This is a genomic window from Pseudomonas sp. P5_152, assembly GCF_033989915.1.
In the GTDB taxonomy this organism is placed as follows: domain Bacteria; phylum Pseudomonadota; class Gammaproteobacteria; order Pseudomonadales; family Pseudomonadaceae; genus Aquipseudomonas.
This window is the reverse complement of the sequence record NZ_JASFAH010000002.1, coordinates 4,254,491-4,311,970: the sequence shown is the minus strand read 5'-3', so window position 1 is coordinate 4,311,970 and position 57,480 is coordinate 4,254,491. Positions and strand designations below refer to the sequence as shown.

Below are 57,480 nucleotides of genomic sequence, written 5' to 3'. Positions count from 1 at the left end.
ACGCAGCACTTCGTCTTCGGACTTGGTGTTGCCACGGAAGTTGATACGGTTCACGTAGGCACGTTTGCCCGGATCGACCACGAAGGTGATATCGACCGTGTGGTCTTCGTCGTGCGGCTGAGGCACGCCGTTGACGTTGGCGAAGGTGTAGCCCTCGTTACCCAGGCGACGGGTGATCAGTTCGGAGGTGGTGGTCATCAGCTTGCGCGAGAACACCTGGCCTTTCTGCACCAGCAACAGCGCCTTGACCTGGTCTTCAGGCACTTTCAGGTCGCCACTGAGCTTCACGTCACGAACGTTGTACTTCTGGCCTTCGTTGACGTTGACGGTAATGTAGACGTGCTTCTTGTCCGGGGTGATGGACACCTGGGTCGAAGCGATATCCATGTTGATATAGCCGCGGTCCAGGTAGTAGGAGCGCAGGCGCTCGAGGTCACCGGAGAGTTTTTCACGGGCGTATTTGTCATCGTTCTTGAAGAACGACAACCAGTTGGTGGTCTTGAGTTCGAACAGGTCGATCAGGTCGTCGTCGGGGAAAACCGTGTTGCCCACCACGTTGATGTGCTGGATAGCGGCAACGGTGCCTTCGTTGATGTTGACCTTCAGGCCTACGCGGTTGCGCGGCTGGGGGACCACTTCGGTATCAACGGTGGCCGAGTAGCGGCCTTGAGCCACGTACTGGCGCTGCAGTTCGTTACGCACGCCTTCGAGGGTTGCGCGCTGGAAGATTTCGCCTTCAGCCAGACCGGATTGCTTGAGGCCCTTCATCAGGTCTTCAGTGGAGATCGCCTTGTTGCCTTCGATCTCGATACTGGCGACGGAAGGACGCTCGACCACCGTGATGACCAGGACGTTGCCGTCGCGACCCAACTGGATGTCCTGGAAGAAACCGGTTTTGAACAGCGCACGAGTGGATTCGACCAGGCGACGATCATCCGCCTGCTCACCGACGTTCAACGGCAAGGCACCAAAGACGCTACCGGCGGAAACCCGCTGGAGGCCGTTGACGCGAATATCGGAGATAGTGAAGGACTCGGCGTGAACTTCGGCGATCATCAATACGGTGAGAACCGCAGTTAGCAGCAGACGTTTCATGAAGTCCTTTCTTATTCCAACTGGCAATAAAAACTGCCGCAAAATGCGGCAGATTCGCAATTCAGCGAAGCGTTACAGTCGACCCAGATCGTTGACCAAGGCAAGCAACATCACCCCGACCACCAAACTGATACCGATCTGTATCCCCCAACCTTGCACCCGATCCGACAAGGGACGACCACGCGCCCACTCGATCAGATAAAACAACAAATGCCCCCCATCCAGTACAGGAATGGGCAACAAATTCAGAACCCCCAGGCTAATACTCAGATAAGCAAGGAAATTCAGGAAATCAGCGACGCCCGACTGGGCAGAAGCGCCCGCCACTTTAGCAATGGTTATCGGTCCACTCAAGTTTTTTACCGAGAGCTCGCCGAACAACATTTTCTTCAGCGAATCGAGGGTCAGCACACTCATGGTCCAGGTGCGCCGCGCCCCTTCGCCAATGGCCGCTACAGGACCGAAGCTGACCTCACGAATCATCGTTGGTGGCCAATCGACAGCTTTCACCCCCGCCCCCAGGTAACCGGTGGCGGCCTTGCCGTCACCTCGGACCGCCAGGGTCACAGGGACGTCGATTTGAGCACCGTCGCGCTCGACCTGCAGCACAATTTTGGTTTCAGGACGTACACGCACCCAATCAACCACTTGCTGCCAATCCGTCAGCGCCTGGCCATCGAGCTTCAACAGCCGGTCGCCGGTTTTCAGGCCTGCCGCCTGGGCCGGCCCCTTGGGATCGAGCTCAGCCAGGACCGGCGGCAAGGCCGGACGCCATGGACGAATGCCGAGGGAGCGAATCGGATCAGGCTCATCGGCGCCCTTGAGCCACTTGTCCAGAATCAGTTCACGGGGGGTATCGGCAGTGGAGCCCTCCTCGCGCACCAACAACTGCACCGCACCACTCTCACCCAGGCGGCGCACCAGTTGCAGATTGACGGCGGCCCAACCGGAAGTGGCCTCACCATCGACGGCGACGATTTCCTGGCCCGGGCTCAAGCCGGCCTTGGCGGCGATACTGCCGATTTCAACTGCGCCAATCACCGGGCGCACCTGCTCGGTACCGAGCATGGCCAGGACCCAGAAGAACACCAGGGCCAGCAGGAAGTTGGCAATAGGGCCGGCAGCAACGATAGCGATACGCTGGCGAACCGACTTGCGATTGAAGGATTGCTCCAATTGATCAGCCGGCACGTCGCCTTCACGCTCATCGAGCATTTTCACGTAGCCACCCAGCGGGATGGCGGCAATCACAAATTCAGTGCCCTGGCGATCGTGCCAGCGTATCAACGGCATGCCGAAGCCTACGGAAAAACGCAGGACCTTGACGCCACAACGACGCGCGACCCAGAAGTGGCCGAATTCATGGAAGGTGACCAGCACACCCAGGGCTACCAGGGTGCCGACAATCATATAGAGCGCGCTCATCTACTTTCTCCGCAATCCTATTCAGCGCTGGCGCCGGCAAACCTGCCGCAACACCTATCGCCCGTGGCGGCTCAACCAACGCTGCGCCAGTACACGCGCTTTCGCGTCCGCCGTAAACACTGCCTCGAGATCCGCCACAGCCACCACCGGCTCAAGGTTCAATACTTCCTCGATGATACTCGCGATCTCCAGGTAGCGGACACGCCCATCCAGAAAGGCGGCAACCGCCACTTCGTTGGCCGCATTCAACATGGCCGGCGCGCTGTTACCCGCCTCGGCCGCCTGGCGTGCCAGGCGCAGGCACGGGAAACGCTCTTCGTCGGGTGCCTGGAAATCCAGGCGCGCGATAGCAAACAGATCAAGCGGCGCCACACCGGAGTCAATCCGCTCAGGCCAGGCCAGCGCATTGGCGATGGGTGTGCGCATGTCCGGGTTGCCCAACTGGGCCAGCACTGAACCGTCCACGTAGTCGACCAGCGAGTGAATCACGCTCTGCGGGTGGATCACCACTTCGACCTGTGAGGGCTTGGCATCGAACAGCCAGCAGGCCTCGATCAACTCCAGGCCCTTGTTCATCATGCTCGCCGAATCGACCGAAATCTTGCGCCCCATCGACCAGTTGGGATGGGCGCAGGCTTGATCCGGCGTGACATGTGCCAGCTCGGCCAGGGCGGTCTGGCGGAACGGGCCACCCGATGCAGTCAGCAGAATCCGCCGCACCCCGACATTGCCCAGCCCGCGGGAAAAATCCGTAGGCATGCACTGGAAGATCGCATTGTGCTCACTGTCGATCGGCAACAATACCGAACCGCTCTTGTGCACCGCCTGCATGAACAAGGCGCCGGACATCACCAGCGCCTCCTTGTTGGCCAGCAGGATCTTCTTGCCAGCTTCCACTGCCGCCAGGGTCGGGCGCAGTCCTGCCGCACCGACTATCGCCGCCATCACCGCATCCACTTCGGGATCGGCAGCCACCTGGCACAACCCCTCCTCCCCCACCAGCACACGGGTCGGCAGGCCAGCAGCCCGTAGATCGTCCTGCAGACGCCGCGCCGCTTCAGGTTGCGGGACCACGGCAAAACGCGGCACGTGACGGATGCACAAGGCCAGCAACTCACTAAGGCGCGAGAAGCCGCTCAAGGCAAAAACCTGGTAACGCTCCGGGTGGCGAGCGATGACGTCCAGGGTACTCAGGCCTATGGAGCCGGTCGCACCGAGGACGGTGATCTGTTGTGGCCGGCTCACGGTGCGGCCATCCACAACAACACGGCGAACAAGGGGATTGCGGCAGTCAGGCTGTCGATTCGATCCAGCACCCCACCGTGACCCGGCAGCAGGTTACTGCTGTCCTTGATCCCGGCCTGACGCTTGAACATGCTTTCGGTCAGGTCGCCAACCACCGAGATGAACACGATGATAGCCGCGCCGATCAGGCCCATGAGCAACTGGCCCACGCTCCAGTCGCGTACCAGGCCGACGACCAGGGTAATCACCAGGCTCAACAGCAGGCCGCCATACACCCCTTCCCAGCTCTTGCCAGGACTGACCAGCGGCGCCAGCTTGCGCTTGCCGAAGGCCCGGCCGGAGAAGTAAGCGCCGATGTCCGCGCCCCAGACCAGCACCATGACCGCCATGATCAGCCAGTTGCCCAGCGGGTATTGTTTGATCAGCACCAGGCCTTGCCAGGCCGGCAACAGGATCAGCAGGCCGATCACCAGCTTGCAGGCGGCACTCGCCCAATGCTCGCTGGTCTTGGGGTAGGTCAGCACCAGGAAGGTCGCCACGCCCCACCACAGCACGGCTGCGCCCAACACCCAAGGCGCAAGCCCGGGCACCAAATGCAGGACCAGCAGCATCGCGGCTACCACGGCCCCGTAGGCGACACGCATCGACTGCGCCTCGAAGCCCGCCAGGCGCGCCCATTCCCAGGCGCCCAGGGTTACCACCAGGCCGATGAACAGCGCAAAAGCGGAACCTTCGAGCAGGAAAAACCCGCACAGGGCGATTGGCAGCAGGATCAGTGCCGTGATGATTCGTTGTTTAAGCATTAAACCCGGGCTCCAGCTTCGACCTGTTCGCTCGTTTTACCGAAGCGACGTTGGCGAGAAGCGAAATCGGCCAGTGCAGTACGCATGGCTTCGTGTTTGAAGTCCGGCCAGAACAGGTCGGAGAAGTACAACTCGGAATAGGCCATCTGCCACAACAGGAAGTTGCTGATGCGATGCTCGCCACCGGTGCGAATACACAGGTCCGGCAACGGCAGGTCGCCTGTGGACAGGCAGGTCTGCAGCAAATCCGGGGTGATGTCGTCCGGCCGCAGGTGGCCGGCCTGAACTTCTCGCGCCAGACGCTGCGCAGCCTGGGCAATGTCCCACTGACCGCCATAGTTGGCGGCGATTTGCAGGACAAAACGATTGGCCCCGGCCGTCATCGCCTCGGCTTCACGCATGGCTGCCTGAAGCTCCGGATGAAAGCGCGAGCGATCACCAATGATGCGCAAGGAAATGTTGTTATCGTTGAGGCGTTTGGCCTCACGACGCAACGCCTTGAAGAACAGGTCCATCAAGGCACTGACTTCATCGGCCGGGCGCTGCCAGTTTTCACTGGAAAACGCGAACAGGGTCAGGACTTCCACCCCCGATTCCGCGCACACCTCGATTACGGCGCGCACAGCATCGACGCCCGCCTTGTGCCCGGCAACGCCGGGCAAGAAACGTTTTTTTGCCCAGCGATTATTGCCGTCCATGATGATCGCGACATGTCGCGGCACCGTGGACAGCGCAGGCTGCTTGGTCTTTTCCATGAAAGCGCGACCCTTATACGGCCATCAAATCCGCTTCTTTTTGCTTGGTCGCTGCGTCGATTTCGGCCTCAGCCTTGTCGGTCAGCTTCTGGATATCAGCAGCGGCACGACGCTCTTCGTCTTCGCTGATTTCCTTGTCCTTGACCAGTTTCTTCAGGTCGCCCAGTGCATCACGACGAATGTTGCGCACGGCAACACGAGCATCTTCAGCTGCGCTACGCGCCTGCTTGGTGAAGCCCTTGCGGGTTTCTTCAGTCAGAGCAGGCATGGAGATCAACAGCAGCTCGCCCAGGTTCGTCGGGTTGAGGTTCAAACCTGCACTTTGGATCGCCTTGTCGACTGCCGCGAGCATATTGCGCTCAAACGCCACGACCTGAAGGGTCCGGGAGTCTTTTACCGTGATGTTGGCCACTTGGGTGATGGAAGTGTCCGTGCCGTAGTACGGCACCATCACGCTACCCAGGATGCTTGGGTGAGCCTTGCCGGTACGAATCTGACCAAATGCATGGTTCAGAGAGTCCAGCGATTTCTGCATGCGCTCTTGAGCGTCTTTCTTGATTTCGTTGATCATTGTTCGCCTTCCTCGATCAGAGTCCCTTCAGCGCCGCCATGTACGATGTTCAGCAGGGCGCCGGGCTTGTTCATGTTAAATACGCGCAGCGGCATCTTGTGGTCGCGGCACAGGCAGATAGCCGTCAGGTCCATGACACCCAGCTTGCGATCCAGTACTTCATCGTAGGTCAGATGATCGAACTTCTCGGCATGCGGGTCTTTGAATGGGTCTGCGGTGTACACACCGTCAACCTTGGTCGCCTTGAGCACGACGTCGGCATCGATTTCGATCGCGCGCAGGCAGGCGGCCGAATCGGTGGTGAAGAACGGGTTGCCGGTACCGGCCGCGAAGATCACCACTTCCTTGGAGTTGAGGTGACGCATGGCTTTGCGGCGATCGTAGTGATCGGTCACGCCAACCATGGAGATGGCCGACATCACGATGGCCGAGATATTGGCACGTTCCAGCGCATCGCGCATGGCCAGGGCGTTCATCACAGTGGCCAGCATGCCCATGTGGTCGCCAGTGACCCGATCCATGCCGGCCGCACTCAGTGCCGCGCCGCGGAACAGGTTGCCGCCACCAATCACCAGACCGACCTGGACGCCGATACCGACCAGTTGGCCGACTTCCAGCGCCATGCGATCCAGGACCTTTGGGTCGATCCCGAACTCTTCGGAGCCCATCAAGGCCTCGCCGCTAAGCTTGAGTAGAATGCGTTTATAGCGAGCCTGATAACCACTGCCCTGCTGAGCCATTGCGAATCTCTCCTGCGGCGTATTTTAAAAAATTCTGTGCTGGCTGTTTGCAGCCTGCGTTTACTCTAGCTTGACGCTATCACAGCGCCATCAGAACACGGCTTTGTAAGCCAGTTCCGAAGGGAAGCCAAATAAAATCGACCTCCCATTTGAAAAGAGGCTGCGCGCGTGAGCGGGCAGCCTCTTTCGGGCGACAGTTGAAAACTGTCTTATTGCTTGGCAGCAGCCAGCTGGGCAGCAACTTCTTCAGCGAAGTTGTCGACCGGCTTCTCGATGCCTTCGCCTACTTTGAAGTAAGTGAAGGAAACGATTTCAGCACCGGCTTTCTTGGCCAGTTCGCCAACCTTGATTTCAGGGTTCTTGACGAACGCCTGCTCAACCAGGCTTGCTTCAGCCAGGAACTTGCTGATACGGCCTTTGACCATGTTCTCAACAATGTTTTCTGGCTTGCCTTTGATTTTTTCTTCGTTCAGCTGCAGGAACACGGCTTTTTCGCGCTCGATCGCTTCAGCGGAAACTTCCGATGGCAGCAGGAACTCAGGGTTGCTAGCAGCTACGTGCATAGCGATGTCCTTGGCCAGCTCAACGTTGCCGCCTTTCAGAACAACAGCTACACCGATCTTGTTGCCGTGCAGGTAACCACCAACCACATCACCTTCAACGCGAGCCAGGCGACGGATGTTGACGTTTTCGCCAACCTTGCCGACCAGGACCAGGCGAGCAGCTTCTTGAGCTTCGATCAGCGGAGCGACGTCAGTCAGCTTGTCGGCGAACGCTTTTTCAACGCTTGCAGCAACAAATGCCTTGAAGTCGTCCTGCAGAGCCAGGAAGTCAGTCTGCGAGTTCACTTCCAGCAGGACTGCGGATTTACCGTCTTCCTTCAGGGCGATAGCGCCTTCAGCAGCAACGTTGCCTGCTTTTTTGGCAGCCTTGATGGCGCCCGAAGCACGCATGTCATCAATGGCTTTCTCGATGTCGCCGCCAGCCTTGGTCAAGGCCTTTTTGCAGTCCATCATGCCTTCGCCAGTACGCTCGCGCAGTTCTTTGACCAACGCTGCAGTAATCTCTGCCATTTTCAAATTCCTCTTGGATAGGTTTTCAACCATTCCACCCGATCGAACGGGCGTTCAATTCTTCTCGATCCACCCTTTGTTAGCTGCCGCACGTTACAAAAAGGCAGTGGGCGCCGACAAATGGTTTTCGAGGTGGCAAAAAGGGGGCCAAGCCCCCTTTTTGCTTACTGAGTCAACGCCAAGGCGTCAATTACTCAGCTGCTGCTACCGGAGCTTCTTCTACGAACTGCTCGGTGCCGCCAGCAACATGGTTGCGACCGCGGATTACAGCGTCAGCCATCGAACCCATGTACAGCTGGATAGCGCGGATTGCGTCATCGTTGCCTGGGATGATGTAGTCAACGCCTTCCGGGCTGCTGTTGGTATCGACTACGCCGATAACCGGGATGCCCAGCTTGTTGGCTTCGGTGATCGCGATGCGCTCGTGATCAACGTCGATAACGAACAGTGCGTCAGGCAGACCGCCCATGTCCTTGATACCACCCAGGGAACGATCGAGCTTTTCCAGGTCACGAGTGCGCATCAGCGCTTCTTTCTTGGTCAGCTTGGCGAAAGTACCGTCTTCGGCTTGCACTTCAAGGTCACGCAGACGCTTGATGGAAGCACGGATGGTTTTGAAGTTGGTCAGCATGCCGCCCAACCAGCGGTGATCGACGTACGGCGAACCGCAACGTGCTGCTTCTTCAGCAACGATCTTGCCAGCGGAACGCTTGGTGCCGACGAACAGAATCTTGTTTTTGCCCTGGGCCAGACGCTCTACGAAAGTCAGAGCTTCGTTGAACATTGGCAGGGTTTTTTCAAGGTTGATGATGTGGATCTTGTTACGCGCGCCGAAAATGTATTTACCCATTTTCGGGTTCCAGTAACGGGTCTGGTGACCGAAGTGCACACCGGCCTTCAGCATATCGCGCATGTTGACTTGGGACATGATAGTTCCTTAATAAGTCGGGTTTGGCCTCCACGTATCCCAATGACCAACCAGCAGCTTCAGCTGAAGGCACCCAGGTCATCGTGTCGACACGTGTGTGGATTTAAGCCTTTCGGGGCATCCCCGGAAAGCGGCGCATTTTATACCACAGCAAGGCTGAAAACGGAACCCGGTTTCTCAAAACCGGGCCAGCGCAGGTGTTCCAGCCCTTGGAATCGCTCCAGAATGCGCCATTCTATAGAGAGAAGCGATGCATGCCGCCACGGATTTGCCGTGATCGTCTGTTAGAATCGCCTTTTTCAGGCCTGCGCACCGCATCACGCAGAGCCCATTCCGTATAGCAAGCGCCACTGAGCGTAGAGAGAGCCTGTATGACCGTCACCCTCAAAACCCCAGAGGACATCGCCAAAATGCGTATCGCCGGCAAACTCGCCGCCGATGTGCTGGAAATGATTGCCGAACACGTCAAGCCCGGGATCACCACCGAAGAGCTCGACCGCATCTGCCACGACTACATCGTCAACGAGCAGCAGGCCATCCCTGCCCCGCTCAACTACAAAGGCTTCCCGAAGTCGATCTGCACCTCGATCAACCATGTGGTCTGCCACGGCATCCCGAACGAGAAAGCCCTGAAAGACGGCGACACCCTGAACATCGACGTCACGGTGATCAAGGACGGCTACCACGGCGACACCAGCCGCATGTTCCACGTCGGCAGCGTGCCGGTCTGGGCCGAGCGCCTGTCCCAGGTCACCCAGGAATGCATGTACAAAGCCATCGAGATCGTCAAACCCGGCTGCCGCCTGGGCGATATCGGCGAAGTGATCCAGAAGCACGCTGAAAAGAACGGTTTCTCGGTCGTGCGCGAGTTCTGCGGCCACGGCATCGGCAAGGTGTTCCACGAAGAGCCACAAATCCTGCACTACGGCCGTGCCGGTACCGGCATGGAACTGCAAGCTGGCATGACCTTCACCATCGAGCCGATGATCAACCAGGGCAAGGCCGACACCAAGGTCCTGGGCGATGGCTGGACCGCCATCACCAAGGACCGCAAGCTCTCGGCCCAGTGGGAACACACCCTGCTGGTGACCGAGACCGGCTACGAAATCTTCACATTGCGCAGCGATGACACCATCCCTCGCGTTTCCGCCTGACCTGCCGTTCCCAGCCTTATAGAAAGGAAAGCCAATCGATGCCGCAGGTGGATCCCGAACTCTTCGACCGCGGCCAGTTCCAGGCTGAACTGGCCCTGAAGGCAAGCCCGATTGCGGCTTTCAAGAAGGCCATCCGCCAGGCTCGCGAGGTGCTGGATACGCGCTTTCGCAGTGGCCGGGACATTCGCCGGCTGATCGAGGATCGTGCCTGGTTCGTCGACAACATCCTGCAAAAGGCCTGGGACCAGTTCGACTGGAGCGAAGACGCCGACATCGCGCTGGTCGCGGTCGGCGGCTACGGCCGGGGCGAGTTGCACCCCTATTCCGATATCGACCTGCTGATCCTGCTGGACAGCGCCGATCACGAAGTTTTCCGCGACTCCATCGAACGCTTCCTGACCCTGCTGTGGGACATCGGCCTGGAAGTAGGCCAGAGCGTGCGCTCGGTGGACGAATGCGCAGTGGAAGCCCGCGCCGACCTGACGGTTGTCACCAACCTCATGGAAAGCCGCACCATTGCCGGCCCCGAGCACTTGCGCCAGCGCATGCTCGAGGTCACCAGCACCGCACACATGTGGCCGGCCAAGGAGTTCTTCCTGGCCAAGCGCGCCGAACAGAAGGCCCGCCACCACAAGTACAACGACACCGAATACAACCTGGAACCCAACGTCAAAGGCTCGCCCGGCGGCCTGCGGGATATCCAGACGATCTTGTGGGTAGCCCGCCGCCAGTACGGCACCCTGAACCTGCGCGCCCTGGCCGGCGAGGGTTTCCTGGTGGAGAGCGAGAACGCCCTGCTGGCCTCCTCCCAGGAGTTCCTGTGGAAAGTCCGCTACGCCCTGCACATGCTCGCCGGACGCTCGGAAGACCGCCTGCTGTTCGACCACCAGCGTTCGATCGCCGGCCTGCTGGGTTTTCAAGGTGAAGACGCCAAGCACGCCATCGAAAACTTCATGCAGCAGTACTATCGGGTCGTCATGAGCATTGCCCAGCTCAGCGACCTGATCATCCAGCACTTCGAGGAAATCATCCTCGCCCCGGCCGACGAAGCGCCGCCGCAGCCGATCAACTCGCGCTTCCAGCTGCATGACGGCTACATCGAGGCCATCAACACCAACGTGTTCAAGCGCACGCCGTTTGCCATGCTGGAAATCTTCGTACTGATGGCCCAGCAGCCGGAAATCAAGGGTGTACGCGCCGATACCATTCGCTTGCTGCGCGAACACCGGCACCTGATCGACGACACCTTCCGCAACGACATCCGCAACACCAGCCTGTTTATCGAACTGTTCAAGTGCAAGATCGGTATCCACCGCAACCTGCGACGGATGAACCGCTACGGCATCCTTGGCCGCTACCTGCCGGAGTTCGGTTTTATTGTCGGGCAGATGCAGCATGACCTGTTCCACATCTATACGGTCGATGCCCATACCCTGAACCTGATCAAACACCTGCGTAAGCTGCAGTACACCCAGGTGTCCGAAAAATTCCCGCTGGCCAGCAAGCTCATGGCCAAGCTGCCCAAGCCGGAGCTGATCTACCTGGCCGGGCTGTACCACGATATCGGCAAGGGCCGGCATGGCGACCATTCCGACATCGGCGCGGTGGACGCGGAAGCCTTCTGCCAGCGCCATCAGCTCCCTGCCTGGGACAGCCGCCTGATCGTCTGGCTGGTGCAAAACCACCTGGTAATGTCGACCACCGCCCAGCGCAAGGACCTGTCCGACCCGCAGGTGATCCACGACTTCGCCCAGGCGGTCAGCGACGAGACCCGCCTCGACTACCTGTATGTACTGACCGTCGCGGACATCAACGCCACCAACCCGACCCTGTGGAACTCCTGGCGCGCCAGCCTGTTGCGCCAGCTCTACACTGAGACCAAGCGCGCCTTGCGCCGTGGCCTGGAAAACCCGGTAGACCGCGAGGAGCAGATTCGCCAGACCCAAAGCGCGGCCCTGGACATCCTGGTTCGCGGCGGCACCGATCCGGACGACGTCGAGCAGCTCTGGTCGCAACTGGGCGACGACTACTTCCTGCGCCACACCGCCGGCGATGTCGCCTGGCACAGTGACGCGATCCTCCAGCAACCAGCCGACGGCGGCCCGCTGGTCCTGATCAAGGAGACCACCCAGCGCGAGTTCGAAGGCGGCACGCAGATCTTCATCTATGCACCGGACCAACACGACTTCTTCGCCGTGACCGTGGCCGCGATGGACCAGCTCAACCTGAACATTCACGACGCCCGGGTCATCACCTCCACCAGCCAGTTCACCCTCGACACCTATATCGTGCTCGACACCGATGGCGACTCGATTGGCGACAACCCGGCCCGGGTCAAGCAGATCCGCGACGGCCTGACCGACGCGCTACGCAACCCGGACGACTACCCGACTATCATCCAGCGTCGGGTGCCGCGCCAGCTCAAGCATTTCGCCTTCGCGCCCCAGGTGACGATCCACAACGACGCCCACCGCCCCGTGACCGTGCTCGAGCTCAGCGCTCCGGACCGCCCGGGCTTGCTCGCGCGGATCGGCGGGATATTCCTGGAGTTCGACCTGTCGCTGCAGAACGCCAAGATCGCCACCCTCGGCGAGCGCGTGGAAGACGTGTTTTTCATTACCGACGCCCACAATCAACCGCTCTCGGACCCAGAGCTGTGCCGCCGACTGCAGGATGCAATCGTCGAGCAGTTGAGCGTCAACCAGGAACCGGATATCAAGCTGTCGCGCCTGAGCATTTGACTCCCAGCTTCCCCCTGTGGGAGCGGGCTTGCCCGCGATGGCGCCGGCACATTCAAGACCCACAGTGGCTGATCCACCGCTATCGCGGGCAAGCCCGCTCCCACGCTGGATCTGCTGCATTACACAGATTGCATTCATTTAATGACGCCATCGAGACTCACCGATGAACAACGCCCTGAACCAGCTCCAGCCCTACCCGTTCGAAAAGCTGCGCGCCCTGCTCGGTGCTGTCACGCCCAACCCTGACAAGCGCCCGATCGCCCTGTCCATCGGCGAGCCGAAACACCGCTCGCCAAGCTTCGTCGCCGAAGCCCTGGCCAGCAATCTGGAAAAAATGGCGGTATACCCGACTACCCTCGGCATCCCGCAGCTGCGTGAAGCCATCGCCGGCTGGTGCGAGCGGCGCTTCAACGTACCCGCCGGTTGGCTCGACCCGGCGCGCAACGTATTGCCGGTCAATGGCACCCGTGAGGCACTGTTTGCTTTCACCCAGACCGTGGTCAACCGTGGCGATGACGCGCTGGTGGTCAGCCCGAACCCGTTCTACCAGATCTACGAAGGCGCCGCGTTCCTGGCCGGGGCCAAGCCGCACTACCTGCCGTGCCTGGACGAGAACGGCTTCAACCCGGATTTCGACGCTGTTTCGCCGGACATCTGGAAACGCTGCCAGATCCTGTTCCTGTGCTCGCCAGGCAACCCGACCGGTGCATTGATCCCGGTGGACACCCTGAAAAAGCTGATCGCCCTGGCTGACGAATACGACTTCGTGATTGCCGCCGACGAGTGCTACAGCGAACTGTACTTCGACGAACAAACCCCACCACCTGGCCTGCTGAGTGCCTGCGTGGAACTGGGCCGCCAGGACTTCAAGCGCTGCGTGGTATTCCACAGCCTGTCCAAGCGCTCCAACCTGCCGGGCCTGCGCTCGGGCTTCGTGGCCGGAGATGCCGAGATCCTCAAGGGCTTCTTGCTGTATCGCACCTACCACGGCTGCGCCATGCCGGTCCAAACCCAACTGGCCAGCGTTGCCGCCTGGAACGATGAAGAGCACGTGCGCGCCAACCGCACCCTGTACCGCGAGAAGTTCGACGCAGTGCTGGCGATCCTCAGCCCGGTGCTCGACGTCCAGCGCCCTGACGGCAGCTTCTACCTGTGGCCGAACGTCGGCGGCGACGACGCCGCCTTCTGCCGCGACCTGTATGTCGAGGAGCACGTGACGGTAGTGCCGGGCTCTTATCTGTCTCGCGAAGTCGACGGCTTCAACCCGGGTGCCGGGCGCGTACGCCTGGCCCTGGTTGCGCCCCTGGCCGAATGCGTGGAAGCCGCCGAGCGGATTCGCGCCTTTATCCAGCGCCACCCGTAAGCCGGCGTCACTTCACCGGCCCCAGGTTGGCCTCGCTCAAATCGAGGTCGGCCAGCACCTCGCGCAGCACGTCATCACCGATCTGGTGATGACGACTGAGCCGGTACAACTCCAGACGCTGGGCCCGCAGCGCATTCAAGCGCAAGCGCCGCTCCAGCAAGTCCATCTGAAACGCCAGGGCCTGGGCTTCGGCGGAATCGTTGAAAACCTCCAGTTGATGCCGGTACTCGGACATGATCCGCGCCTTGAGCTCGGCAGCCAGTGCAGCCTGCGCCGCATCCTGCGGATTGGCCTCCTCGGCCTCCAAGGCATGAATCGCCGCCTCGGCGGTCTTGCGCCAGGCGTCGCGCACCTCTTGCCGGCGCTTGTCGTCCGGACTCTTCGGCAGGCCGCGCAACAGCAGCGGCAAGGCGATGCAGGCCGTCACCAGGGACAACAGGATCACCCCGGCAGCAATGAAGATCAGCAGGTCGCGTTCTGGAAATGCCTCGGCGCCCATCAGCATCGGCACCGACATCACACCCGCCAGCGTCACCGCCCCGCGCACGCCACCCACCGTCAACAGCCAGCAGGAACGAGCGGTCGGCACCTCGGTCAGCTCGCCCTTGCCACGCCAGCGCCGCAACAGCACCGATAAGCGCCAGATGCTCTGCACCCAGATAAAGCGCAGCATCAGCAAAGCGAGGAAAATCGCCAGCACTTCCAGGCAACGATAAAACAGGGTCGGCCACAGCGTGCTTTCGTGACTGACCACGGCCTTGATGATGTCCGGCAGTTGCAGGCCCAATAGCAGGAAAATCAGGCCATTGAAGGCGAACTCCAGCAGCGACCAGACACTGCGATTGAGCAGCCGGGTACTGGTCTGGCGCGGCAGCAGGTCAAGCCAGCTCTGCATCATCCCCGCCGCCACCGCCGACAGAATGCCCGAGACACCCAGGCGCTCGGCCAGCACATAGGCGGCAAACGGCAGTAGTAACATGAACACCACGTGGGTCGCCGGGTCGTCCCAGCCACGGGCGATCATCCAGGCCCGCAGACGGCCGACCAGCCAACTCAGGGCCACGCCCACCAACAGCCCGCCAATCGCCACCAGGACAAAGGTCAGACTGGCATTGGCCAGGGAGAACGCTCCGGTAATGGCGGCCGCCAGGGCAAACTTGAAGGTCACCAGGCCCGAGGCATCATTCATCAGGGCCTCACCCTGCAGCATGTGCATCAAGGGCGTAGGCAAGCGGTTCTGGGAGATTGCCGAGACTGCCACGGCATCGGTCGGCGACAACACCGCTGCCAGCGCGAAGGCCACCGGCAATGGAATGCTCGGCACCAGCCAGTGAATGAAGTACCCCGCCCCGACCACGGTGAACAACACCAGCCCCACCGCCAGGGTCAAGATCGGTCCACGCAACTTCCACAGCGCCCGCTTGGGCATGCGCCAGCCATCGGAGAACAGCAGCGGCGGCAGGAACAGAAACAGGAACAGTTCGGGATCGAGCGCCACATGCAGCCCCAGTGTCGGCCACGCGAGCAGTGCCCCGGCGGCAATCTGCACCAGCGGCAACGGCAGTGGAATCACCCTGCCCACCAGACGCGAGACACTGACCAGCATCAGCAGAATGAGGACGGTATAAGCGGTTTGCATAAAACAACAGTTCCCGGACAGTCGACGTGCAACAGCACACATCAGGCAACAAGTTGCCGTTGAAGTGCCATATTAGACGCTTAAGCTAGCCTTCGACCTTTGCACAAAGGTCGCACCTGACCCGGTAACCTGTCGCACAATCGTTTTATGGCCGTCGTCGCCGACGCCGAACCCCCTCGGTCATGGCATAATCCTTCACCTTTTAGTTCCAGCACCTCCAAAGGGGGGCAATTCCTTGACCGCTTCAAGCAAAACGTTGCACCTTTTCGGCATCAAAGCCTGCGACACCATGAAAAAGGCGCGCACCTGGCTCGATGAAAACGCTGTCAGCTTTGATTTCCACGATTACAAGACGGCCGGAATCGACCGTGAACACCTGACCCAGTGGTGCAACGAGCACGGCTGGCAAGTGGTGCTCAACCGTGCAGGCACGACCTTTCGCAAACTCGACGACGAACGCAAAGCCGATCTCGACCAGGCGAAAGCTATCGAACTGATGCTCGCACAACCCTCGATGATCAAGCGCCCGGTGCTCGATCTCGGTGACCGAACCCTGATTGGCTTCAAGCCAGATATCTACGCGGCCGCACTCAAGTAAGGCAGCCCGTTCAATTTTGTTAGAGGTAATTGCATGTCCACTACCCTGTTCAGCGTGGCCTTTGGTGTTGGTACCCAGAATCGTCAAGGCACATGGCTGGAAGTGTTTTACGCCCAACCCCTGCTCAACCCGTCGGCCGAATTGATCGCCGCCGTTGCCCCGATCCTCGGCTACACCGAAGGCAACCAGGCCATCGCGTTCACTACCGCCCAGGCCGCGCAACTGGCCGAAGCCGTGAAAGCCATCGATGCCACCCAGGCCGCCCTGCTGACCCGCCTGGCGGAAAGCCACAAGCCGCTGGTCGCCACCCTGCTGGCCGAAGACGCACAACTGAGCTCCACCCCTGAGGCCTACCTCAAACTGCACCTGCTGTCCCACCGCCTGGTCAAGCCGCACGGCCTGAACCTGGCCGGGATCTTCCCGCTGTTGCCTAACGTAGCCTGGACCAGCCAGGGCGCCATCGACCTCGGCGAACTGGCTGAACATCAACTCGAAGCGCGCCTGCGTGGCGAGTTGCTGGAAGTGTTCTCGGTGGACAAGTTCCCGAAAATGACCGACTACGTAGTGCCGGCTGGCGTGCGTATCGCTGACGCCTCGCGGATCCGCCTGGGTGCCTACGTGGGCGAAGGCACCACCGTGATGCACGAAGGTTTCGTCAACTTCAACGCCGGCACCGAAGGCCCGGGCATGATCGAAGGCCGCGTGTCGGCCGGCGTGTTCGTCGGCAAGGGTTCGGACCTGGGCGGCGGCTGCTCCACCATGGGCACCCTGTCGGGCGGCGGCAACATCGTGATCAAGGTCGGCGAAGGCTGCCTGATCGGTGCCAACGCTGGTATCGGCATTCCGTTGGGCGACCGCAACACTGTCGAGTCGGGCCTGTACGTCACCGCTGGGACCAAAGTGGCCCTGCTGGATGAGAACAACCAACTGGTCAAAGTGGTCAAGGCTCGTGAGCTGGCCGGTCAGTCCGACCTGCTGTTCCGCCGCAATTCGCAGACCGGCGCCGTGGAATGCAAGACCCACAAGTCGGCCATCGAACTGAACGAAGCACTGCACGCTCACAACTAAGCGTCACTCGAATACCTGTGTAGGAGCGAGCATGCTCGCGATGGACGTCAACGATAACGCGGGAAAGCAGACAGCCCGCATCATCCATGCGTTTTTCGCGAGCATGCTCGCTCCTACAGGGGTTCGGCGTACCTCCTGCAGGGCCCGATAGCATGATGATTCCCTCACCCTGGCGCGCCGATTTCCCGGCCATCGCCGCCCTGCAACGGCAAGACCAGACCTATCTGGACAACGCCGCCACCACCCAGAAACCCCAAGCCCTGCTCGACGCGCTGGCGTACTACTACGCCAACGGCGCGGCCAACGTCCATCGGGCGCAACACCTGCCCGGCGCCCATGCCACGCAAGCGTTCGAAGACAGCCGCAACAAAGTCGCGCATTGGCTCAATGCGCAATCCAGCGGGCAAATCATCTTCACCCACGGCGCGACCTCTGCGCTGAACCTCCTGGCCTATGGCCTGGAACACCTTTTCCAAGCGGGCGATGAAATTGTCATCAGCGCCCTGGAACACCACGCCAACCTGCTGCCCTGGCAACAACTGGCCAAACGTCGCGAGCTGAAGCTGGTGGTATTGCCACTGGACGCCGACGGCGTAATCGACCTGCAGGCCGCCAGCACACTGATCGGGCCCCGCACCCGGTTGCTGGCAGTCAGCCAATTGTCCAACGTACTGGGGGCCTGGCAGCCACTGGCGCCCCTGCTGGCCCTGGCACAGGCCCACAACGCCTTGACCGTGATCGACGGTGCCCAGGGCGTGGTTCATGGCCGGCACGACGTGCAGGCGCTGGGCTGCGACTTCTATGTGTTCTCCAGCCACAAACTCTACGGGCCCGATGGCCTGGGGGTGGTATTTGGCCGCAACGCTGCCCTTGAGCAATTGCGCCCCTGGCAGTTCGGCGGCGAGATGGTGCTGGATGCCAACTACCACGACGCACGGTTCCGCCCGGCGCCCCTGGGCTTTGAAGCCGGGACCCCGCCGATTGCCAGCGTGATCGGCCTGGGCGCAACCCTCGACTACCTGGCAGGGCTGGATCAGGACGCGGTGTCGGCCCACGAAGCGGCGCTGCATGAGTACTTGTTGAAGGGCCTGCAGGCGCGCAATGGCATCCGGCTACTCGGCAAACCCCAACTGGCACTGGTCAGCTTTGTCGTCGAGGGCGTGCACAACGCCGACCTGGCCCACCTGCTCACAGAACAGGGAATTGCCGTGCGCGCCGGTCATCACTGCGCCATGCCTTTGCTCAAGAGCTTCGAGCTGGCCGGGGCCATTCGTGTGTCGCTGGCGCTGTACAACGACTCCGAAGACCTTGAGCGCTTCTTCGAAGCCCTGGACCAAGCCCTGGAGCTGTTGCGATGAACCTGCCCGTCGAGGCCGTCAACGCCCTGCACACCTTCCAGGCCGCCGCCGGCTGGGAACAAAGGGCGCGCCTGCTGATGCAATGGGGCGACCGCCTGCCGCCCTTGAATGAAGCCGACAAATCCGAAACCAACCGCGTGCACGGCTGTGAAAGCCAGGTGTGGCTGGTGGGTGAACTGCACGACGGTCACTGGCAGTTTGCCGCGAGCAGCGATGCACGCTTGATTCGCGGGCTGGTGGCATTGCTGCTGGCGCGGGTCAATGGCTTGTCCGCCCTCGAGTTGCAACAGGTGGACTTACCAGACTGGTTCAACCAACTGGGCCTCAGCCGCCAGCTCTCACCGTCCCGCAGCAATGGCTTGAACGCGGTGTTGCAGCGGATGAATGAGTTGGCGGGTTAATCGCCATCGCGAGCAGGCTCGCTCCCACAAGGGGATTTGTACTCGCCACAGATCCACTGCGGGAAAGAGCCGGCCGGTGCTCCGTCTGCTCGCGACAAGGCCATCAGAGTCGACCATTAAGCCTGAGGCTTGACCTTGTCCGCCGGCCGTCGCACTCCCGCGACGATCTTGTCCACAGCCTTGGTCGCCGCGACCATGCCGAAGGTCGCGGTCACCATCATCACCGCGCCAAAACCACCGGCGCAGTCGAGCTTGACGCCGTCGCCGACAAAACTCTTCTGCAGGCAGATGCTGCCATCGGGTTTCGGGTAGCGCAGTTGTTCCGTGGAGAACACGCACGGCACGCTGTAGTGGCGGGTCACGGTGCGGGAAAAGTTGTAGTCGCGACGCAGGGTCGAACGCACTTTTGAGGCCAGTGGGTCATTGAAGGTGCGGTTCAGGTCGCAGACCTGGATCAGCGTCGGGTCAATCTGCCCGCCAGCGCCGCCAGTGGTAATGATCTGGATCTTGCGGCGCTTGCACCAGGCGATCAGCGCGGCCTTGGCGTTGACGCTGTCGATGCAGTCGATCACGCAGTCGATATCCGGCGTAATGTACTCGGCCATGGTCTCGCGGGTGACGAAGTCCGCCACCGCGTGCACCGTGCACTCGGGATTGATCCCGCGCAAGCGCTCGGCCATGACCTCTACCTTGGGTTTGCCCACCGTGCTGTCCAGGGCGTGCAATTGCCGATTGGCGTTGCTCACACAGACGTCGTCGAGGTCGAACAGGGAAATCTCGCCCACCCCGCAACGGGCTATGGCTTCCGCCGCCCAGGAACCTACGCCACCGACGCCGACAATTGCCACGTGGGCCGCGCGCAAGCGGGCCAGGCCTTCAATGCCATACAAGCGGGCGATGCCAGCAAACCGCGGATCTTCTGTACTCATGACCACTACCCTAAAAACCGGCGCGCATTATAGGGCCACGGGCCGACAAGTTTTCACCTTCTGGCTACAAGTGTAAGAACTAATGTGAAAGTAGGTTGCCCAATGTCCGGCATTTCCCTGTCTGCTATACGGTCAGTGAAGGCCCAGTGTAGGATGCGCGCCCTTTGGCGGTAAGCCGACCACCCCCTCGTTCCGCACCTTTTGGAACCCGAAATAGCCATGTCATCGCGTAAATTTGGACTCAACCTGGTGGTAGTGCTGGCAATCGCCGCGCTGTTCACTGGTTTCTGGGCGCTGATCAACCGCCCGGTCACGACCCCCAACTGGCCAGAGCAGATCTCCGGTTTTTCCTACTCGCCGTTCCAGCAAGGCCAGTTCCCGCAGAAAAACCAGTTTCCGTCCGACGAAGAAATGCGTCGTGACCTGGAAATCATGAGCAAGCTGACCGATAACATCCGCACCTACTCCGTCGACGGCACCCTGGGCGACATTCCCAAGCTGGCGGAAGAGTTCGGCCTGCGCGTGACCCTCGGCATCTGGATCAGCCCGGACCTGGAACGCAACGAACGGGAGATCCTGCGCGCCATCGAGATTGCCAACACCTCGCGCAGCGTGGTGCGGGTAGTGGTCGGTAACGAAGCGATTTTCCGCAAGGAAATCACTGCCGAGCAGCTCAGCGTGATCCTCGATCGGGTGCGCGCCGCGGTCAAAGTCCCGGTGACCACTTCCGAGCAATGGCACGTCTGGGAAGAAAACCCGATGCTGGCCAAGCACGTCGACCTGATCGCCGCCCACGTCCTGCCCTACTGGGAGTTCGTCCCGGTGGACCAGGCAGGCCAGTTCGTCCTGGACCGCGCCCGCGACCTGAAGAAGATGTTCCCGAAAAAACCCCTGCTGCTCTCCGAAGTGGGTTGGCCGAGCAACGGTCGCATGCGCGGCGGTGCCGATGCCACTCCCGCTGACCAGGCGATTTACCTGCGCACCCTGGTCAACAAGCTCAATCGCCAGGGCTTCAACTACTTCGTGATTGAAGCTTTTGACCAGCCGTGGAAAGCCAGCGATGAAGGCTCGGTAGGCGCCTATTGGGGCGTGTTCAACGCCGCGCGCCAGCAGAAGTTCAACTTTGAAGGCCCGGTCGTCGCGATCCCCCAATGGCGGGTGCTCGCCATCGGCTCCGTGGTCCTGGCGCTGCTGTCCCTGACCCTGTTGATGATCGACGGCTCGGCCCTGCGCCAGCGTGGCCGGACCTTCCTGACCTTCATCGCGTTCCTTTGCGGTTCGGTGCTGGTGTGGATCGGCTACGACTACAGCCAGCAATACAGCACCTGGTTCAGCCTGACGGTGGGCTTCCTGCTCGCGCTCGGTGCCCTGGGGGTGTTTATCGTGTTGCTCACCGAGGCCCATGAACTGGCCGAGGCGGTGTGGATTCACAAGCGCCGGCGCGAGTTCCTGCCGGTCCTGGGTGATTCGAACTACCGCCCCAAAGTGTCGATTCACGTGCCCTGCTACAACGAGCCGCCGGAAATGGTCAAACAGACCCTCGACGCCCTGGCCAACCTCGATTACCCGGACTTTGAAGTCCTGATCATCGACAACAACACCAAGGACCCGGCGGTCTGGGAACCGGTGCGTGACTACTGCGCAACCCTCGGCCCGCGCTTCAAATTCTTCCACGTCGCGCCCCTGGCCGGCTTCAAGGGTGGCGCGCTGAATTACCTGCTGCCGCACACCGCCAAGGACGCCGAAGTGATCGCGGTGATCGACTCCGACTACTGCGTGCACCCCAACTGGCTCAAGCACATGGTGCCGCACTTCGCCGATCCGAAAATCGCCATCGTGCAGTCGCCACAGGACTATCGCGACCAGAACGAAAGCACCTTCAAGAAGCTCTGCTACGCCGAATACAAGGGCTTCTTCCATATCGGCATGGTCACGCGCAACGACCGCGATGCGATCATCCAGCACGGCACCATGACCATGACCCGCCGTACCGTGCTCGAAGAGCTCGGCTGGGCCGACTGGTGCATCTGCGAAGACGCCGAGCTGGGCTTGCGGGTATTCGAGAAAGGCCTGTCGGCGGCGTACTACCACGACAGCTACGGCAAGGGCCTGATGCCCGATACCTTCATCGACTTCAAGAAGCAGCGTTTCCGCTGGGCCTACGGCGCGATCCAGATCATCAAGCGCCACACCGCCAGCCTGATCCGCGGCAAGGACACCGAGCTGACTCGTGGCCAGCGCTACCACTTCCTCGCGGGCTGGTTGCCGTGGGTGGCCGACGGCATGAACATCTTCTTCACCGTGGGCGCCCTGTTGTGGTCGGCGGCGATGATCATCGTGCCGCACCGGGTCGACCCGCCGCTGTTGATTTTCGCGATCCCGCCCCTGGCGTTGTTCGTGTTCAAGGTCGGCAAGATCATCTTCCTCTACCGTCGTGCGGTGGGGGTCAACCTCAAGGATGCATTCTGCGCGGCGCTGGCCGGCCTGGCGCTGTCCCACACCATCGCCAAGGCGGTGCTGTACGGCTTCTTCACCAGCAGCATTCCGTTCATCCGCACGCCGAAAAATGCCGACAGCCACGGCTTCTGGCTGGCCATTTCGGAAGCCCGTGAAGAGATGTTCATCATGTTTCTGTTGTGGGGCGCGGCGCTGGGCATCTGCCTGGTGCAAGGCTTGCCAAGCAACGACATGCGCTTCTGGGTGACCATGCTGCTGGTGCAGTCGCTGCCGTACCTGGCGGCGCTGATCATGGCCTTCCTGTCGTCGCTGCCAAAACCTTCGGCCGAGGTGCAAACCCAACCAGCGGTCTAAATCTGTAGCGATGCACTAAACGGCGGCCAATGGTCGCCGTTTTGCTTTAAGATATCCGCCATTTTGCGCGCCCTGGCCCACAGCCTGACCACAATTACTGTGGGAGCGAGCTTGCTCGCGATGAGTCCGTCACATTCAACATCTATGTTGAGGCTGGTTGCGCTATCGCGAGCAAGCTCGCTCCCACATTTAGATCTTCCGGAGTCCTACATGACGGCCCACGCCGACCTTTCGCCGACCCTCCAACTCGCCATCGACCTGATTCGTCGTCCATCGGTGACGCCGATCGATGCCGATTGCCAGAAGCAGATGATGCAGCGTCTGGGCGATGCCGGTTTTCTACTGGAGCCGATGCGCATCGAAGATGTGGATAACTTCTGGGCCACCCACGGCCAGCAGGAAGGTCCGGTGCTGTGCTTCGCCGGTCACACCGACGTGGTGCCAACCGGTCCGGTGGCGGCCTGGCAGATCGACCCGTTCGACGCGTTGATCGACGAACACGGCATGCTCTGCGGGCGTGGCGCAGCCGACATGAAGGGCAGCCTGGCGGCAATGACCGTGGCGGCCGAACGGTTTGTCGCCGATTACCCGAACCACAAGGGCAAGGTTGCCTTCCTGATCACCAGCGACGAAGAAGGCCCGGCACACCACGGCACCAAGGCAGTGGTCGAGCGCCTGGCTGCGCGCCAGGAGCGTCTGGACTGGTGCATCGTTGGCGAGCCATCGAGCACCACCCTGGTGGGTGACGTGGTCAAGAACGGTCGCCGTGGCTCCCTGGGCGCCAAGCTGACCGTGCGCGGCGTGCAAGGTCACGTGGCCTATCCGCACCTGGCGAAGAACCCGATCCACCTCGCCGCCCCGGCCCTGGCCGAACTGGCCGCCGAGCACTGGGATCACGGCAACGACTTTTTCCCGCCGACCAGCTTCCAGATTTCCAACGTCAATTCCGGCACCGGAGCGACCAACGTGATCCCCGGCGACCTGGTGGCGGTGTTCAACTTCCGCTTCTCCACCGAGTCCACCGTTGAAGGCCTGCAACAGCGGGTCGCCGTGATCCTCGACAAGCACGGCCTGGACTGGCACATCGACTGGGCCCTGTCCGGCCTGCCGTTCCTCACCGAGCCCGGCGCTTTGCTGGATGCCGTTGCCTCGAGCATCAAGGACATCACCGGTCGCGACACCCACGCGTCCACCAGCGGCGGCACGTCGGACGGGCGTTTTATCGCCACCATGGGCACCCAGGTGGTCGAGCTCGGCCCGGTCAACGCGACGATCCACCAGGTCAACGAGCGGGTCCTGGCCAGCGATCTCGACGTGCTGACCGAAATCTACTACCAGACCCTGATCAAGTTGCTCGCCTGATGCTCGCCTGCCCTATCTGCAGCGCGCCGCTGAGCGCGGTCGACAACGGTGTGACGTGCCCGGCCGGGCACCGTTTCGACCGCGCCCGCCAGGGTTACCTGAACTTGCTGCCGGTACAGCACAAGAACAGCCGTGACCCGGGTGATAACCAGGCCATGGTCGAAGCCCGACGCGACTTCCTCAACGCCGGGCACTACGCCCCAGTGGCCAAGCGCCTGGCTGAACTGGCCGCCGAACGCGCGCCGCAACGCTGGCTGGATATCGGCTGTGGCGAGGGTTACTACACCGCGCAGATCGCCGCAGCCCTGCCTACCGCCGATGGCTATGCCCTGGATATCTCCCGCGAAGCGGTGAAGCGCGCCTGCAAGCGCAATCCACAGCTGACCTGGTTGATCGCCAGCATGGCCCGGGTGCCGTTGGCCGACGCCAGCTGCCAGTTCCTGGCCAGCGTCTTCAGCCCGCTCGACTGGCAGGAGGCCAAGCGCCTGCTCAGCCCTGGCGGCGGCCTGATGAAAGTCGGCCCGACCAGCGGTCACCTGATGGAATTGCGTGAGCGCCTGTACGACGAAGTCCGTGAGTACACCGATGACAAGCACCTGGCGCTGGTGCCGCAAGGCATGACCCTGCAACACAGCGAAACCCTGGACTTCAAATTGAACCTGGTACACCCCCAGGATCGTGCCAACCTGCTGGCCATGACCCCACACGGCTGGCGCGCCAGCGCCGAACGCCGGGCGGCCGTGATCGAACAGGCCGAGCCGTTCGAGGTCAGTGTGTCGATGCGCTACGATTACTTCGTACTGCAATAACCCTTTAACTTTTGGCCCCCGCCAATGGCGTGGGCCGGCTAAATCCGCGAATGGATTTTTCGAAACTTGCCGTGAGGAACATCCATGCGCCAACCCGATATCGAGATTTACCTCAAAGACGCCGACGTCGACTACAAGGCCATCGCTGCCTGGCTCGGCGCTGCGCTGGGCCCTTGCACCGACTGGGTGCAGAAAGGCCAGACCTATAAGTGCAAGGCCGGCAACGTGCCCGTTACCTGGCTGCCAAAAGCCGTGGGCAAGTGGAACAGCCTGTACCTGGAAAGCGACCAGACCCCATGGGACGACGACATCGCCTGCGCCCGCGCCGCGTTTGCCGCGCTGAACGTCGAAGTACGCTGCGCGCCGGGGACCTGGGTCGAGGAAGAAGGTGAGGAATCGGCTGATCGCTGGATGCGCATCAGCGCTGACGGTGAAGAAGAGATCACCTGGAAAACCGCATAAAAGCCTGGACACCGCCCCTGTAGGAGCGAGCTTGCTCGCGATGGTCGTCAACGATAACGCGTCAATTCAGCAAAAGCGCGGTGTCCTTGAGTTCTTCGCGAGCAAGCTCGCTCCTACAGTGGTTTTTGCGCGGGGATTACAGCCCTACCACATCCTCAGCCTGCAACCCCTTCTGCCCGTCCACCACGGCGTATTCCACCTGCTGGCCCTCGACCAGCGAGCGGTGGCCTTCGCCACGGATCGCACGGTAGTGCACGAACACATCGGCTCCCCCCTCACGCTGGATGAAGCCATAACCCTTGGCGTCGTTGAACCACTTCACGTTGCCGGTCTCGCGCGTTGCCATCAATCAGTACTCCCATTTTTATTATTAAGTCGGCTTGTTCATGGACAAGCCTGTAGTACGTTTGCCAGGACTCGATGATCGGTAAACATCCGGGTCGATAGTGGCAAACGGCTGGCCGAGTATATGCCAGCCGCAAAAACTCTCAACTCAACAATACTTCGCCACCTTTTTGCCGATTTTCGACGAATACGGCACACTAGCGGCCCCGAGCGCTTGCTCGGTTTATCCAACTCAAAGCAGAAGCCGTATGACCCGCTCCCCGCTCCGCCGTCTAGTGTTTGGCACCTTGCGCCGACTGTTGTACCTCTGGGTCCGCTCGGAGACGATCAACCAGTCGTCCTTTACCCTCAACCTCGACCGCAGTCGCCCGGTGTTCTACGTCCTGCAAAACCCCTCACTGACCGACCTCGCCGTGCTCGACACCGAGTGCACCAAGGCCGGTCTGCCGCGTCCGGTGCTGCCGGTGTCGGTAGGCAGCCTGCTGGAGCCGGCCGCGTTCTTCTACCTGACACCAGAGCCGGATTGGCTCGGCCGCCAGGACAAGCGCGGCGCACCGCCGACCCTGACCCGCCTGGTCAGCGCCCTGAGCCAGAACGCCGTCGAAGACGCGCAGATCATTCCGGTCAGCGTGTTCTGGGGCCAGTCGCCAGACAGCGAATCGAGCCCATGGAAGCTGCTGTTCGCCGACAGCTGGGCCGTCACCGGCCGCCTGCGTCGCCTGCTGAGTATCATGATCCTGGGACGCAAGACCCGGGTGCAGTTCTCCGCACCGATTCACTTGCGCGAACTGATCGACCACAACAAGGGCCACGAACGCACCGTGCGCATGGCCCAGCGCATCCTGCGGGTGCACTTTCGCAACCTCAAGGCCGCGGTGATCGGCCCGGACATTTCCCACCGCCGCAACCTGGTCAAGGGCCTGCTCAACCAGCCGCTGGTCAAGCAGGCGATCCTCGACGAAGCCGAGCGCGAGAACATTTCGCCGGAAAAAGCCAAGGCCCAGGCCCTGCGGTACGGCAACGAGATCGCCTCGGACTACACCTACACCGCGATCCGTTTTCTGGAAGTGGTGCTGAGCTGGTTCTGGAACAAGATCTACGACGGCATCAAGGTCAACCACATCGAGGGCGTGCAGAAGGTCGCCCAGGGTCACGAAGTGATCTACGTGCCGTGCCACCGCAGCCACATCGACTACCTGCTGCTGTCCTACCTGTTGTTTCGCAACGGCCTGACCCCGCCGCACATCGCCGCCGGGATCAACCTCAACATGCCGGTGATCGGTGGCCTGCTGCGCCGTGGCGGGGCGTTTTTCATGCGTCGCACCTTCAAGGGCAACCCGCTCTACACCTCGGTGTTCAACGAATACCTGCACACCCTGTTCACCAAGGGCTTCCCGGTGGAGTACTTCGTCGAGGGCGGCCGCTCGCGCACCGGGCGCATGCTGCAACCCAAGACCGGGATGCTGGCCATCACCCTGCGCAGCTTCCTGCGCTCGTCGCGCATGCCCATCGTCTTCGTGCCGGTCTATATCGGCTACGAACGGGTGCTGGAAGGCCGTACCTACCTGGGTGAATTGCGCGGTGCGAGCAAGAAGAAAGAGTCGATCTTCGATATCTTCAAAGTCATCGGCGCACTCAAGCAGCGCTTCGGCCAGGTCGCGGTGAACTTCGGCGAACCGATCAAACTGGCCGAGTTTCTCGACAGCGAGCAACCGGACTGGCGCAGCCAGGACCTGGGCCCGCAGTTCAAGCCCGCCTGGCTCAACGAAACCACCAACCGCCTGGGCGAGCGTGTAGCACGTCACCTCAACGAGGCGGCGGCGATCAACCCGGTCAACCTGGTGGCCCTGGCATTACTCTCCACCAGCCGCCTGGCGCTGGACGACCGGGCCATGGCGCGGGTGCTCGACCTCTATTTGGCGCTGCTGCGCCGTGTACCTTACTCACCGCACACCACCTTGCCCGAAGGCGACGGCCGCGCGCTGATCGAACACGTCAAGGACATGGACCTGCTGTCCGAACAAAGCGATGCACTGGGCAAGATTCTCTATCTGGATGAGCAAAACGCCGTCCTGATGACCTACTACCGCAACAACGTGCTGCACATCTTCGCCCTGCCGGCATTGCTCGCCAGCTTCTTCCAGAGCGCCTCGCGGATGAACCGCGAACAGATCCTGCGCTATACCCGCGCGCTGTACCCGTACCTGCAATCGGAGTTGTTCATTCGCTGGTCGCTGGACGAACTGGACGCGGTAATCGACCAATGGCTGGAAGCCTTTGTCGAGCAAGGCCTGCTGCGCCTGGAAAACGATGTGTACCTGCGGCCGGCCCCCAGCTCGCGACATTTCGTGTTGCTGACCCTGCTGTCCAAGAGCATCGCCCAGACCCTGCAGCGTTTCTACATGGCCATCTCGCTGCTGCTCAACAGCGGCCAGAACACCCTCAGCGCCGAAGAACTGGAGGACCTGTGCACAGTCATGGCCCAGCGCCTGTCGATCCTGCACGGCCTCAACGCTCCCGAGTTCTTCGACAAGAGCCTGTTTCACCACTTCATCCAGACCCTGCTCGACCTCGACGTGCTGCGGCGCGACGAAGCCGGCAAGCTCAGCCATCACGAGTTGCTGGGGGAGTTGGCCGAAGGCGTGGCCAAACGTGTATTACCGGCGGAAATTCGCCTGTCGATCCGCCAGGTCGCGCTGCATCGCAGTGAAGATGCCGCCGATCAACCTGAAACGCCACCGACTGTCTAAATGAATCAGGGCGCCAGTCTGATACTGGAGCCCTCGCTACGGAGATCCGTGATGAAAAAACTCACCCTGCTCGCCGCCGCCGCCCTGCTTACCGCTTGCCAGACACCCTCCTCCGAGCCCAAGGCCTCCCTGGACGGGGAAGTCTTCTACCTGCAACGCATCGCTTTGCCGCCGACTGCGACCTTGAGTGTCAGCCTGCAGGACGTGTCCCTCGCCGATGCACCGGCCCGGGTGATTGATGAACACAAAGGCCCGGTTCAAGGCCAGGTCCCCCTGAAGTTCCACCTCAGCTACGATCCCCTGCAAGTTGAACCTGGCCACCGCTACTCGGTGAGCGCGCGGATCGAAAACGACGGCAAGCTGCTGTTCATCACCACTGAACATCACGCCGTGCAACTGGACGGCAAGGATCCCCAGCCGCTGCAAGTGCGCGTCGACGCCGTACGCTAAGGAACTCTGTAGCAACTGCCGAGCCCGCGAGGCTGCGTTCGAGGACGAAGTCCTCGCTGGGCTAATGTGGCTCCTTGGCGTCTGCTTGGATGTGCAATGCGTCACGCAGAAAGAACACCCACTCGCGCCCCATCTTTTTCTTCTCGAACACCTTGAGTTCGACCAGACCGTTCAGTGTGCTGGCAGCGGTGTTGTAAGAGCAGTTCAGGTTCTCCTTCACATTGACGGCGGTGAACTCTTTGGCCATGCCACTCTTGGCTACCTGAAATACCGTTCGTTGCTTGTCCGTCAATTGCTTGAACAGTCCCGACTCCTCAAGCCAACGATCAAATCCTTGGGCATAGACCAGACTCTTGCGATACACCGCCGAAAACTCGGTGACTGCGCGCAATATGACCGAGCACTGATGGTCGATGAAATACGTCAGGTCCAGCCCATCACTTTCGGTAGCCAGGTAGGAGCGACCGTACTTCACGGGTGCATTGCGCAACAGAATGCTGATAGCAATGTAGCGAAACGCGGAAAAATCATTCTTGAACATGAACCAGTAAAACAGCGCCCGCGCCACCCGACCGTTGCCATCGCGGAATGGATGCTCATAACCCATCGCAAAATGCAGGGCGATAGCCTTGATCATCGGGTGCACATAGTCGGCCTGCAACGGGTCGTTTTGCGACTGGTTGATCCAATGTGCCAAACCGCTGAGGCGAGCGCCGATGCCTGATGCCGGAGGTGGGGTATGGACGGTATTGCCCTCACCGTCCTGCACCACGACGTCATCATTGCTGCGAAAAAGCCCCGGCGAATACTGCGCATCGTCGATACCTTCGACCCCCACGCGATGCAGCTGGCTGATGAGTTCGAGGCTCAACGGCTCATAACGTTTCTCCCAGGCAAACGTCATCATCTTGTAGTTGCCAATGACCATCCGCTCATCCGCAGAACGAGGCAGGCGATTGCGCTTGAGCATGTCCTTGGCCACCTGCGTGGTGGTCGCAGCACCTTCTAGCTGGCTACTGCTGATGGCTTCGTCTTCGATCAGGTCATTGAGCAAGTAGGCGAAATGCGCCGTCTCACCGATGTGATGAGTCATGTACTCCAGCGCGGCAGTGGTTGCCTGACGGTCGACCACCGACAGGGTTTTCTGCGCCAGCGGGGTGACGATGAAGTGAGCCCATTGGTTAGGCTCCCCCAATGGCAGCAGTTGGCTGTACTGGGCCATGCGCGCCTTTTTCACCAAGGCCCAACACAGCGTCGTATCCAGGCCTGGCGGCCAGCGATAACGCAGCTCATCGAATGGCAGATAACGACCCTGACTATCCAGTGGCTTGAGCAGGGCCAAATATTGCACGAGCTTTTCTTTGTAGGGTGAGATCCCAAGTTTTTCTAGAACGTCGGGATCTACGGTGGGCGGACCCTTGATCATCTCTGTCTCAAAAAATAATAAAACTGAGACAGAAGTACAACACACCAACGACCTTGTCTCAACATTCTTAAATATTGAGACAAGGAACGCCGATCAACTGCCAGTCAAATCCTCACTCTCTCTTCACCCTGAACCACGCCGCATACAGTGCCGGCAGGAACAACAGGGTCAGGGCCGTGGCGACGATCAGGCCGCCCATGATGGCCACGGCCATCGGGCCGAAGAACACGCTGCGCGACAGCGGGATCATCGCCAGCACGGCCGCCAGCGCCGTCAGCACGATGGGCCGGAAGCGTCGCACCGTGGCTTCGATGATCGCCTGCCAAGGCTTGAGACCGGCCCCAATGTCCTGTTCGATCTGGTCCACCAGGATCACCGAGTTACGCATGATCATCCCCGACAAGGCGATGGTGCCCAGCATCGCCACAAAACCGAACGGCTGGCGAAACACGATCAGGAACAGGGTGACGCCGATCAGCCCCAGCGGCGCCGTCAGGAACACCATCGCGGTGCGCGAGAAGCTGCGCAATTGCAGCATCAGCAAGGTCAGCACCACCACAATGAACAGCGGCACACCGGCCTTCACCGAGTTCTGGCCGCGGGCCGAGTCTTCCACCGTGCCGCCGACATCCAGCAGGTAGCCGTCGGGCAGTTCGGCGCGAATCGGCGCCAGGGTCGGCAAGATCTGCTGGACCAGGGTGGCCGGTTGTTCCTTGCCGTAGATATCGGCGCGCACCGTCACGTTGGGCAAGCGGTCGCGGTGCCAGATGATGCCCTCCTCAAAGCCGTATTCCAGGGTCGCGACCTGGGACAGCGCCACGCTCTTGCCGTTATCGGTCGGCACCGCCAGGCTCGACAGCAGCGACAGTTCGCTGCGTTCGTGCAAGGTGCCGCGCAAGAGGATTTCGATCAACTCGTTGTCTTCGCGGTACTGGCTGACGCTGGAACCGGTCAGCGAGCTTTGCAAAAACTTCGACAGGTTGGCCGTGCTCACGCCCAGTGCCCGGGCCCGGTCCTGATCGACATTGAGGTACACCACCTTGCTCGGCTCTTCCCAATCCAGGTGCACATTGACCACATGGGGGTTCTCACGCACCTTGGCCGCCACTTTGCGGGCCAGGGCACGCACCTCCTCGATGTGCTCGCCGGTCACCCGGAACTGCACCGGGTAACCCACCGGCGGGCCGTTTTCCAGGCGCGTCACCCGTGAGCGCAATGCCGGGAACTGCTCGTTGAGGGTTTCGATCAGCCAAGTCCGCAGGTTCTCCCGCTCCTCGATGGTATTGGCCAGCACCACGAACTGGGCAAAGCTCGCCGCCGGCAATTGCTGGTCCAGTGGCAGGTAGAAACGCGGCGAGCCGGTGCCGATGTAGGCCACGTAGTTTTCGATGCCGGCGTGTTCCTTGACCAATGCCTCCAGGCGCTTGACCTCGGCGGTGGTATTGCTCAGGGAGGCACCTTCGGCCAGCTTCAGGTCGACCATCAACTCCAGGCGGCCGGAGGCTGGAAAGAACTGCTGCGGGACAAACCGGAACAGCACCACCGAGGCCACGAACAGCACGACGGTCAGTGCGATCACCGTTTTACGCCGGCGCACGCACCACTCCACCAACCGTCGGACCCGTTGATAGAACGGTGTGCCGTAAGGATCGGGCTGGCCAGCGCCGTGCTTGGCGGCGTGAATCTTTGCCAGGTCCGGCAGCAGCTTTTCGCCCAGGTACGGCACGAACACCACCGCCGCCACCCAGGACGCCAGCAACGCGATGGTCACCACCTGGAAGATCGAGCGGGTGTATTCGCCGGTACCCGATTGCGCCGTGGCAATCGGCAGGAAGCCGGCGGCAGTGATCAAGGTGCCGGTGAGCATTGGGAAGGCGGTACTGGTCCAGGCATAGCTGGCGGCCTTGAAGCGGTCGTAGCCCTGCTCCATTTTGATCGCCATCATTTCCACGGCAATGATCGCGTCGTCCACCAGCAGCCCCAGGGCCAGCACCAGCGCCCCCAGGGAAATCTTGTGCAGGCCGATGCCCAGGTAATACATGCAGGCAAAGGTCATCGCCAGCACCAGGGGGATAGCCAGGGCAACCACCATGCCGGTGCGCACGCCGAGCGAGAAGAAACTCACCAGCAGGACAATCGCCAGCGCTTCGGCCAACACTTGCACGAACTCACCGACACTGGTTTTCACCGCCGCCGGCTGATCCGAAACCTTGCGCAGCTGCATGCCGGCCGGCAAGTTGTTCTGGATGCGCTCGAACTCCAGTTCCAGGGCCTTGCCCAGTACCAGGATGTCGCCGCCGTCCTTCATCGCCACTGCCAGGCCGATCGCATCTTCGCCCATGAAGCGCATGCGCGGCGCCGGTGGATCGTTGAAACCGCGACGCACATCGGCCACGTCGGCAATCCGCAACGTCCGGTCGCCGACCCGGATTGGAAACCGCTGGATCTGCTCCACCGTCTCGAAGTTGCCCGTGACCCGCAGTTGCAGGCGCTCGCTGCCGGTTTCAAAGAAGCCGGCATTGGACAGCGCGTTCTGCTCCTCCAGCGCCTGCTGCACAGCAGCCAGGGGCAAGCCCAGGGTGGCGAGCTTGACGTTGGACAACTCGATCCAGATCTTCTCGTCCTGCAGCCCGAGCAGCTCGACCTTGCCGACATCCTTGACCCGCTGCAGCTGGATCTGGATCCGGTCGGCATAATCCTTGAGCACCGCGTAATCAAACCCCTCGCCGGTCAGCGCATAGATGTTGCCGAAGGTGGTGCCGAATTCATCGTTGAAGAAGGGTCCCTGGATTCCTGGTGGCAGGGTCTGGCGAATGTCGCTGACCTTCTTGCGCACCTGGTACCACAGCTCGGGAATCTGCTGCGAGTGCATCGAGTCGCGGGCAATGAACGTCACCTGGGATTCGCCGGGGCGCGAAAACGAGACAATGCGCTCGTACTCGCCGGTTTCCATCAGCTTCTTTTCGATGCGTTCGGTGACCTGGCGCGAGACCTCCTGGGCGGTTGCCCCGGGCCAATTGGTCTTGATCACCATGGCCTTGAACGTGAACGGCGGGTCCTCGCTCTGCCCCAACTTGGTGTAGGACAGGGTGCCAACGACGGCCAGCAGGATCATCAGGAACAGTACGATCTGGCGATTGCGCAACGCCCATGCGGAAAGATTGAAACCCATTGGGTATTACTCCTTGCCCGCCAGATTGACCACGCGGTTAGAGCGATCCACCGGCCGCACCTGCTGGCCGTCGAGGAGCACATGCACACCGGCCGCCACGACCCAGTCGTCGGGGTTCAAGCCCTCGAGCACTGGCACGGTTTTTTCACCAAACGCGCCGACCCGCACCGGGACTTTTTTCAGCTTGTTGTTGGCGCCCACGACCCAGACGTAAGTAGCACCGTTCTCAGCCGTAAGCGCCGACAGCGGCACGGTGAGCGCGACCGCATCGGCGCTCTGAATGAACACCCGGGCGCTTTGCCCAAGTTCGGCCGGGACCTTGCCGGCGGTAAAGGTGATACGCGCAGCGAAGGTCCGCGACTTGGGATCGGCGGCGGGCGACAGCTCGCGAATCGTCCCGGCGAAACGCTGGCCCTGTTGGGTCCAGAGTTCGACCGTGACCGGCTGGCCGACCTTGAACCGGCCGAAATGCTGCTCCGGCAGGCTGATCAGCACCTCACGCTCGCCGTCGGTTGCCAGGGTAAAGACCGTTTGCCCAGCACCCACCACTTGCCCGACTTCCACTGCACGCTTGGCCACCACCCCATCCTGGGGCGCGCGCAATACCGCGTAGCTGGCCTGATTGCTGGCCACATCGAACTCCGCCTTGATTTGCTTGAGGCGTGCTTCACCCGCGCGGTAGAGGTTCTCGGCGTTGTCGTACTGCGAGCGGCTGACCATCTGCCGCTCCATCAGGGTCTTGTACCGGTCGCGTTCGGCGCGTACCAGGTTGAGGTTGGCCGCTGCCGCCGCGACCTGAGCCCGGCTCGCGTCCAGTTGCAGGCGCACGTCCTCGGGGTCGAGTTCGGCCAGTGCCTGGTTGGCCTTGACCCGCTGCCCTTCATCTACCAGTCGTCGGCTGACTTTGCCACCGATGCGAAATGCCAGGTCTGGCTCATAACGCGCTCGGACTTCACCGGGGTAGCTGTCCAGCGCCTGCGCCGAAGGCTCTGGCTGGACCACCATGGCCGGGCGCACGGTGGCCTGCACCGGCTCTTCGTGACCGCATGCCGTTAATAACAGCGCCAGGCTGACTGGCAACGCGAGGGGCAAGGCATAGCGGAACATGGTGAACGACCTTTCGCTAATGGTGCTAGGAATAATTATACTGGGCAGTATGTTATTAATAGCAAACTCACCAGTCCAGTATTAAAAGCGAAAAATGTCCGACAATCTTTCTCCTTCCAACGGCCCCGGCCGCCCAAAAGATCTCGCCAAGCGCGAAGCGATCCTCGAGGCAGCCAAGCGCCTGTTCCTGAGCAACGGTTATGCGAGCACCAGCATGGACGCGGTGGCGGCTGAGGCCGGCGTATCAAAACTGACCGTCTACAGCCACTTCAATGACAAGGAGACGCTGTTCAGTGCCGCGGTCATGGCCAAGTGCGAAGAACAATTGCCCACCCTGTTCTTCGAATTGCCCGAAGGCATGCCGGTAGAAAATGTGTTGCTGAACATTGCCCGGGGCTTTCATCAACTGATCAACAGCGATGAGTCGGTCAACCTGCACCGCCTGATCATGGCCCTGGGCAGCCAGGACCCGAAGCTCTCGCTGATCTTCTTCGACGCCGGCCCGCAACGGATGCTCAACGGTATGGAACGCTTGCTCGGCAAGATCGACCAACTGGGGGCCTTGCGCATCGACAAGCCGCGCAATGCCGCCGAGCACTTCTTTTGCCTGCTCAAGGGCGCGGGGAATTTCCGCCTGCTCTATGGCTGCGGTGAGCCGCCCATCGGCGAGGCGGCCGAAGCCCATGTGCAGGAAGTGGTGGGGTTGTTTATGCGGGCCTATCGGCCATAGGCAGCTGCAAGCTGCATGCTATGTGGCTTACGACTTGAGGGCTTTTTTCGGATAGATGTCATACCGGCTGGACTTGCCATCCAACGCATGACTCGGCTTGGGCCCGGCAATGCACGGGGCCTTGCGTGGGCGCTTGACCACGACCCGGTGGCTGGCCAGGGCCAGGGCAGCTTCCAGCAGGGCCGGGGCATCCGCGTCGTCCCCCACTAACGGGCGAAACAGGCGCATTTCCTTTTTCACCAGTGCGGTTTTCTCACGGTGCGGGAACATCGGGTCGAGGTAGATCACCTGCGGCGGTTCGCCTTCCCAGTTGCGCATCAGTTCGATTGAATTGCCCTTGAGCAAGCGCATCCTTGCGACAATCGGCGCCACCTCGAAATCCTCTGCCGCCCGCGCCAGACCATCCTCGAGCAAGGCGCCAATCAACGGCTGGCGCTCGATCAGGCTGATTTCACAGCCCAGGCTGGCCAACACAAAACCGTCCTTGCCCAGCCCCGCCGTGGCATCCAGCACCCTGGGGCGCACGCCCTGTGCGACGCCTACCGCCTTGGCGATCATCTGCCCGCTGCCGCCACCGTACAACCGGCGATGGGCCGCGCCACCCTCGACGAAGTCCACCCGCACCGGACCGGGCGCATCCGCCCCCAGTTGCTGCAACTGCAAGCCCTGCTCACCCACTTGCAGGGCGAACTCGGCATCGTCCAGCTGCAGCGGCAGGCCCAGGCGCTCGGCCCAATGCATGGCTTGCGCCTGAAAGCCATCCGCCAGGGCCTGGACTTTGATGCGGCTGGCCGCAGGTTGCTCACTCATCAGAAAACACACTCAAAAAATTAATGATCGGCAAAAACGGCCGATAACCAAACTATCGAGCATTTTGCCAGAGCTGAGCGTCGACCGAGAAAAATGTCAGACATTCAACACGTACCCGCCGGGTTTATTTCGCCTTACCGCGAATACAGCCGGCACAACACCCAAACACTGAGCGGCGTCAGTCACCTGTGGCAGGATTTTTTTGCCCAGGCCCTGGCCGATCAGTTGGGTGACCGGGTACCGGCGGCGGGTGACTACACGCCCGTTGCCATCGATAGCTCGGTTGAGCCCGCTGGCGGCTCCGAGTTGCTGAGCGAGATCGTCAGCCAGCGCGCGTGCAACATCGTCGACACCGAGATCCGCCCGCCCGAACCGTTGTTCCTGCCGATCGCCGAATTCGAGATGCAACTGCTGGACCCGCCAGCCCCGCCCTTCCCGGCTGATGAGATCGTCGCCCAGCAAGCGCAACAGGACTTCGACCACGAGTGGCTGCGTCCGCTGGTGCTCACGGCCGGCCAACCCCTGCCACCCCCAGGCCCGGCTCCGCAACCGCGGGCGCTGTTCCTGCCGATCGCCGAGTTCGAACTGCAACTGCTGCCGCCGCCTGCGCCGCCCTATCCGCCGGAAGAACAGGTCGAACAACAGAAACAACTGGACTTCGACACCCGCTGGGCGCGGCCGATCGTCCTGCACAATCTGCGCATCGCCGCCTGAGTCTCAGCGACAGACCCACCAGGGCCCAGTATCCAGGTGAAAATGATTGCGATGAGCGGCGTTGTAGTCCGGGCTCAGCACCACGTTGAATACCTCACAGGCGTCATCGCGCACCTGACGCAAAAACCGCGCGTCGGCGTTGTCCTGTGGCCAGTCCCGCAGCACGTTGACTGTGCGCCCATCGGCCAGGCGAAAACCGGCAATGTCCAGGGCATTGGCCGTGGCGTGCTGGCTGCGTGCAGCTTTTTCCCGGTTGTACATATTGCGACAGGCAAAGCTGCCCAGGTGATCGACCCGCGCCACCGCCTGGCCGTAGACCGCCTGAGCCGCAGGCTGCAGCGCGTGGCGCTGAAACAGGGCAAAGGCCACAGCCAGGGGGCAGCTGGCGAGAAAGCTGCTGCTCAGCGCCACCTCGCCACCTGACACCCGCAAGGTGTTGTGCAACGGGCAGGTGGCATCGGTCGGGCTGTCCGCCTGGCGGCTGAACTTCAGGCCGGAGGTAGCGAGTACCTGGTCACAGAGTGCCGAGTTATCACGCAGGCGCATCAGCTTGTAGCGCGTCAGCAGGTTCGGCGCCGACTGCACCTCCAGCGGCGCCCAGGGATTCCACGCCGAGGGCACAGGCAACCAGCCCCGCCACACACCGAACAACCCAGCCCCCACCAGCAATAACAGCAGCACCAGGACTTTCAGCCACTTCACCATCACGCCCCGTCAGTCAGCCTTTGAACAGTTGATTGGCCTGCGCATACGGCATCGAGCGCTCGGTGAAGCCAAAGGTGCCGTGTTCCTGAATCTCCCGGGCGGCGCGGAAGAACTCGCCATAGGCCGCCAAGGCCATGGCCGAACCGACGCTGATACGCTTGACCCCCATCTCGTTGAGTTGCGCCACGTTAAGCTTGAGCCCCCCGGACATCAACACGTTGACCGGTTTGGGCGCCACCGCCCGCACGACCGCCAACACCTCTTCAGCCGTACGCAGGCCGGGGGCATACAGCACATCGGCGCCCGCCTCGGCGAACGCCTGCAGGCGGCGGATGGTATCGGCCAGGTCTGGATTGCCGTGCAGATAATTCTCCGCGCGCGCGGTCAAGGTGAAGGGAAATGGCAGGCTGCGCGCGGCCGCCACCGCCGCCTCGATGCGCGCCACGGCATGCTCGAAGCAGTAGATGGGAGCGTCTTCGCGGCCCGTGGCATCTTCGATCGAGCCGCCGACGGCCCCGGCACTGGCGGCACGCAGCAGGCTTTCGGCGCACTGCGTGGGATCATCGGCAAAGCCGTTTTCGAGGTCGACGGCGACCGGCAAGTCGCTGGCCGCGACAATCGCCCGGACGTTGGCCAGGGTGTCCTCAAGCTTCAGTGCGCCGTCGGGGCGAGCCATGGAAAACGCGTAGCCGGCACTGGTGGTTGCCAGCGCCTGGTAACCCAGGCTGGCGAGCATCCTGGCCGAACCGGCATCCCAGGGATTGGGAATCACAAAGGTCCCGGGACCTTCATGCAAGGCTTTGAACGCTTGGGCTTTGAAGATTTGCGTGGCCATTGGCTCGCTCCTGTCGCGGGGGGGGGTGGCCCGTCGTCAGAGCAAACCGAGCTGCTCGGCGGCGGGTTCTCTGTATAGCTCAGGCAGCGCCGGCAAGCCAGGCAAACGCGTCATCAACCGAGCATGAAAGTGCTGTGCCAACGCGGCTGCCTGCAGGTTGTCGGCAGTGTGCAGGAAGATGTACGGCGTGCGTCCCTCTTCGATCCACTGGGCGATTTTCTCGACCCAGGGCGTCAGGAACGGATCATTGGCCTGCAGCAGCGGATGACCGATGAAGCGCACCTGTGGGCACTGGGTGAACGCTGCCGGGCGAGTCGGCACGTTAGGTTTCTTCGACTGCGCATGCAGGACCCCAGGGTCACTCGAGGTGCAACTGAACAGCGCTCGCGGATCCAGGCAGATCCGCTCAACGCCACGCGCAAGCAACAGGCGATTGAGCTGGCGCTCGGCATCGCCCTTGGCAAAAAAATCCCGATGCCGCACCTCCACCGCCAGGGGCCGCTGCAAACCGTCGATAAACCCGGCGAGTTCCGGCAAGCGTTGCGGGGTGAAGGCCTTTGACAGCTGCAGCCAGAACGGCGCCACCCGCTCACCCAGCGGGCTGAGCAATTGCACGAAAGACTCGGCGCCCGTCAGTTGCTCACGCAGGTCACCGCCGTGGCTGATTTCGCTGGGGAACTTGGCGGTAAAACGAAAGTGCCTGGGCATGGTTTGCGCCCAGCGCTCCACCGTCGCCGGTGCTGGGCGCGCATAGAAGGTGGTGTTGCCTTCAACAGCGTTGAACACCTGCGAGTACAACTCCAGGAACTGGTTGGGACGGGCGTCTTGCGGATACAGATACTGGCGCCAGGCGTTTTCGCTCCAGGATGGGCACCCGAGGAAATACGGCAGCGACATCAGATGTGCAGGTCGAGACCCAGCACTTCCATGTCCCAATCGACGAAAGCGGCGGTACTCAGGTAACTGGCCAGGGCCAGGGAGACATGCCGGCTCATCGCACGGTGGTAGAGCAGGTCTTGCGGACGCGCGGGCAGATTGCTCTGGCGCTGGGCGGCGCGGGCGGCCAGTTGCTCTTCAGAGGGCACTTGCGGTTCGTCGTCGTGGTCCAGGACGGAGTCGTCCACCGTCGCACTGCCCTTGCGAGGCTTGCGGGGGATGGGATAGGACTGCGAGGAAAAACCGTCTACGCGCATAGAGATAAACTCGTTATCAATGATGGCAATTTAGCGGCACTCACTGCGACGCGCAAATTGCCAAGTGATAACTAGAACACATAAAAGGCAAAAGGTTTAAAAGCCCGGGCTGAAAACTGACGATTGACGTCACGTACTGACCCTGACGAGGGCTTAGCGGGCCTTGGGCGTCGCCACTTTGTCGCGCAGGTAAACCGGCTGGGCGTTGTCGGCGACAATCGCTTCACCACGCTCCCAGGCGAACTGCGCCAGGCTCAGCAAGTCCTGGGCGTGGGGCAGCATGCCGGCGTCCTGGCCACTCAGGCTGACGGCGATGCGCTCGGCATAACCCCAACCGGTGCCGGCACCAAACCAGTCGCCCGCCGCATCAGCAGGCAGAGCCGCGACTTCCGGTGGCAGCACCGCCTCGGCGCCGACCAGGCGCATTTCACCGGCGGTTTCGCGGTAGCAACCCCAATAGACTTCATCCATGCGGGCATCGATGGCGGCCGCCACCTGGGTCGCGCCGTGCTCGCGCAACGCGCGCTGCGCCAGCACCGCCAGGTTGGACACCGGCAACACCGGACGATCCAGGGCAAACGCCAGGCCCTGGACCACGCCGATGGCAATCCGCACCCCGGTAAACGCCCCCGGCCCACGGCCAAAGGCAATCGCATCGACCGCCTGCAAGGTGGTGCCGGCCTCGGCCAGCAATTGCTGGATCATCGGCAGCAGCTTCTGCGCATGCAGCCGCGGGATCACCTCGTAATGGCTGGTTACCTTGCCGTTATGCAGCAAGGCAACGGAGCAAGCTTCAGTCGCGGTGTCCAGGGCCAGCAAGGTACTCATCGATGTTTCCGTCAACGTGGTAGAAAAAAGTCCGTCAGTATAAACAACAACGGCCCGCAAGCGGGCCGTTGAACGTAAAGCCAGTGAGCTTTATCAGCTCAGTGCTTCAAGCACCTTGCCGGTGATGGCTTCAACCGAACCAACGCCTGCAATGTGGCTGTACTTCGGCTTGCCCTGGGCAGCCGCGAGATTCTGGTAGAACGCCACCAAAGGCTTGGTCTGGTCGTGGTAGACCGACAGGCGATGACGCACGGTTTCTTCGGTGTCGTCTTTGCGCTGCACCAGCTCTTCGCCAGTGATGTCGTCCTTGCCAGCCAGTTTTGGCGGGTTGTAGACGGTGTGGTAAACGCGGCCGCTGGCTTCGTGGACACGACGACCGGCGATACGCTGGACGATTTCTTCGTCGTCGACGGCGATTTCCACCACGTGATCCAGCTCGACGCCTTCGCTGACCAGTGCTTCAGCCTGCGGGATGGTGCGCGGGAAACCGTCGAACAGGAAACCGTTGGCGCAATCTGGCTGCGCGATACGGTCCTTGACCAGGGCGATGATCAGGTCGTCGGAGACCAGGCCACCGGCATCCATGATGCCCTTGGCCTTGATGCCCAGCTCGGTGCCAGCCTTGACCGCCGCACGCAGCATGTCGCCGGTGGAGATCTGCGGAATGGAGAATTTTTCGGTGATGAACTTAGCCTGAGTACCTTTACCGGCCCCGGGAGCTCCCAGCAGAATGACGCGCATCGATGTGCTCCTCAATTTCTTATTTATAAACGATCGGATTCGCCGCTTGGGGCCAATCTCAGAATAGGGTCGTGGGCCGCCCAAACGGCCAAAGGCTGATCAAGATACACAGCAGGCACGGCCCACACAAGCCGCCGAAAGTCGGAGGAACCCGCGCCGGTCCTGCCGTTGCGACGAGGTATTCCAAGTCGCAACCCCATAACAAAGTGTCGCCTGCCAGGCCCCGGCAGCCCTCCTCACCTGCCGGTTGGCGAGGCAGAACGGACTGCCGAGGTTGCCCATCGGCCCTTAGCCGGTGTTGCGCAAACCGGCGGCAATCCCCGCTACAGACACCAGCAACGCCTGTTCCACCGGGCTGCCCTGCGCCACGTCCTGCTGTCGCGAGCGGGCCAGCAGCTCAGCCTGCAATAGATGCAGCGGATCGAGGTAGGTGTTGCGCAGGCGAATGAATTCCAGGGTGTCAGGGCTATGGGCAAGCAACTGCGACTGGCCAGTCAGGCCCAGGACCACGGCGCAGGCCTGCGACAATAGGTCGCGTAAATGCGCACCCAAAGGCAGCAAATCGGCCTCCACCAGACGCTCGTCGTAGGACCTTGCGATGTCCGCGTCGGCCTTGGCCAGGACCATTTCCAACATGTCGATCCGGGTGCGGAAGAACGGCCATTGCTCGCGCATCTGCGCCAGCAGTTCACCCTCGCCACGGGCCAGCGCCTTGCTCAGCGCCGCTTCCCAACCCAGCCAGGCCGGTAGCATCAGGCGGGTCTGGGTCCAGCCGAAGATCCACGGGATCGCCCGCAGGCTTTCAATGCCTCCGGCCCGGCGCTTGGCCGGGCGACTGCCCAGCGGCAACCGCCCCAGCTCCTGCTCGGGGGTGGATTGGCGGAAGTATTCGACGAACTGCGGATTCTCCCTTACCACCGCGCGATAAGCGCTCACGCCATCGGCGGCCAGTTCATCCATCAAGCCCCGCCACGCGGGTTCCGGCGGCGGTGGCGGGAGCAAGGTCGCCTCCAGCACAGCGGCCAGATAGAGGTTCAGGTTCTGCTCGGCGATGTCCGGCAAGCCGAACTTGAAGCGAATCATCTCGCCCTGCTCGGTGGTACGGAAACGCCCAGCCACCGAACCCGGCGGCTGCGACAGAATCGCCGCATGCGCCGGACCACCGCCACGGCCCACGGTCCCACCGCGACCATGGAACAGCAGCAGCTCGACTTGCTGCTCACGGCAGATATCCACCAGCCGCTCCTGCGCCCGGTATTGCGCCCAGGCCGCCGCGGTGGTGCCGGCGTCCTTGGCCGAGTCGGAGTAACCGATCATCACTTCCTGGGGGCCTTGCAAACGCGCGCGATAGCCGGGCAGCAGCAACAGCTTTTCGATCACCGGCCCGGCGTTGTCCAGGTCCGCCAGGGTTTCGAACAGCGGCACCACGCGCATCGGCCGCAGCACCCCGGCTTCCTTGAGCAGCAGTTGCACGGCGAGCACGTCGGAGGCGGCACCGGCCATGGAGATCACATAGGAGCCCAGCGAAGCCGCCGGTGCGGCGGCGACTTCGCGGCAAGTCGCGAGGACCTCTGCAGTGTCGGCCGAAGGCTTGAAGTGGCTGGGCAGCAGCGGCCGGCGATTGTGCAGCTCAGTCATGAGGAACGCGATGCGCGCCTCCTCGTCCCAATCTTCATACCGCCCCAGCCCGAGGTAATCGGTGATCTCGGTCATCGCCGAGCAATGCCGGGTGGAGTCCTGTCGTACGTCCAGGCGCACCAGGAACAGGCCGAAAGTCACGGCCCGGCGCACACAGTCGAGCAGCGGGCCATCGGCAATCACGCCCATGCCACATTCGTGCAGCGACTGGTAGCACAGCTCCAGCGGGTCCAGCAGGTCGCGGTTGTTGTGCAGCACATCGGCCCCGGCCGGGGTATTCGCCGTCAACGAGACCTGGGCCCAGTTGCGGGTCGCCCGCAGGCGTTCGCGCAATTGCTTGAGCACCGCCCGGTAAGGCTCGGCACTGTCGCCGGCCTTGGCCTGCAGCGCCGCGCTGGCCTGTTGCATCGACAGGTCGGCTGCCAGTTGATCGACGTCACGCAGGTACAAGTCTGCCGCCATCCAGCGTGCCAGCAGCAACACCTCACGGGTCACCGCCGCCGTCACATTGGGATTGCCGTCGCGGTCGCCGCCCATCCAGGAGGCGAAGCGGATCGGCGCGGCTTCCAGTGGCAAACGCAGGCCGGTGGCGGTCTGCAGGGCCAGGTCGGCCTTGCGCAGGTAATTGGGAATCGCCTGCCACAGCGAATGTTCGATCACCGCGAACCCCCACTTGGCTTCGTCGACCGGGGTGGGTCGGGTGCGGCGGATTTCTTCGGTGTGCCAGGCCTCGGCGATCAAGCGCTGCAAGCGTTGGTGGATCTGCTCGCGCTCGGCGCTGGTGAGGTCGCGATGGTCCTGCGCGGCCAGTTGCGCGGCAATTGCGTCGTACTTCTGGATCAGGGTCCGGCGCGCTACTTCGGTGGGGTGCGCGGTGAGCACCAACTCAATCTCCAGCCGGCCCAATTGCCGCGCCAGTGATTCGCCACTGTGACCCTCGGCCCGCAGCCGGGCCAGCAGTTGCGGCAGGACCCGCGCCTCGAACGGCGCCGGCTGCGACTCTTCGCGGCGATGGATCAACTGGTACTGCTCGGCGATGTTCGCCAGGTTGAGGAACTGGTTGAACGCCCGCGCTACCGGCAGCAGTTCGTCCTCACTCAGCTGGTTGAGGCTGGCACTCAGTTCGGCATCCATGGAGCCACGCCGGTCAGCCTTGGCACCCTTGCGAATCTGCTCGATCTTGTCGAGAAAACCATCCCCGTACTGTGCGCGGATGGTGTTGCCCAACAGCTCACCCAAGAGGTGAACATCTTCGCGCAAGCGTGCATCGATATCGGTCATCAGCAGTTCTCCAGCGAGTGGCGGTCAGCTATCAGGCGCAGTCCTTGAGGCTCAAGAGTGCCGCTCGCAGCCGGTTCTTACAAGCAGGCGACGAATCGACTTTAAACCTTCGCGGTTGCGGCTAGTCTCATGAGTAAGCCGTACCCAGGCTTGCTACCGGCCACCGCCGAAGACTCATCACAACCTGTCACGAGCAGGTGATTATTGAGGTCATTATGAAAATTCGTGAACTGGCCCTGCATTGGGAAGAAACCGCCAAAGGCCGTTTGACCAAGACCGGCTACAGCATTCACCTGGACGTCGAAGCCGCTGCACGCCTGGCGGCACTCAGCGAAATGTACCCCAAGCGCCACCCCGAAGAGTTGCTCGGGGAACTGATTGGCGCCGCCCTGGAAGAGCTCGAAGCAAGTTTTCCCTACATCAAGGGCCAGCAGGTGATCGCCACCGACGAAGAGGGCGATCCGCTCTACGAGGACGTCGGCCCTACCCCGCGTTTCCTCGCCCTGTCACGGCAACATCTGCATGATCTTTCGGCTGCAGCCGGCAAGCAGAAACACTAGGCGCCCCCCCCGTTCGACCCTCCTGAAACCGCGTATTCCTGAGCCATTGCCGGCCCGGGAATACTCCTGCGCGGGGCAAAAGTTCCCGGTTTAGAGCCTCGCAAAAGTCCTCGAGGTTTTTTCGGGCGATACGCCATCTTTTCTGAACTTTGAAAAAAAGCCTCGGGTCACACCCAGTAACCATCACTGGAACAGCCGTACCACAACCCGCTGTCACAGGCCTCGTCTCATCGCTCTCACGGCTCCACGACCAGGATGGATTTGACGATTTTCAGGAGTTATCCAATGGAGTTGAAGACCATGAAAACCAGCACCGCCACAACCACGTCCACATTCCCGCGCGGTCTCAAGTTGGCCGCCCTGGCACTCGGTTGCAGCTTCGTCCTGGCCGGATGCGCCGGCAACCCGCCGACCGAGCAATACGCCGTCACCCAATCGGCAGTCAACAGCGCTGTCAGCGCCGGCGGTACCGAGTTTGCCGCCGTGGAGATGAAGGCCGCCCAGGACAAGCTCAAACAAGCCGAACTGGCCATGCACGACAAGCAATACGACCAGGCTCGACTGCTGGCCGAACAGGCTGAGTGGGATGCCCGCGTCGCCGAACGCAAAGCCCAGGCGATGAAAGCCGAACAGTCGCTCAAGGACTCTCAGCAAGGCGTTCAGGAACTGCGCCAGGAAAGCCAGCGCAGCGTGCAATAAGCCCTGCCCTCACGCCCCTGTGCACCCGCGAATCGATAGAAAGGACGAACCACTATGCGTAAGCAATTGATGATCCCAGCTCTCCTGGCCGCCAGCGTTGCCCTGGCCGCTTGCTCGACGCCACCCAATGCCAACCTGGAACAGGCCCGGACCAACTACTCGGCCCTGCAGGCCAATCCACAAGCGAGCAAAGTCGCGGCCCTGGAAACCAAGGAAGCCAGTGACTACCTGGACAAGGCCGACAAAGCCTTCCAGGAGCGCGAGAAGACTGAACAGGTCGATCAACTGGCGTACCTGACCAACCAACGTGTTGAAGTCGCCAAGCAGACCATCGCCCTGCGTACCGCTGAAGCCGACCTGAAAAATGCTTCGGCGCATCGGGCCCAGGCCCGTCTTGATGCCCGTGACTCGCAGATCAAGCAGCTGCAGGACAGCCTCAACGCCAAGCAGACTGATCGCGGCACCCTGGTGACCTTCGGCGATGTGCTGTTTGCGACCAACAAGGCTGAACTGAAATCCAGCGGCTTGGTGAACATCAACAAACTGGCGCATTTCCTCGCCGAGAATCCGGACCGCAAGGTGATTGTCGAGGGCTACACCGACAGCACCGGCGCTGCCAATTACAACCAGAGCCTGTCCGAGCGCCGCGCCAACTCAGTGCGCATGGCCCTGGTGAAAATGGGCGTCGACCCAGCGCGCGTGGTTGCCCAGGGTTACGGCAAAGAGTACCCAGTGGCCGAGAACAGCAGCGTCTCGGGCCGGGCGATGAACCGTCGGGTGGAAGTGACCATTTCCAACGACAACCAACCGGTGATCCCACGTTCGGCAGTGAGCGCGAACTAAGCGCTCTACACTGAAACGCAAAAGCCCCGCCTGATTCGATCAGGCGGGGCTTTTTTACGCACGCAGTGTTGCTACCACTCGTCGCTACTGTCAGTTTTGACAGTAGCGAAGCTATAGCATCGTGAAGCATATCTGACGCTCCCCCCCTGTTCATGGGTATCAAGGAGCAGAATCATGAGGTTACCGACACTTTTTTTAACGCTATGTGCAACGGCGACCTTGTCAGGTTGCACTTTACCCGACAAACCGCCATCGAACGAGACACCTGAAAGTGAGTTTGTTTATGACGAGCGGGACGCCATACCCAATGACGTTCCGTTGCCCAAACCGGGTGTCAATCAGCGTCCTGTTGTGGGGGTTAAAAAAGTCTTGGTGAGTGTGGTTCATTGGAGCGACGGCGATGGCCTGAAGGACGATTTGATTCAAAAACACACCTTCTCTGATGATCCAAATTCTTTTCAAAATTATGTTAAAGCAGCCTCATCAGGAAAGTTGAACCTTGATGGCACAGTGATCTTTCATACCGCCGGGCCTCGCCCAGACCTATGCAAAAGTGGATCGCCAATGCCTATTTCACTCGCAACTTCAGAGGGTGATAAAGCAGCAAGGGCCAAAGGCCTAAATCCTGCGGGCTTCGATTACCTGATTAACATAATTGATTGTGGTGGAAGTGCATCTGCCTATAGACCGGGAAGAATCATGGGAATCTATGGTCAGGCTGGCAGCTCACATGTATACAACCATGAGTTCGGCCACAATCTGGGGTACGCCCATGGAAAAACCTACACGCGCTGTCCCAGCGCTGGCGACAGAATCGACGCTCCCGCCCACTGCACAACTATCAACTATGGTGACACTGGCGACTCGGTATCAGGAGGGGGAACACTCTATCCAACCAATAATCGTTGGTATTCCGGCTGGCTTGATTCATCACAAGCTGTTGTCATCAGTCGCTCGGGGTATTACCGGCTTGGCGTGCTGGGCGTGTCTAGGAGTACAGACCCTCAACTCTACTTGATCAACCGATCTGGCATACCAAGTCAGTTAGCCCTTGAATATCGAAAGCCAACCCCTTTTGACAACTTTCCACCCTCGGACAACCGGGTCAATGGCGTGTGGATGAGGTATACGAGCATGGCTGGTTCAGTGCACAACACTCAGCTGGACGCCACTCCAGAAACCGCTTCGACCGCAGATCCCGCTCTCGCAGCTAATGGCAGGTACATTTTCGATTCTGCTGCTGGTATTACCGTCAGGGTGTGCCGAACGACCCCCACGTATGCGGAGGTCGCCGTTGGAGTCAACTCTGAACTAGGTCCTTCATGTATCAGACCTACGATGCAACCTGATCAGGAGTAACGAATCAATCTCTGCACCGCCCTTAAATACAAAAGCCCCATCTGATCCAATCAGATGGGGCTTTTATTGTTTGATATCAAAGGATCGCGTTACGGTTCGAGCTGCTGCGGGGTTTCCTCGCCCATGCAGCGCACGGCCTTTTTCTTGGCGTTGATCAGCACGCCGGTCAGGCCTTTCTGTTCGGTGTCGAACAATACCAGCACGCCGTCGATGCACTGCGCGACCTGGGCTGCCGGCTCCAGGGAGACTTTGTAGTCTTCGCCCGGCACGGTCTTGAGCATGGTGAACTCGTTGAGCAGCAAGGCGTCTTCCGGCTTGGCAAAGTGCAGGTAGCCGTACCACCACAGGGCAGCGACCGTGCCCAGGATGCTGCAGATACCGGTGATGATCAGCGGGATGGCGTTACGTTCTTCACTCATTGCGGGCTCTCTTGCGGTTGATCGGGTGAATGGCTGGGGGCCGGGTAATTGGGGATCTCTCCCAGGCGGCGCACACCATTGAAGTGCTGCGGATCGTCCAGATAGCGCAGCATGACGGTTCGCCAGACCGGGTCGGCGAATGTCTGCACATGGCCACCGCGGGTCAATTGCAGCACCTTTGGCGGGGGCGCAGCTTGATACAGTCGGATGCCGTTGGAAAGAGGCACGATGGGATCGTCGATGCTGTGGTAGATCAATTTCGGTACAGCGTTGACTTGGGGCATGGCGCGGATTGCGCTGTCAGCGTCCGGCACCAGCCACGACAGCGGCACCTGGAACGGCCAGGTCAGCCAGGAAGTACTGAGGGCAAACTGGCCCACTTCGCGGTAACTGGCCGGCACGCCGTCGAGCACCAACGCCTTGAGTTGTACCTGGCGCTGCGGGTGTTCGGCCAGGTAGTGCAGCGCCATGGCGCCGCCCAGGCTCTGGCCGAGCACAATCAGCGGCGTGCCCTGTACCTGCGGCGCCTGGTCCAGCCATTTGAAGGCCGCATCGATATCTTGATAGACCTGCGGCAAACCTGGCTCGCCTGCCGACAGGCCATACCCGCGATAGTCCAGCAGCAGCACTTGATAACCCTGCTTGGGCAACCACCAACTGCCCCCCAGGTGTGCCGCCAGGTTGCCGCCGTTGCCGTGCAGATGCAGGACTGTGCCCTTGACCGCGACACCCTCTTTTGCCGGCAGCCACCAGGCATGCAGCTTGACCCCGTCGGCCGTGGTCAGGCTTACGTCGCGGTACTGCAGCCCGGCTTTATCCGGGGTGAACGGCAGGCCGGGCTCAGGATAGAACAGCAGTGAGCTGCAGCCATTGAGGGTCAGGAACAGGCACAGGATGCCGAGGATTCTCATCCGTTTGAAGCCTCGCGATGGGTTCAGGGTGGTACCACCCCGGGGTTACAGAATATTCGAGTAGTCCGCTTCGATCCGGTCCAGGCTCAGGTGGTTGAGGAAGTTGGAGAAGCACATCCAGGCCGACAGCGCGTTCATGTCACGGAACTGCGCGGGCAGGTACTTGGGCGGCTCCACCAGGCCTTCATCCACCAACTGGCGCAGGGTTCGCATGTCTTCCAGGGTGGTCTTGCCGCAAAACAGCAACGGGATCTGCTCAAGCTTGCCTTTGCGCACGGCCAACTGAATGTAGTTGTAAACCATGATAAAGCCCTTGAGATAGGACAAGTCTTTGGTAAATGGCAGGCCGTTTGGCACCGATCCACGGAATACCCGGCTGGCATTGCCATAACTCTCGGCCATTTCGAAGCCCTGCTCACGGAAGAACTCGAAAATCTGCAGGAAGTCCGCGCCCTCCTCGACCATATGGATCGCCCGGGTTCGGTTGGTCAGCTTGCGCAGGCGGCTCGGGTAGGAGGCGAAGGTGATGATCTCCATCAGGATCGCCAGGCCTTCCTGAGTCACGGTCGAAGACGGCGGGCCCTTGGACAGGAAGGTGCAGATTGGCTGGTTCAGCCCGTTGAGCGTGGTGCCAACGTGCACCAGACCCTCATGCACCTCCAGCGCTCGCACGTCACGCTCGTTGAACATCGCATCGGTGCGGATCTTGATGTAGTCGGCGCCAGCCGCCGCGTCGGCGACGATCCCGTCTGACTCGAACACCCGGATGGTTTCCTCGGCCTCGCCGAACACCTTGTTCAAGCGGGTCTGCAGCAGGTGTACCGCCTCTTTGGCGGTGAGGATCTTCGGCTCGTCCTTGAGGTCGCCGCGGCCATCGATGTTGTTCAAGTAGTCGGACATCATCAGGCCCAGATCGGCCAGGGTCGGGTCACCGGCATGGAACGCATCGGAGGCCGCGCCATACAGCTCCTGGGAAATCAGCCCGAAGTCCTCGGTGCCACGGGCCTCGAGCATCCGCACCACCATGCGGTACTCCTTGCACATGCGCCGCATGATCTGCCCGACCGGGTTGAACTGGCCGAGCTGGCGAGTGATGTCGCGCTCGATGTTCTGGAACTCCAGCTTGACTTTGCTCGAATCGAAAGCCAGTGGCCGATTGAGGTAATAGTCCCGGTCCACCGCCGGCATTTCCTTGCCCTTGGCTTTGAGAAACCCCTTGCGGATGCTGTCGTCCCACTTCACCGCATCAAGGACCCGGATCGGCGTTTGTGCCAGCACTATGCGATCAGACAAGGTGCGTATCGTCTGCTGGTAATCGTCCACCGGTTGCTCCCTTGGTTAACCGTTGCCTACTGCGCTGATTGAGTGGTGTGCGGTCGTTGATACCGCGCGGCCTCGACGAACACGTCGGAATTGGCCGGATCGTCGAGGTAGGCGAACACCTGGTCCATGCTGCTGTTGATCAGTACGCCGTCACCATCGTCGGTGCTGAACGGCTCACCCTTGAGTTGTTGCCCAAGCGCCTGGCGGATCTGCTCGAGATCGAGGTTGTAGATCACCAGTTCCTGTTTATCGTTCAGTTCAAACCCGGCGATAGTGAAGTTGCCGCCGTACTGGGCCGGCACCTTGGCCGAGAGGTACCAGCGATTGCCGTGGCGCGCCACCGTGAACGGATAGGCCTCGCGCTCCTTGGGCTTGGCCTTGAAGTAGCTGACCGCCTGGTAGCGGTCCGGGCCGACACGGGTCAGGTCCAGGTTCTGTGCTTCACCCCAGGCATTCTTGCTGGTCCATTTACCGAGCAACCCCGCCGGCGCAGCCTCGCTGCCCGGCATGGCCTGCTTGAATGACACCAGGCAGCCGCTGAGCAGCAGGAACGACAGGGTGATCACCACGACACGCCAGTACTTCATTCAAGACTCCTAGTCAGCACACACCGACAGCGCAATCTGCCCTCCCCCGAGGGTTACACCGAGGCCAGCACCAAGTGCATATACCGCGTGAGGATTCCGAGCATTTCATCCTCCGCCAGCGGCTGCGCCTCGTTGAGCAGGCCTTGATATTCCATCCGTCCGATTATCGCCGTCAACACTTTGGCATCCTGTTGCGGTTCCGGCGAGCCCAGCACCTGGAATAGCTGGCAGGTACCCTGCAGGAGAATCTGCTGATGGGAACGCACCAGCAACGCCAGGCGCGGGTTGAGCAAGGCCTCCTGGCGGAACGCCTGTTCCGCCATCAGGTGCTCGCGGCGGTTGAGCAGTTGCCGGTGCACATAGTCGGCGGTAAACCGGGCGATGTCGTCGGCCAGCCGCGAACGCGACTCGGGGCTGCCATCCCCGCTGTCGACCATCTCGTGCAGCAGCCCTTCATGATTGGCCCACAGCTTGGCCATGTAGGCCGCGCTACGCTCCACGTACTGGGCAAAGGTATCGGTGAGCAGGTCATCGATGTCCTTGAAATAGTAGGTGGTCGCCGACAATGGCACGCTGGCCTCGGCGGCTACGGCGCGGTGCCGCACCGCCCGCACACCGTCGCGCACGACAATGCGCATCGCGGCGTCGAGGATGTCCTGTCGACGCTGTTCACTGCCCTGTCGGCTGGCCTTGCGGCCCTGGTACTGAACACTTTCAGCGACCGCCGTAGCGACCCCCGCTGCTCCTTCTTGAGCATTTGCACGATTCACCGGTCTTACCTCGCAGTTGGAAGCAACAAGTTGATACGTTTGTTCCATACAGGCAATAAAAAGCCGCCTGATATAGGCGGCTTTTTCACTGCGGCATTTACGCTTGCGGTCGCATGTGCGGGAACAGGATCACATCGCGGATCGACGGTGAGTTGGTCAACAACATCACCAGGCGATCGATACCGATGCCCTCACCCGCCGTCGGCGGCATACCGTATTCCAGCGCACGTACGAAGTCGGCGTCGTAGTGCATGGCTTCGTCGTCACCGGCGTCCTTGTCGGCCACCTGGGCCATGAAACGCTCGGCCTGGTCTTCCGCGTCGTTCAGCTCGGAGTAGGCGTTGGCGATTTCGCGACCACCGATGAACAGCTCGAAGCGGTCGGTGACGTTCGGGTTGTCATCGTTGCGACGAGCCAGCGGCGACACTTCGAACGGGTACTGGGTAATGAAGTGCGGCTGCTCCAGCTTGTGCTCGACCAGCTCTTCGAAAATCATCACTTGCAGCTTGCCCAGACCTTCGAAGCCCAGCACCTTGGCCCCGGCTTTCTTGGCGATGGCACGTGCCTTGTCGATGTCGGTCAGGTCGTCGGCGGTCAGCTCAGGGTTGTACTTGAGGATCGAGTCGAATACCGACAGGCGCACGAACGGCTCGCCGAAGTGGAACACTTTGTCGCCGTACGGCACGTCGGTGCTGCCCAGGACCAGCTGTGCCAACTCGCGGAACAGTTCTTCGGTCAGGTCCATGTTGTCTTCGTAGTCGGCGTACGCCTGGTAGAACTCCAACATGGTGAATTCAGGGTTGTGACGAGTCGAAACGCCCTCGTTACGGAAGTTGCGGTTGATCTCGAAGACTTTCTCGAAGCCACCGACAACCAGGCGCTTGAGGTACAGCTCAGGCGCGATGCGCAGGAACATTTCCATGTCCAGGGCATTGTGGTGCGTTTCGAACGGCTTGGCCGCAGCACCACCAGGGATGGTTTGCAGCATCGGCGTCTCGACTTCAAGGAAGTCGCGCTGCATCAGGAAGCTACGGATATGGGCAATGACTTGCGAACGCACGCGGAACGTCTGGCGCACTTCGTCATTGACGATCAGGTCGACGTAGCGCTGGCGATAACGCTGTTCGGTGTCGGTCAGGCCGTGGTGTTTGTCTGGCAATGGGCGCAGCGACTTGGTCAGCAGGCGCACGCTGGTCATTTCCACGTACAGGTCGCCCTTGCCGGAACGGGCCAGGGTGCCTTCGGCTGCAATGATGTCGCCCAGGTCCCAGGTTTTCACCGCGGCCAGGGTTTCTTCGGACAGGGTCTTGCGGTTGACGTAGACCTGGATGCGCCCGGACATGTCCTGGATCACCATGAACGAGCCACGGTTGAGCATGATGCGACCGGCAACCTTGACCGGGATTGCAGCCTCTGCGAGCTCTTCCTTGGTCTTGTCCGCGTACTGCTTCTGCAGGGCATCGCAGTAGTTGTCACGGCGGAAGTCGTTCGGGAAGGCGTTGCCCTTGGCGCGCTCGGCAGCAAGCTTTTCCTTGCGCAGGGCGATCAGGGTGTTTTCTTCCTGTTGCAGGGCTTGCGGGTCGAGTTCTAGGTCGCTCATGTCTTCAAAAATTCCATCACGGGTTCGTTGCCCCCAGGCCAGCGGCCTGGGGATCGCCGGCAAGCCGGCTCCTACAGAGGATCGCGGTGAGTCAGGCGATCCCGTGTTGCATGTCTTACAAGCCTTGCTTCAGGCTGGCCACCAGGTATTCGTCGATGTCGCCGTCGAGCACCTTGTCGCAGTCGCTGCGTTCGATGTTAGTGCGCAGATCCTTGATCCGCGAGGCATCGAGCACATACGAGCGGATCTGGTGACCCCAGCCGATGTCCGACTTGGTGTCTTCCAGGGCCTGCGAAGCGGCGTTGCGTTTCTGCACTTCCTGCTCGTACAAGCGCGCCCGCAACATTTTCATCGCGGTGTCTTTGTTGGCGTGCTGGGAGCGTTCGTTCTGGCAGCTGACCACGGTGTTGGACGGTACGTGGGTGATACGTACGGCCGAGTCGGTGGTGTTAACGTGCTGACCACCGGCACCCGAGGAGCGGTAGGTGTCGATACGCAGGTCCGACGGGTTGATGTCGATTTCGATGTTGTCATCGATTTCCGGCGACACGAACACGGCCGAGAACGAGGTATGGCGACGGTTACCGGAGTCGTACGGGCTCTTGCGCACCAGGCGGTGCACGCCAATTTCGGTACGCAACCAGCCAAAGGCGTATTCGCCCTTGATGTGCACGGTGGCGCCCTTGATCCCGGCGACTTCACCGGCCGACAGTTCCATGATGGTCGCGTCGAAACCGCGTTTATCCGCCCAGCGCAGGTACATGCGCAGCAGGATGTTGGCCCAGTCCTGGGCCTCGGTGCCGCCAGAACCGGCCTGGATGTCCAGGTAGGCGTTGTTGGCGTCCATCTCACCGCTGAACATGCGGCGGAACTCGAGCTTCTCGAGGGCCTCGCGCAGGCGTTCGACTTCGGCTGCAACGTCGTCGACGGCAGCTTGGTCTTCTTCCTCGGCAGACATCAACAGCAGGTCCTTGGCATCAGCCAGACCGCTGGACATCTCATCGAGGGTTTCTACGATCTGGGCCAGCAGCGAACGCTCGCGACCCAGGTTCTGAGCGTACTCAGGGTTGTTCCAGACAGCCGGATCTTCAAGCTCGCGATTGACTTCGGTCAGACGCTCATGCTTTTGATCGTAGTCAAAGATACCCCCGAATAGTTTCGGAGCGCTCGGACAGGTCCTTGATACTGTTAAGGATCGGGTTGATTTCCATGGCGGGCAGCACTCGTTGGCGAACTTTTGAAAGCCGGCGAGTATAACGTAATCAGGCCGCCACGGCAGCCCGCCTGGCGGCTATTGAGCCACCAAAACGGCTGTTTTTTACTCGATCCCCACCTGATTGCGCCCATTGTGCTTGGCCAGGTACAAGCCCTTGTCTGCCGCCAAAATCAATTGCCGGCAGTCGCTGCCCTGCTGTGGGGTGATGGTCGACAGGCCGATGCTGATGGTCAGGCTCGCGCCTTCGGCCGGGGCGATGTGTGGAATCTTCAGGGCGGCGACGGTCTGGCGGAGTTTTTCCGCCACCAGTCGTGCGCCACCCGGCGAGGTGTTGGGCAGCACCAGGGCGAACTCTTCACCGCCATAACGCGCGGGCAGGTCCGAGGGCCGGCTACTGGCATCGCGGATCGCGGTCGCCACCTTGCGCAGGGCTTCATCGCCCTCAAGATGACCGAAGCTGTCGTTATAGGACTTGAAGTAGTCGACATCGATCATCAACAGCGACAATTGGGTCTGGTCACGCAACGAGCGCCGCCATTCCAGCTCCAGGTACTCGTCGAAGTGCCGGCGGTTCGACAGGCCGGTCAGGCCGTCGGAGTTCATCAACCGTTGCAGCACCAGGTTGGTGTCGAGCAACTGCTGCTGGCTGACCCGCAATGCCCGATAGGCTGCATCGCGCTGGATCAGCGTGGTGTAGGAGCGCGAGTGATAGCGAATGCGCGCCACCAGCTCGATATTGTCCGGCAGTTTCACCAGGTAATCGTTGGCCCCGGCGGCAAACGCCGCGCTCTTGATCAAGGGATCTTCCTTGGTCGACAGCACAATGATCGGGATGTCCTTGGTCGCCGGGTGGTTGCGGTAGTCGCGCACCAGCGTCAGGCCGTCCAGGCCAGGCATCACCAGGTCCTGCAGGATCACCGTCGGCTTGATGCGAATGGCCTGGGCGATGGCCTGGTGCGGGTCGGCGCAGAAATGGAAGTCGATGTTGTCTTCGTTCGCCAGACCCCGCCGCACGGCTTCGCCGATCATCGCCTGGTCGTCGACCAGCAGCACCATCGCGGCATTTTCATCGTTCTTGAAATCGTCGAGCTGTAACTCATCCATGGGGGTTCACCTGAAATACTACTTGGCCCGTACCGCTGCGGATGTCATTCATTTTGCAAAGATCTCCAGCAATCGTGGCGCTATTTTTTCCAGCGGGCGAATTTCCACCGCGGCGTCGATGGCGGCGGCGGCCTTGGGCATACCGTACACCGCGCTGCTGTGCTGATCCTGAGCGATGGTCAGGTAGCCCTGCTGGCGCATCAATTTGAGTCCCTGGGCTCCATCGCGGCCCATTCCGGTGAGTAGCACACCTACTGCATCACCGTTCCAGTAACTGGCCACACTTTCGAAGAACACATCGATCGAGGGCCGGTAGATTTCATTGACCGGCTCGGCGGTGTAGGCCAGCGTGCCGTTTTTCAACAAGCGAATATGGTGGTTGGTGCCAGCCAGCAACACCGTGCCGCTTTGCGGCGGCTCGCCCTCCTGGGCCAGGCGTACGTTCAGGCCACTGACACTGCTGAGCCACTGCGCCATGCCGGCGGCGAACACCTGATCCACGTGTTGCACCAGCACGATGGCCGCCGGGAAATCCCGCGGCAAGCCCTTGAGCAGCACTTCCAGCGCCGCCGGACCGCCGGCCGAGGAGCCAATGGCGACCAGGCGCTGGCGCGAGGCCGAACTGCGCAGCGGGCTGGGTGCCGGGCGTTCGCGGTTGCCCTTCTCGCCGATCAGCCAGCCAATGTTGATGATTTTACGCAGCAGCGGTGCGGCGGCTTCCTGGGCATTGCCGGCCCCCAGGGCCGGCGTGTCGACCACATCCAGCGCGCCGTACCCCATGGCCTCGAACACCCGATGCACATTCTGCTGGCGATCGACCGTGACGATGACGATGGCGCACGGCGTATCCGCCATGATCCGGCGGGTCGCCTCGACCCCGTCCATGACCGGCATGATCAGGTCCATGAGGATCAGGTCCGGCGTCAGTTCGGCGCAACGTTGCACCGCCTCCTTGCCATTGCTGGCCACCCACACCACCTGGTGCGCCGGCTCGAACGCCAGGGCCCGGCGCAGCGCTTCCACAGCCATCGGCATATCGTTGACGATTGCGATCTTCATGCCCGCGCTCCCCCTATGAGCTCTACCACTGCGTCGAGCAGCGCATCGTCATGAAAGCTGGCTTTGGCTAGATAATAGTCGGCTCCAGCGTCCAGTCCACGGCGCCGGTCCTCTTCACGGTCCTTGTAGGACACCACCATCACTGGCAGTGACTGCAGGCGATTGTCGCGGCGCAACAGCGAGACCAGCTCGATCCCGTCCATGCGCGGCATATCGATATCAGTAATCAACAGGTCGAAGTCCTCGGCGCGCAGGGCGTTCCAGCCGTCCATGCCGTCAACGGCGACGGCCACGTCATAACCTCGGTTGAGCAGCAGCTTGCGTTGCAACTCGCGCACCGTCAGCGAGTCATCGACCACCAGGATCCGCTTGCGGGCCACCTGCGCGGCTTGCTGGCTGTGCCGGGCGATCCGCTCCAGGCGCCCGGTATTGAGCAGTTTATCCACCGAGCGCAGCATGTCCTCGACGTCGACGATCAGCACCACCGAACCGTCATCCAGCAAGGCCCCGGCGGAAATATCCTGGATCTTGCCCAGGCGCTCATCCAGCGGCAGCACCACCAGGGTGCGCTCGCCGATAAAACGCTCGACGGCCACACCGTACACCGCATCGCGCTCACGAATCACCACCACCTTGAGGGTCGCGGCGCTGTTCTGGCTCACCGGCCGTTGCAGCAACTGGGTGGCGGCCACCAGCCCGACATGCCGGCCCTCGTGCCAGAAGTGCTGGCGCCCCTCCACCTGCACGATGTCCTCTGGCGCCAGGTCGCACATGCGCTCGATGTGCGCCAGCGGGAAGGCGTAGGCCTCCTCGCCGACTTCCACCACCAGGCTACGCACCACCGACAGGGTCAGCGGCACTTCAAGGTGGAAACGACTGCCCTCGCCCGCCTTCTGCTCCAGCACCACCGCGCCGCGCAACTGGCGCACCATGTGCTGGACGGCGTCGAGGCCGACGCCACGGCCGGAAACTTCA

The 57,480-nt window shown here is 61.4% G+C and carries 52 protein-coding genes (2 of these 52 only partly in view); 19 read left to right on the top strand and 33 right to left on the bottom strand.

The annotated features are described in order from the left end of the window. The 9 genes from bamA to rpsB all read right to left on the bottom strand — a co-directional run. Nucleotides 1–1,095 carry the 5' end (the start) of an outer membrane protein assembly factor BamA gene (gene bamA, locus QMK50_RS19395; RefSeq protein WP_320333746.1) on the bottom strand. The gene continues 1,293 nt to the left of window position 1, outside the view, so the window shows 1,095 of its 2,388 coding nt (coding positions 1–1,095); its start codon is at nucleotides 1,093–1,095; the stop codon falls past the left edge of the window. Nucleotides 1,096–1,167: 72 nt separating this feature from the next. Continuing rightward, a complete protein-coding gene (gene rseP / locus QMK50_RS19390) occupies nucleotides 1,168–2,520 on the bottom strand; it encodes a sigma E protease regulator RseP (protein ID WP_095166797.1) in 1,353 nt (450 codons plus the stop codon). A 54-nt stretch (nucleotides 2,521–2,574) separates the two neighbouring features. Continuing rightward, entirely contained in the window at nucleotides 2,575–3,765 is a 1,191-nt protein-coding gene (gene ispC / locus QMK50_RS19385; RefSeq protein ID WP_159994035.1) for a 1-deoxy-D-xylulose-5-phosphate reductoisomerase, read from the bottom strand. Next, nucleotides 3,762–4,568: a phosphatidate cytidylyltransferase gene (locus QMK50_RS19380; RefSeq protein ID WP_095166793.1), complete on the bottom strand. Its 807-nt coding sequence runs from the start codon at nucleotides 4,566–4,568 to the stop codon at nucleotides 3,762–3,764. Before QMK50_RS19380 ends, ispC begins: the two co-directional genes overlap by 4 nt. Then, nucleotides 4,568–5,323: a polyprenyl diphosphate synthase gene (gene uppS / locus QMK50_RS19375; protein WP_095166791.1), complete on the bottom strand. Its 756-nt coding sequence runs from the start codon at nucleotides 5,321–5,323 to the stop codon at nucleotides 4,568–4,570. Before uppS ends, QMK50_RS19380 begins: the two co-directional genes overlap by 1 nt. A 13-nt stretch (nucleotides 5,324–5,336) precedes the next feature. Beyond that, a complete protein-coding gene (gene frr, locus QMK50_RS19370; RefSeq protein ID WP_095166789.1) occupies nucleotides 5,337–5,894 on the bottom strand; it encodes a ribosome recycling factor in 558 nt (185 codons plus the stop codon). Beyond that, the gene (gene pyrH / locus QMK50_RS19365) at nucleotides 5,891–6,634 is read right to left on the bottom strand and encodes a UMP kinase (RefSeq protein WP_011059526.1); all 744 of its coding nucleotides are present in this window, start codon (nucleotides 6,632–6,634) and stop codon (nucleotides 5,891–5,893) included. Before pyrH ends, frr begins: the two co-directional genes overlap by 4 nt. 209 nt (nucleotides 6,635–6,843) lie before the next feature. Continuing rightward, entirely contained in the window at nucleotides 6,844–7,707 is an 864-nt protein-coding gene (tsf, locus tag QMK50_RS19360; RefSeq protein ID WP_095166787.1) for a translation elongation factor Ts, read from the bottom strand. A gap of 190 nt (nucleotides 7,708–7,897) precedes the next feature. After that, nucleotides 7,898–8,635 carry a 30S ribosomal protein S2 gene (gene rpsB, locus QMK50_RS19355; protein ID WP_003219330.1) on the bottom strand — a complete coding sequence of 246 codons (738 nt, stop codon included), beginning with the start codon at nucleotides 8,633–8,635 and terminating at the stop codon, nucleotides 7,898–7,900. Between the two features lie 371 nt (nucleotides 8,636–9,006). Between rpsB and map the strand changes: the two genes are divergently transcribed. The 3 genes from map (at nucleotide 9,007) to dapC (ending at nucleotide 13,893) form a co-directional block, all read left to right on the top strand. Beyond that, nucleotides 9,007–9,789: a type I methionyl aminopeptidase gene (gene map / locus QMK50_RS19350; RefSeq protein WP_095166785.1), complete on the top strand. Its 783-nt coding sequence runs from the start codon at nucleotides 9,007–9,009 to the stop codon at nucleotides 9,787–9,789. Nucleotides 9,790–9,827: 38 nt separating this feature from the next. Then, complete coding sequence (locus QMK50_RS19345; protein ID WP_095166783.1) at nucleotides 9,828–12,530, top strand: [protein-PII] uridylyltransferase; 2,703 nt, start codon at nucleotides 9,828–9,830, stop codon at nucleotides 12,528–12,530. Nucleotides 12,531–12,693: 163 nt separating this feature from the next. Beyond that, a complete protein-coding gene (gene dapC / locus QMK50_RS19340) occupies nucleotides 12,694–13,893 on the top strand; it encodes a succinyldiaminopimelate transaminase (RefSeq protein WP_095166781.1) in 1,200 nt (399 codons plus the stop codon). 7 nt (nucleotides 13,894–13,900) lie between these two features. Here dapC and QMK50_RS19335 read toward each other — a convergent pair whose 3' ends face one another. Next, on the bottom strand, nucleotides 13,901–15,532 hold the full coding sequence (locus QMK50_RS19335) for a Na+/H+ antiporter (protein ID WP_095166779.1): 1,632 nt from the start codon (nucleotides 15,530–15,532) through the stop codon (nucleotides 13,901–13,903). Between the two features lie 289 nt (nucleotides 15,533–15,821). Between QMK50_RS19335 and QMK50_RS19330 the strand changes: the two genes are divergently transcribed. From QMK50_RS19330 to QMK50_RS19315, 4 genes are all read left to right on the top strand, one after another. Then, entirely contained in the window at nucleotides 15,822–16,130 is a 309-nt protein-coding gene (locus QMK50_RS19330; RefSeq protein WP_232534623.1) for an arsenate reductase, read from the top strand. A 33-nt stretch (nucleotides 16,131–16,163) separates the two neighbouring features. Further along, complete coding sequence (dapD, locus tag QMK50_RS19325; protein ID WP_095166776.1) at nucleotides 16,164–17,198, top strand: 2,3,4,5-tetrahydropyridine-2,6-dicarboxylate N-succinyltransferase; 1,035 nt, start codon at nucleotides 16,164–16,166, stop codon at nucleotides 17,196–17,198. Nucleotides 17,199–17,350: 152 nt separating this feature from the next. After that, nucleotides 17,351–18,556, top strand: a complete 1,206-nt coding sequence (locus tag QMK50_RS19320) for a cysteine desulfurase (RefSeq protein WP_320333745.1) — start codon at nucleotides 17,351–17,353, stop codon at nucleotides 18,554–18,556. Further along, nucleotides 18,553–18,957 carry a SufE family protein gene (locus QMK50_RS19315; protein WP_320333744.1) on the top strand — a complete coding sequence of 135 codons (405 nt, stop codon included), beginning with the start codon at nucleotides 18,553–18,555 and terminating at the stop codon, nucleotides 18,955–18,957. Before QMK50_RS19320 ends, QMK50_RS19315 begins: the two co-directional genes overlap by 4 nt. Before the next feature lie 116 nt (nucleotides 18,958–19,073). Here the strand turns inward: QMK50_RS19315 and tcdA are convergent, their stop codons facing one another. Next, on the bottom strand, nucleotides 19,074–19,886 hold the full coding sequence (gene tcdA, locus QMK50_RS19310; RefSeq protein ID WP_413787303.1) for a tRNA cyclic N6-threonylcarbamoyladenosine(37) synthase TcdA: 813 nt from the start codon (nucleotides 19,884–19,886) through the stop codon (nucleotides 19,074–19,076). Between the two features lie 219 nt (nucleotides 19,887–20,105). Here tcdA and QMK50_RS19305 point away from each other — a divergent pair, with 219 nt between their 5' ends. The 4 genes from QMK50_RS19305 to QMK50_RS19290 all read left to right on the top strand — a co-directional run bounded on the left by QMK50_RS19305 (nucleotide 20,106) and on the right by QMK50_RS19290 (nucleotide 25,330). Further along, a complete protein-coding gene (locus QMK50_RS19305; RefSeq protein WP_095166769.1) occupies nucleotides 20,106–22,697 on the top strand; it encodes a glycosyltransferase in 2,592 nt (863 codons plus the stop codon). 210 nt (nucleotides 22,698–22,907) lie between these two features. Continuing rightward, nucleotides 22,908–24,059, top strand: a complete 1,152-nt coding sequence (gene dapE / locus QMK50_RS19300) for a succinyl-diaminopimelate desuccinylase (RefSeq protein WP_095166765.1) — start codon at nucleotides 22,908–22,910, stop codon at nucleotides 24,057–24,059. Beyond that, entirely contained in the window at nucleotides 24,059–24,868 is an 810-nt protein-coding gene (locus tag QMK50_RS19295) for a putative RNA methyltransferase (protein ID WP_095166764.1), read from the top strand. Before dapE ends, QMK50_RS19295 begins: the two co-directional genes overlap by 1 nt. Before the next feature lie 84 nt (nucleotides 24,869–24,952). Next, entirely contained in the window at nucleotides 24,953–25,330 is a 378-nt protein-coding gene (locus QMK50_RS19290) for a hypothetical protein (protein WP_065932867.1), read from the top strand. A gap of 136 nt (nucleotides 25,331–25,466) precedes the next feature. Here QMK50_RS19290 and QMK50_RS19280 read toward each other — a convergent pair whose 3' ends face one another. Further along, complete coding sequence (locus QMK50_RS19280) at nucleotides 25,467–25,676, bottom strand: cold-shock protein (protein ID WP_095166762.1); 210 nt, start codon at nucleotides 25,674–25,676, stop codon at nucleotides 25,467–25,469. Nucleotides 25,677–25,923: 247 nt separating this feature from the next. Between QMK50_RS19280 and plsB the strand changes: the two genes are divergently transcribed. Further along, entirely contained in the window at nucleotides 25,924–28,425 is a 2,502-nt protein-coding gene (gene plsB / locus QMK50_RS19275) for a glycerol-3-phosphate 1-O-acyltransferase PlsB (RefSeq protein WP_320333742.1), read from the top strand. 51 nt (nucleotides 28,426–28,476) lie between these two features. Then, the gene (locus tag QMK50_RS19270) at nucleotides 28,477–28,875 is read left to right on the top strand and encodes a YbaY family lipoprotein (protein ID WP_159994021.1); all 399 of its coding nucleotides are present in this window, start codon (nucleotides 28,477–28,479) and stop codon (nucleotides 28,873–28,875) included. Nucleotides 28,876–28,936: 61 nt separating this feature from the next. Here QMK50_RS19270 and QMK50_RS19265 read toward each other — a convergent pair whose 3' ends face one another. The 3 genes from QMK50_RS19265 to QMK50_RS19255 all read right to left on the bottom strand — a co-directional run bounded on the left by QMK50_RS19265 (nucleotide 28,937) and on the right by QMK50_RS19255 (nucleotide 34,580). Continuing rightward, on the bottom strand, nucleotides 28,937–30,301 hold the full coding sequence (locus tag QMK50_RS19265) for a Fic family protein (protein ID WP_320333741.1): 1,365 nt from the start codon (nucleotides 30,299–30,301) through the stop codon (nucleotides 28,937–28,939). Between the two features lie 112 nt (nucleotides 30,302–30,413). Beyond that, nucleotides 30,414–33,473, bottom strand: coding sequence for an efflux RND transporter permease subunit (locus tag QMK50_RS19260; protein WP_320333740.1), 3,060 nt, complete (start codon nucleotides 33,471–33,473; stop codon nucleotides 30,414–30,416). Nucleotides 33,474–33,479: 6 nt separating this feature from the next. After that, complete coding sequence (locus QMK50_RS19255; RefSeq protein ID WP_159994017.1) at nucleotides 33,480–34,580, bottom strand: efflux RND transporter periplasmic adaptor subunit; 1,101 nt, start codon at nucleotides 34,578–34,580, stop codon at nucleotides 33,480–33,482. A gap of 94 nt (nucleotides 34,581–34,674) precedes the next feature. Between QMK50_RS19255 and QMK50_RS19250 the strand changes: the two genes are divergently transcribed. Further along, nucleotides 34,675–35,310 carry a TetR/AcrR family transcriptional regulator gene (locus QMK50_RS19250; protein WP_159994015.1) on the top strand — a complete coding sequence of 212 codons (636 nt, stop codon included), beginning with the start codon at nucleotides 34,675–34,677 and terminating at the stop codon, nucleotides 35,308–35,310. Between the two features lie 27 nt (nucleotides 35,311–35,337). On the opposite strand, the gene QMK50_RS19245 is transcribed toward QMK50_RS19250, so the two are convergent. Beyond that, entirely contained in the window at nucleotides 35,338–36,120 is a 783-nt protein-coding gene (locus QMK50_RS19245) for a class I SAM-dependent methyltransferase (protein ID WP_320333739.1), read from the bottom strand. A gap of 93 nt (nucleotides 36,121–36,213) precedes the next feature. Here QMK50_RS19245 and QMK50_RS19240 point away from each other — a divergent pair, with 93 nt between their 5' ends. Then, on the top strand, nucleotides 36,214–36,834 hold the full coding sequence (locus QMK50_RS19240) for an energy transducer TonB (RefSeq protein WP_159994012.1): 621 nt from the start codon (nucleotides 36,214–36,216) through the stop codon (nucleotides 36,832–36,834). Nucleotides 36,835–36,837: 3 nt separating this feature from the next. Here QMK50_RS19240 and QMK50_RS19235 read toward each other — a convergent pair whose 3' ends face one another. From QMK50_RS19235 to ppc, 7 genes are all read right to left on the bottom strand, one after another. Continuing rightward, a complete protein-coding gene (locus tag QMK50_RS19235) occupies nucleotides 36,838–37,539 on the bottom strand; it encodes an extensin family protein (RefSeq protein WP_413787302.1) in 702 nt (233 codons plus the stop codon). Between the two features lie 13 nt (nucleotides 37,540–37,552). Further along, nucleotides 37,553–38,374, bottom strand: a complete 822-nt coding sequence (locus tag QMK50_RS19230; protein ID WP_159994009.1) for an isocitrate lyase/PEP mutase family protein — start codon at nucleotides 38,372–38,374, stop codon at nucleotides 37,553–37,555. Nucleotides 38,375–38,410: 36 nt separating this feature from the next. Then, nucleotides 38,411–39,271: a DUF72 domain-containing protein gene (locus tag QMK50_RS19225; RefSeq protein WP_320333738.1), complete on the bottom strand. Its 861-nt coding sequence runs from the start codon at nucleotides 39,269–39,271 to the stop codon at nucleotides 38,411–38,413. Further along, nucleotides 39,271–39,567, bottom strand: coding sequence for a hypothetical protein (locus QMK50_RS19220; RefSeq protein WP_095166743.1), 297 nt, complete (start codon nucleotides 39,565–39,567; stop codon nucleotides 39,271–39,273). The genes QMK50_RS19225 and QMK50_RS19220 overlap by 1 nt, the downstream gene beginning before the upstream one ends. 153 nt (nucleotides 39,568–39,720) lie before the next feature. Beyond that, nucleotides 39,721–40,395 (bottom strand): tRNA (adenosine(37)-N6)-threonylcarbamoyltransferase complex dimerization subunit type 1 TsaB, encoded by a 675-nt coding sequence (gene tsaB / locus QMK50_RS19215; protein WP_095166741.1) that lies wholly within the window; start codon nucleotides 40,393–40,395, stop codon nucleotides 39,721–39,723. A gap of 93 nt (nucleotides 40,396–40,488) precedes the next feature. Beyond that, nucleotides 40,489–41,136, bottom strand: coding sequence for an adenylate kinase (gene adk / locus QMK50_RS19210; RefSeq protein ID WP_095166739.1), 648 nt, complete (start codon nucleotides 41,134–41,136; stop codon nucleotides 40,489–40,491). Between the two features lie 288 nt (nucleotides 41,137–41,424). Next, complete coding sequence (ppc, locus tag QMK50_RS19205) at nucleotides 41,425–44,055, bottom strand: phosphoenolpyruvate carboxylase (RefSeq protein ID WP_095166738.1); 2,631 nt, start codon at nucleotides 44,053–44,055, stop codon at nucleotides 41,425–41,427. Between the two features lie 215 nt (nucleotides 44,056–44,270). Between ppc and QMK50_RS19200 the strand changes: the two genes are divergently transcribed. The 4 genes from QMK50_RS19200 (at nucleotide 44,271) to QMK50_RS19185 (ending at nucleotide 47,516) form a co-directional block, all read left to right on the top strand. After that, complete coding sequence (locus QMK50_RS19200) at nucleotides 44,271–44,615, top strand: pilin assembly protein (RefSeq protein ID WP_095166736.1); 345 nt, start codon at nucleotides 44,271–44,273, stop codon at nucleotides 44,613–44,615. A 285-nt stretch (nucleotides 44,616–44,900) separates the two neighbouring features. Next, entirely contained in the window at nucleotides 44,901–45,314 is a 414-nt protein-coding gene (locus QMK50_RS19195; RefSeq protein WP_095166735.1) for a DUF4398 domain-containing protein, read from the top strand. A gap of 54 nt (nucleotides 45,315–45,368) precedes the next feature. Beyond that, entirely contained in the window at nucleotides 45,369–46,157 is a 789-nt protein-coding gene (locus QMK50_RS19190) for an OmpA family protein (protein WP_159994001.1), read from the top strand. A gap of 174 nt (nucleotides 46,158–46,331) precedes the next feature. After that, nucleotides 46,332–47,516 carry a transposase gene (locus QMK50_RS19185; RefSeq protein ID WP_320333737.1) on the top strand — a complete coding sequence of 395 codons (1,185 nt, stop codon included), beginning with the start codon at nucleotides 46,332–46,334 and terminating at the stop codon, nucleotides 47,514–47,516. 89 nt (nucleotides 47,517–47,605) lie between these two features. Here the strand turns inward: QMK50_RS19185 and QMK50_RS19180 are convergent, their stop codons facing one another. The 10 genes from QMK50_RS19180 to QMK50_RS19135 form a co-directional block, all read right to left on the bottom strand. Next, nucleotides 47,606–47,935, bottom strand: a complete 330-nt coding sequence (locus QMK50_RS19180; RefSeq protein ID WP_095166731.1) for a hypothetical protein — start codon at nucleotides 47,933–47,935, stop codon at nucleotides 47,606–47,608. Further along, a complete protein-coding gene (locus QMK50_RS19175) occupies nucleotides 47,932–48,846 on the bottom strand; it encodes an alpha/beta hydrolase (protein ID WP_095166729.1) in 915 nt (304 codons plus the stop codon). Before QMK50_RS19175 ends, QMK50_RS19180 begins: the two co-directional genes overlap by 4 nt. A 45-nt stretch (nucleotides 48,847–48,891) precedes the next feature. Further along, nucleotides 48,892–50,169, bottom strand: a complete 1,278-nt coding sequence (locus tag QMK50_RS19170; protein ID WP_095166715.1) for a flavohemoglobin expression-modulating QEGLA motif protein — start codon at nucleotides 50,167–50,169, stop codon at nucleotides 48,892–48,894. Between the two features lie 26 nt (nucleotides 50,170–50,195). Continuing rightward, nucleotides 50,196–50,756 (bottom strand): hypothetical protein, encoded by a 561-nt coding sequence (locus QMK50_RS19165; protein WP_095166713.1) that lies wholly within the window; start codon nucleotides 50,754–50,756, stop codon nucleotides 50,196–50,198. 53 nt (nucleotides 50,757–50,809) lie between these two features. Next, nucleotides 50,810–51,526: a TetR family transcriptional regulator gene (locus QMK50_RS19160; RefSeq protein ID WP_320333736.1), complete on the bottom strand. Its 717-nt coding sequence runs from the start codon at nucleotides 51,524–51,526 to the stop codon at nucleotides 50,810–50,812. A 97-nt stretch (nucleotides 51,527–51,623) separates the two neighbouring features. Further along, a complete protein-coding gene (gene lysS, locus QMK50_RS19155; protein ID WP_095166709.1) occupies nucleotides 51,624–53,126 on the bottom strand; it encodes a lysine--tRNA ligase in 1,503 nt (500 codons plus the stop codon). 115 nt (nucleotides 53,127–53,241) lie between these two features. Beyond that, nucleotides 53,242–54,337 (bottom strand): peptide chain release factor 2 gene (gene prfB / locus QMK50_RS19150; RefSeq protein WP_143501160.1). Its coding sequence is split into 2 segments (ribosomal slippage): nucleotides 53,242–54,264 and nucleotides 54,266–54,337, totalling 1,095 coding nucleotides; the frame shifts between segments, so codons are not numbered across the junction. A 107-nt stretch (nucleotides 54,338–54,444) separates the two neighbouring features. After that, on the bottom strand, nucleotides 54,445–55,446 hold the full coding sequence (locus QMK50_RS19145) for a response regulator (protein WP_095166707.1): 1,002 nt from the start codon (nucleotides 55,444–55,446) through the stop codon (nucleotides 54,445–54,447). Between the two features lie 48 nt (nucleotides 55,447–55,494). Further along, entirely contained in the window at nucleotides 55,495–56,505 is a 1,011-nt protein-coding gene (locus QMK50_RS19140; protein ID WP_095166705.1) for a chemotaxis response regulator protein-glutamate methylesterase, read from the bottom strand. After that, a protein-coding gene (locus QMK50_RS19135; RefSeq protein ID WP_320333735.1) for a hybrid sensor histidine kinase/response regulator crosses the window boundary here: on the bottom strand, nucleotides 56,502–57,480 show its final stretch. It continues 1,313 nt past the right edge of the window; only the last 979 of its 2,292 coding nucleotides appear in the window; its start codon lies beyond the right edge, outside the window; its stop codon occupies nucleotides 56,502–56,504. The genes QMK50_RS19140 and QMK50_RS19135 overlap by 4 nt, the downstream gene beginning before the upstream one ends.

Coding starts and splice junctions, on each gene's coding strand:
- lysS (WP_095166709.1), bottom strand. CDS start 53,126: ATGAGCGACCTAGAACTCGACCCGCAAGCCCTGCAACAGGAAGAAAAC.
- QMK50_RS19320 (WP_320333745.1), top strand. CDS start 17,351: ATGATGATTCCCTCACCCTGGCGCGCCGATTTCCCGGCCATCGCCGCC.
- dapE (WP_095166765.1), top strand. CDS start 22,908: ATGACGGCCCACGCCGACCTTTCGCCGACCCTCCAACTCGCCATCGAC.
- QMK50_RS19140 (WP_095166705.1), bottom strand. CDS start 56,505: ATGAAGATCGCAATCGTCAACGATATGCCGATGGCTGTGGAAGCGCTG.
- QMK50_RS19235 (WP_413787302.1), bottom strand. CDS start 37,539: ATGGTGAAGTGGCTGAAAGTCCTGGTGCTGCTGTTATTGCTGGTGGGG.
- rpsB (WP_003219330.1), bottom strand. CDS start 8,635: ATGTCCCAAGTCAACATGCGCGATATGCTGAAGGCCGGTGTGCACTTC.
- QMK50_RS19240 (WP_159994012.1), top strand. CDS start 36,214: ATGTCAGACATTCAACACGTACCCGCCGGGTTTATTTCGCCTTACCGC.
- pyrH (WP_011059526.1), bottom strand. CDS start 6,634: ATGGCTCAGCAGGGCAGTGGTTATCAGGCTCGCTATAAACGCATTCTA.
- QMK50_RS19200 (WP_095166736.1), top strand. CDS start 44,271: ATGAAAATTCGTGAACTGGCCCTGCATTGGGAAGAAACCGCCAAAGGC.
- QMK50_RS19345 (WP_095166783.1), top strand. CDS start 9,828: ATGCCGCAGGTGGATCCCGAACTCTTCGACCGCGGCCAGTTCCAGGCT.
- tcdA (WP_413787303.1), bottom strand. CDS start 19,886: ATGAGTACAGAAGATCCGCGGTTTGCTGGCATCGCCCGCTTGTATGGC.
- rseP (WP_095166797.1), bottom strand. CDS start 2,520: ATGAGCGCGCTCTATATGATTGTCGGCACCCTGGTAGCCCTGGGTGTG.
- QMK50_RS19255 (WP_159994017.1), bottom strand. CDS start 34,580: ATGTTCCGCTATGCCTTGCCCCTCGCGTTGCCAGTCAGCCTGGCGCTG.
- QMK50_RS19220 (WP_095166743.1), bottom strand. CDS start 39,567: ATGCGCGTAGACGGTTTTTCCTCGCAGTCCTATCCCATCCCCCGCAAG.
- QMK50_RS19225 (WP_320333738.1), bottom strand. CDS start 39,271: ATGTCGCTGCCGTATTTCCTCGGGTGCCCATCCTGGAGCGAAAACGCC.
- QMK50_RS19290 (WP_065932867.1), top strand. CDS start 24,953: ATGCGCCAACCCGATATCGAGATTTACCTCAAAGACGCCGACGTCGAC.
- dapD (WP_095166776.1), top strand. CDS start 16,164: ATGTCCACTACCCTGTTCAGCGTGGCCTTTGGTGTTGGTACCCAGAAT.
- QMK50_RS19230 (WP_159994009.1), bottom strand. CDS start 38,374: ATGGCCACGCAAATCTTCAAAGCCCAAGCGTTCAAAGCCTTGCATGAA.
- dapC (WP_095166781.1), top strand. CDS start 12,694: ATGAACAACGCCCTGAACCAGCTCCAGCCCTACCCGTTCGAAAAGCTG.
- QMK50_RS19305 (WP_095166769.1), top strand. CDS start 20,106: ATGTCATCGCGTAAATTTGGACTCAACCTGGTGGTAGTGCTGGCAATC.
- QMK50_RS19250 (WP_159994015.1), top strand. CDS start 34,675: ATGTCCGACAATCTTTCTCCTTCCAACGGCCCCGGCCGCCCAAAAGAT.
- uppS (WP_095166791.1), bottom strand. CDS start 5,323: ATGGAAAAGACCAAGCAGCCTGCGCTGTCCACGGTGCCGCGACATGTC.
- plsB (WP_320333742.1), top strand. CDS start 25,924: ATGACCCGCTCCCCGCTCCGCCGTCTAGTGTTTGGCACCTTGCGCCGA.
- frr (WP_095166789.1), bottom strand. CDS start 5,894: ATGATCAACGAAATCAAGAAAGACGCTCAAGAGCGCATGCAGAAATCG.
- QMK50_RS19260 (WP_320333740.1), bottom strand. CDS start 33,473: ATGGGTTTCAATCTTTCCGCATGGGCGTTGCGCAATCGCCAGATCGTA.
- QMK50_RS19185 (WP_320333737.1), top strand. CDS start 46,332: ATGAGGTTACCGACACTTTTTTTAACGCTATGTGCAACGGCGACCTTG.
- map (WP_095166785.1), top strand. CDS start 9,007: ATGACCGTCACCCTCAAAACCCCAGAGGACATCGCCAAAATGCGTATC.
- QMK50_RS19330 (WP_232534623.1), top strand. CDS start 15,822: ATGAAAAAGGCGCGCACCTGGCTCGATGAAAACGCTGTCAGCTTTGAT.
- QMK50_RS19265 (WP_320333741.1), bottom strand. CDS start 30,301: ATGATCAAGGGTCCGCCCACCGTAGATCCCGACGTTCTAGAAAAACTT.
- QMK50_RS19380 (WP_095166793.1), bottom strand. CDS start 4,568: ATGCTTAAACAACGAATCATCACGGCACTGATCCTGCTGCCAATCGCC.
- QMK50_RS19145 (WP_095166707.1), bottom strand. CDS start 55,446: ATGGATGAGTTACAGCTCGACGATTTCAAGAACGATGAAAATGCCGCG.
- QMK50_RS19335 (WP_095166779.1), bottom strand. CDS start 15,532: ATGCAAACCGCTTATACCGTCCTCATTCTGCTGATGCTGGTCAGTGTC.
- QMK50_RS19315 (WP_320333744.1), top strand. CDS start 18,553: ATGAACCTGCCCGTCGAGGCCGTCAACGCCCTGCACACCTTCCAGGCC.
- tsf (WP_095166787.1), bottom strand. CDS start 7,707: ATGGCAGAGATTACTGCAGCGTTGGTCAAAGAACTGCGCGAGCGTACT.
- QMK50_RS19195 (WP_095166735.1), top strand. CDS start 44,901: ATGGAGTTGAAGACCATGAAAACCAGCACCGCCACAACCACGTCCACA.
- QMK50_RS19175 (WP_095166729.1), bottom strand. CDS start 48,846: ATGAGAATCCTCGGCATCCTGTGCCTGTTCCTGACCCTCAATGGCTGC.
- QMK50_RS19280 (WP_095166762.1), bottom strand. CDS start 25,676: ATGGCAACGCGCGAGACCGGCAACGTGAAGTGGTTCAACGACGCCAAG.
- QMK50_RS19190 (WP_159994001.1), top strand. CDS start 45,369: ATGCGTAAGCAATTGATGATCCCAGCTCTCCTGGCCGCCAGCGTTGCC.
- QMK50_RS19270 (WP_159994021.1), top strand. CDS start 28,477: ATGAAAAAACTCACCCTGCTCGCCGCCGCCGCCCTGCTTACCGCTTGC.
- QMK50_RS19180 (WP_095166731.1), bottom strand. CDS start 47,935: ATGAGTGAAGAACGTAACGCCATCCCGCTGATCATCACCGGTATCTGC.
- QMK50_RS19245 (WP_320333739.1), bottom strand. CDS start 36,120: ATGAGTGAGCAACCTGCGGCCAGCCGCATCAAAGTCCAGGCCCTGGCG.
- tsaB (WP_095166741.1), bottom strand. CDS start 40,395: ATGAGTACCTTGCTGGCCCTGGACACCGCGACTGAAGCTTGCTCCGTT.
- adk (WP_095166739.1), bottom strand. CDS start 41,136: ATGCGCGTCATTCTGCTGGGAGCTCCCGGGGCCGGTAAAGGTACTCAG.
- QMK50_RS19295 (WP_095166764.1), top strand. CDS start 24,059: ATGCTCGCCTGCCCTATCTGCAGCGCGCCGCTGAGCGCGGTCGACAAC.
- ppc (WP_095166738.1), bottom strand. CDS start 44,055: ATGACCGATATCGATGCACGCTTGCGCGAAGATGTTCACCTCTTGGGT.
- QMK50_RS19165 (WP_095166713.1), bottom strand. CDS start 50,756: ATGAAGTACTGGCGTGTCGTGGTGATCACCCTGTCGTTCCTGCTGCTC.